Annotated in this window: 57 protein-coding genes (1 of these 57 only partly in view); 23 read left to right on the top strand and 34 right to left on the bottom strand. The window is 68.6% G+C overall.

Annotation, left to right across the window (positions count from 1 at the left end):
* On the top strand, window positions 1-1,897 hold the 3' portion of the coding sequence (locus RIN43_RS10130) for an alpha-N-acetylglucosaminidase TIM-barrel domain-containing protein (protein ID WP_309128797.1). It extends 845 nt beyond the left edge of the window; 1,897 of the gene's 2,742 nt are visible here — the last part of the coding sequence; its start codon lies off the left edge, out of view; the stop codon is at window positions 1,895-1,897.
* Between the two features lie 21 nt (window positions 1,898-1,918).
* On the opposite strand, the gene putP is transcribed toward RIN43_RS10130, so the two are convergent.
* Entirely contained in the window at window positions 1,919-3,433 is a 1,515-nt protein-coding gene (putP, locus tag RIN43_RS10125) for a sodium/proline symporter PutP (protein ID WP_309128796.1), read from the bottom strand.
* 108 nt (window positions 3,434-3,541) lie between these two features.
* Here putP and RIN43_RS10120 point away from each other — a divergent pair, with 108 nt between their 5' ends.
* Window positions 3,542-4,210: a DNA alkylation repair protein gene (locus RIN43_RS10120; RefSeq protein WP_309128795.1), complete on the top strand. Its 669-nt coding sequence runs from the start codon at window positions 3,542-3,544 to the stop codon at window positions 4,208-4,210.
* Window positions 4,211-4,254: 44 nt separating this feature from the next.
* Here RIN43_RS10120 and RIN43_RS10115 read toward each other — a convergent pair whose 3' ends face one another.
* Window positions 4,255-5,310: a DUF998 domain-containing protein gene (locus RIN43_RS10115; protein ID WP_309128794.1), complete on the bottom strand. Its 1,056-nt coding sequence runs from the start codon at window positions 5,308-5,310 to the stop codon at window positions 4,255-4,257.
* 211 nt (window positions 5,311-5,521) lie between these two features.
* Here RIN43_RS10115 and RIN43_RS10110 point away from each other — a divergent pair, with 211 nt between their 5' ends.
* Window positions 5,522-6,559: an FUSC family protein gene (locus RIN43_RS10110; RefSeq protein ID WP_309128793.1), complete on the top strand. Its 1,038-nt coding sequence runs from the start codon at window positions 5,522-5,524 to the stop codon at window positions 6,557-6,559.
* An 82-nt stretch (window positions 6,560-6,641) separates the two neighbouring features.
* On the opposite strand, the gene RIN43_RS10105 is transcribed toward RIN43_RS10110, so the two are convergent.
* On the bottom strand, window positions 6,642-7,421 hold the full coding sequence (locus RIN43_RS10105; RefSeq protein ID WP_309128792.1) for an NAD(P)H-binding protein: 780 nt from the start codon (window positions 7,419-7,421) through the stop codon (window positions 6,642-6,644).
* A gap of 92 nt (window positions 7,422-7,513) precedes the next feature.
* Between RIN43_RS10105 and RIN43_RS10100 the strand changes: the two genes are divergently transcribed.
* Window positions 7,514-8,365 (top strand): sigma-70 family RNA polymerase sigma factor, encoded by an 852-nt coding sequence (locus tag RIN43_RS10100; RefSeq protein ID WP_309128791.1) that lies wholly within the window; start codon window positions 7,514-7,516, stop codon window positions 8,363-8,365.
* A gap of 51 nt (window positions 8,366-8,416) precedes the next feature.
* A complete protein-coding gene (locus tag RIN43_RS10095; protein ID WP_309128790.1) occupies window positions 8,417-11,023 on the top strand; it encodes a DUF3516 domain-containing protein in 2,607 nt (868 codons plus the stop codon).
* On the opposite strand, the gene RIN43_RS10090 is transcribed toward RIN43_RS10095, so the two are convergent.
* From RIN43_RS10090 to RIN43_RS10080, 3 genes are all read right to left on the bottom strand, one after another.
* Entirely contained in the window at window positions 10,928-11,314 is a 387-nt protein-coding gene (locus tag RIN43_RS10090; RefSeq protein WP_309128789.1) for a VOC family protein, read from the bottom strand. The two genes, RIN43_RS10095 and RIN43_RS10090, sit on opposite strands and share 96 nt — an antisense overlap.
* 56 nt (window positions 11,315-11,370) lie before the next feature.
* Window positions 11,371-11,976, bottom strand: coding sequence for a GNAT family N-acetyltransferase (locus RIN43_RS10085; protein ID WP_309128788.1), 606 nt, complete (start codon window positions 11,974-11,976; stop codon window positions 11,371-11,373).
* Window positions 11,977-12,095: 119 nt separating this feature from the next.
* Complete coding sequence (locus RIN43_RS10080) at window positions 12,096-12,725, bottom strand: M15 family metallopeptidase (protein ID WP_309128787.1); 630 nt, start codon at window positions 12,723-12,725, stop codon at window positions 12,096-12,098.
* An 88-nt stretch (window positions 12,726-12,813) separates the two neighbouring features.
* On the opposite strand from RIN43_RS10080, the gene RIN43_RS10075 reads away from it, so the two are divergent.
* Both RIN43_RS10075 and RIN43_RS10070 read left to right on the top strand, forming a co-directional pair.
* Entirely contained in the window at window positions 12,814-13,491 is a 678-nt protein-coding gene (locus RIN43_RS10075) for a response regulator transcription factor (protein ID WP_309128786.1), read from the top strand.
* Window positions 13,492-13,513: 22 nt separating this feature from the next.
* Window positions 13,514-14,566, top strand: a complete 1,053-nt coding sequence (locus RIN43_RS10070; protein ID WP_309128785.1) for a HAMP domain-containing sensor histidine kinase — start codon at window positions 13,514-13,516, stop codon at window positions 14,564-14,566.
* A gap of 194 nt (window positions 14,567-14,760) precedes the next feature.
* Here the strand turns inward: RIN43_RS10070 and RIN43_RS10065 are convergent, their stop codons facing one another.
* The 6 genes from RIN43_RS10065 to RIN43_RS10040 all read right to left on the bottom strand — a co-directional run bounded on the left by RIN43_RS10065 (window position 14,761) and on the right by RIN43_RS10040 (window position 22,566).
* On the bottom strand, window positions 14,761-15,684 hold the full coding sequence (locus tag RIN43_RS10065) for an ROK family protein (RefSeq protein ID WP_309128784.1): 924 nt from the start codon (window positions 15,682-15,684) through the stop codon (window positions 14,761-14,763).
* A complete protein-coding gene (locus RIN43_RS10060; RefSeq protein ID WP_309128783.1) occupies window positions 15,681-17,357 on the bottom strand; it encodes an ABC transporter ATP-binding protein in 1,677 nt (558 codons plus the stop codon). The genes RIN43_RS10065 and RIN43_RS10060 overlap by 4 nt, the downstream gene beginning before the upstream one ends.
* Window positions 17,354-18,262, bottom strand: a complete 909-nt coding sequence (locus tag RIN43_RS10055) for an ABC transporter permease (RefSeq protein ID WP_309128782.1) — start codon at window positions 18,260-18,262, stop codon at window positions 17,354-17,356. The genes RIN43_RS10060 and RIN43_RS10055 overlap by 4 nt, the downstream gene beginning before the upstream one ends.
* Window positions 18,259-19,272 (bottom strand): ABC transporter permease, encoded by a 1,014-nt coding sequence (locus tag RIN43_RS10050; protein WP_309128781.1) that lies wholly within the window; start codon window positions 19,270-19,272, stop codon window positions 18,259-18,261. The genes RIN43_RS10055 and RIN43_RS10050 overlap by 4 nt, the downstream gene beginning before the upstream one ends.
* 25 nt (window positions 19,273-19,297) lie before the next feature.
* Complete coding sequence (locus RIN43_RS10045; RefSeq protein WP_309128780.1) at window positions 19,298-21,100, bottom strand: peptide ABC transporter substrate-binding protein; 1,803 nt, start codon at window positions 21,098-21,100, stop codon at window positions 19,298-19,300.
* A 296-nt stretch (window positions 21,101-21,396) separates the two neighbouring features.
* Complete coding sequence (locus RIN43_RS10040) at window positions 21,397-22,566, bottom strand: ROK family protein (RefSeq protein WP_309128779.1); 1,170 nt, start codon at window positions 22,564-22,566, stop codon at window positions 21,397-21,399.
* A 143-nt stretch (window positions 22,567-22,709) separates the two neighbouring features.
* Here RIN43_RS10040 and RIN43_RS10035 point away from each other — a divergent pair, with 143 nt between their 5' ends.
* The 5 genes from RIN43_RS10035 to RIN43_RS10015 are packed head-to-tail and all read left to right on the top strand — an operon-like array spanning window position 22,710 to window position 25,667.
* Window positions 22,710-23,777 (top strand): M4 family metallopeptidase, encoded by a 1,068-nt coding sequence (locus RIN43_RS10035; protein WP_309128778.1) that lies wholly within the window; start codon window positions 22,710-22,712, stop codon window positions 23,775-23,777.
* A complete protein-coding gene (locus RIN43_RS10030) occupies window positions 23,752-24,153 on the top strand; it encodes a protealysin inhibitor emfourin (protein ID WP_309128777.1) in 402 nt (133 codons plus the stop codon). The genes RIN43_RS10035 and RIN43_RS10030 overlap by 26 nt, the downstream gene beginning before the upstream one ends.
* Before the next feature lie 17 nt (window positions 24,154-24,170).
* Complete coding sequence (locus tag RIN43_RS10025; protein WP_309128776.1) at window positions 24,171-25,070, top strand: VOC family protein; 900 nt, start codon at window positions 24,171-24,173, stop codon at window positions 25,068-25,070.
* Window positions 25,071-25,093: 23 nt separating this feature from the next.
* The gene (locus RIN43_RS10020) at window positions 25,094-25,318 is read left to right on the top strand and encodes a hypothetical protein (RefSeq protein ID WP_309128775.1); all 225 of its coding nucleotides are present in this window, start codon (window positions 25,094-25,096) and stop codon (window positions 25,316-25,318) included.
* A 22-nt stretch (window positions 25,319-25,340) separates the two neighbouring features.
* Entirely contained in the window at window positions 25,341-25,667 is a 327-nt protein-coding gene (locus RIN43_RS10015) for a hypothetical protein (protein ID WP_309128774.1), read from the top strand.
* A 54-nt stretch (window positions 25,668-25,721) separates the two neighbouring features.
* Here RIN43_RS10015 and RIN43_RS10010 read toward each other — a convergent pair whose 3' ends face one another.
* Window positions 25,722-26,270: a hypothetical protein gene (locus tag RIN43_RS10010; RefSeq protein WP_309128773.1), complete on the bottom strand. Its 549-nt coding sequence runs from the start codon at window positions 26,268-26,270 to the stop codon at window positions 25,722-25,724.
* An 89-nt stretch (window positions 26,271-26,359) separates the two neighbouring features.
* Between RIN43_RS10010 and RIN43_RS10005 the strand changes: the two genes are divergently transcribed.
* Together RIN43_RS10005 and RIN43_RS10000 are read left to right on the top strand one after the other, a co-directional pair.
* Complete coding sequence (locus RIN43_RS10005; RefSeq protein ID WP_309128772.1) at window positions 26,360-27,094, top strand: ribonuclease H; 735 nt, start codon at window positions 26,360-26,362, stop codon at window positions 27,092-27,094.
* Between the two features lie 85 nt (window positions 27,095-27,179).
* Window positions 27,180-27,479: a DUF503 domain-containing protein gene (locus RIN43_RS10000; protein ID WP_309128771.1), complete on the top strand. Its 300-nt coding sequence runs from the start codon at window positions 27,180-27,182 to the stop codon at window positions 27,477-27,479.
* A gap of 12 nt (window positions 27,480-27,491) precedes the next feature.
* Here RIN43_RS10000 and RIN43_RS09995 read toward each other — a convergent pair whose 3' ends face one another.
* The 4 genes from RIN43_RS09995 to RIN43_RS09980 form a co-directional block, all read right to left on the bottom strand.
* On the bottom strand, window positions 27,492-28,526 hold the full coding sequence (locus tag RIN43_RS09995) for a mechanosensitive ion channel domain-containing protein (RefSeq protein ID WP_309128770.1): 1,035 nt from the start codon (window positions 28,524-28,526) through the stop codon (window positions 27,492-27,494).
* A gap of 158 nt (window positions 28,527-28,684) precedes the next feature.
* Window positions 28,685-29,665 (bottom strand): SRPBCC family protein, encoded by a 981-nt coding sequence (locus RIN43_RS09990; RefSeq protein ID WP_309128769.1) that lies wholly within the window; start codon window positions 29,663-29,665, stop codon window positions 28,685-28,687.
* Window position 29,666: 1 nt separating this feature from the next.
* Window positions 29,667-30,047 carry a metalloregulator ArsR/SmtB family transcription factor gene (locus RIN43_RS09985; RefSeq protein WP_309128768.1) on the bottom strand — a complete coding sequence of 127 codons (381 nt, stop codon included), beginning with the start codon at window positions 30,045-30,047 and terminating at the stop codon, window positions 29,667-29,669.
* A gap of 96 nt (window positions 30,048-30,143) precedes the next feature.
* Window positions 30,144-30,617 (bottom strand): MarR family transcriptional regulator, encoded by a 474-nt coding sequence (locus tag RIN43_RS09980; RefSeq protein ID WP_309128767.1) that lies wholly within the window; start codon window positions 30,615-30,617, stop codon window positions 30,144-30,146.
* An 81-nt stretch (window positions 30,618-30,698) separates the two neighbouring features.
* Here RIN43_RS09980 and RIN43_RS09975 point away from each other — a divergent pair, with 81 nt between their 5' ends.
* Window positions 30,699-31,364, top strand: coding sequence for a DUF998 domain-containing protein (locus RIN43_RS09975; RefSeq protein WP_309128766.1), 666 nt, complete (start codon window positions 30,699-30,701; stop codon window positions 31,362-31,364).
* Between the two features lie 109 nt (window positions 31,365-31,473).
* Here RIN43_RS09975 and hisD (RIN43_RS09970) read toward each other — a convergent pair whose 3' ends face one another.
* Window positions 31,474-32,793, bottom strand: a complete 1,320-nt coding sequence (gene hisD / locus RIN43_RS09970) for a histidinol dehydrogenase (RefSeq protein ID WP_309128765.1) — start codon at window positions 32,791-32,793, stop codon at window positions 31,474-31,476.
* A 154-nt stretch (window positions 32,794-32,947) separates the two neighbouring features.
* On the opposite strand from hisD (RIN43_RS09970), the gene RIN43_RS09965 reads away from it, so the two are divergent.
* From RIN43_RS09965 to RIN43_RS09955, 3 genes are all read left to right on the top strand, one after another.
* On the top strand, window positions 32,948-33,736 hold the full coding sequence (locus RIN43_RS09965) for a nitrilase-related carbon-nitrogen hydrolase (protein WP_309128764.1): 789 nt from the start codon (window positions 32,948-32,950) through the stop codon (window positions 33,734-33,736).
* A gap of 66 nt (window positions 33,737-33,802) precedes the next feature.
* The gene (locus RIN43_RS09960) at window positions 33,803-35,257 is read left to right on the top strand and encodes a cytosine permease (RefSeq protein WP_309128763.1); all 1,455 of its coding nucleotides are present in this window, start codon (window positions 33,803-33,805) and stop codon (window positions 35,255-35,257) included.
* A gap of 37 nt (window positions 35,258-35,294) precedes the next feature.
* Window positions 35,295-36,221, top strand: a complete 927-nt coding sequence (locus RIN43_RS09955) for a LysR family transcriptional regulator (RefSeq protein ID WP_309128762.1) — start codon at window positions 35,295-35,297, stop codon at window positions 36,219-36,221.
* Between the two features lie 82 nt (window positions 36,222-36,303).
* Here the strand turns inward: RIN43_RS09955 and RIN43_RS09950 are convergent, their stop codons facing one another.
* The 3 genes from RIN43_RS09950 to RIN43_RS09940 all read right to left on the bottom strand — a co-directional run bounded on the left by RIN43_RS09950 (window position 36,304) and on the right by RIN43_RS09940 (window position 39,666).
* A complete protein-coding gene (locus RIN43_RS09950) occupies window positions 36,304-37,452 on the bottom strand; it encodes a hypothetical protein (protein ID WP_309128761.1) in 1,149 nt (382 codons plus the stop codon).
* Between the two features lie 30 nt (window positions 37,453-37,482).
* Window positions 37,483-38,463 (bottom strand): ester cyclase, encoded by a 981-nt coding sequence (locus tag RIN43_RS09945; protein ID WP_309128760.1) that lies wholly within the window; start codon window positions 38,461-38,463, stop codon window positions 37,483-37,485.
* A gap of 150 nt (window positions 38,464-38,613) precedes the next feature.
* Window positions 38,614-39,666, bottom strand: a complete 1,053-nt coding sequence (locus RIN43_RS09940) for a LacI family DNA-binding transcriptional regulator (RefSeq protein ID WP_309128759.1) — start codon at window positions 39,664-39,666, stop codon at window positions 38,614-38,616.
* A 45-nt stretch (window positions 39,667-39,711) separates the two neighbouring features.
* On the opposite strand from RIN43_RS09940, the gene hisD (RIN43_RS09935) reads away from it, so the two are divergent.
* The 3 genes from hisD (RIN43_RS09935) to RIN43_RS09925 are packed head-to-tail and all read left to right on the top strand — an operon-like array spanning window position 39,712 to window position 42,598.
* A complete protein-coding gene (gene hisD / locus RIN43_RS09935) occupies window positions 39,712-41,037 on the top strand; it encodes a histidinol dehydrogenase (protein ID WP_309128758.1) in 1,326 nt (441 codons plus the stop codon).
* Complete coding sequence (locus RIN43_RS09930) at window positions 41,034-41,807, top strand: SDR family NAD(P)-dependent oxidoreductase (RefSeq protein WP_309128757.1); 774 nt, start codon at window positions 41,034-41,036, stop codon at window positions 41,805-41,807. Before hisD (RIN43_RS09935) ends, RIN43_RS09930 begins: the two co-directional genes overlap by 4 nt.
* Window positions 41,807-42,598 carry an aldolase/citrate lyase family protein gene (locus RIN43_RS09925; protein ID WP_309128756.1) on the top strand — a complete coding sequence of 264 codons (792 nt, stop codon included), beginning with the start codon at window positions 41,807-41,809 and terminating at the stop codon, window positions 42,596-42,598. The genes RIN43_RS09930 and RIN43_RS09925 overlap by 1 nt, the downstream gene beginning before the upstream one ends.
* A 37-nt stretch (window positions 42,599-42,635) precedes the next feature.
* On the opposite strand, the gene RIN43_RS09920 is transcribed toward RIN43_RS09925, so the two are convergent.
* From RIN43_RS09920 to RIN43_RS09870, 11 genes are all read right to left on the bottom strand, one after another.
* Entirely contained in the window at window positions 42,636-43,319 is a 684-nt protein-coding gene (locus tag RIN43_RS09920) for an alpha/beta hydrolase (protein WP_309128755.1), read from the bottom strand.
* A 3-nt stretch (window positions 43,320-43,322) separates the two neighbouring features.
* Window positions 43,323-44,219, bottom strand: coding sequence for a carbohydrate ABC transporter permease (locus RIN43_RS09915; protein ID WP_309128754.1), 897 nt, complete (start codon window positions 44,217-44,219; stop codon window positions 43,323-43,325).
* Entirely contained in the window at window positions 44,216-45,088 is an 873-nt protein-coding gene (locus RIN43_RS09910; protein ID WP_309128753.1) for a sugar ABC transporter permease, read from the bottom strand. The genes RIN43_RS09915 and RIN43_RS09910 overlap by 4 nt, the downstream gene beginning before the upstream one ends.
* Before the next feature lie 72 nt (window positions 45,089-45,160).
* Complete coding sequence (locus RIN43_RS09905) at window positions 45,161-46,468, bottom strand: extracellular solute-binding protein (protein WP_309128752.1); 1,308 nt, start codon at window positions 46,466-46,468, stop codon at window positions 45,161-45,163.
* Window positions 46,469-46,568: 100 nt separating this feature from the next.
* Window positions 46,569-48,314 carry an AarF/UbiB family protein gene (locus RIN43_RS09900; RefSeq protein ID WP_309128751.1) on the bottom strand — a complete coding sequence of 582 codons (1,746 nt, stop codon included), beginning with the start codon at window positions 48,312-48,314 and terminating at the stop codon, window positions 46,569-46,571.
* A gap of 26 nt (window positions 48,315-48,340) precedes the next feature.
* On the bottom strand, window positions 48,341-48,904 hold the full coding sequence (locus RIN43_RS09895; RefSeq protein ID WP_309128750.1) for a PadR family transcriptional regulator: 564 nt from the start codon (window positions 48,902-48,904) through the stop codon (window positions 48,341-48,343).
* Window positions 48,905-49,008: 104 nt separating this feature from the next.
* Entirely contained in the window at window positions 49,009-50,043 is a 1,035-nt protein-coding gene (locus RIN43_RS09890; RefSeq protein WP_309128749.1) for a PfkB family carbohydrate kinase, read from the bottom strand.
* Window positions 50,044-50,052: 9 nt separating this feature from the next.
* Window positions 50,053-50,961, bottom strand: a complete 909-nt coding sequence (gene panB / locus RIN43_RS09885) for a 3-methyl-2-oxobutanoate hydroxymethyltransferase (RefSeq protein ID WP_309128748.1) — start codon at window positions 50,959-50,961, stop codon at window positions 50,053-50,055.
* On the bottom strand, window positions 50,958-51,350 hold the full coding sequence (gene panD, locus RIN43_RS09880; protein WP_309128747.1) for an aspartate 1-decarboxylase: 393 nt from the start codon (window positions 51,348-51,350) through the stop codon (window positions 50,958-50,960). Before panD ends, panB begins: the two co-directional genes overlap by 4 nt.
* The gene (panC, locus tag RIN43_RS09875; RefSeq protein ID WP_309128746.1) at window positions 51,332-52,201 is read right to left on the bottom strand and encodes a pantoate--beta-alanine ligase; all 870 of its coding nucleotides are present in this window, start codon (window positions 52,199-52,201) and stop codon (window positions 51,332-51,334) included. Before panC ends, panD begins: the two co-directional genes overlap by 19 nt.
* Window positions 52,198-52,959, bottom strand: a complete 762-nt coding sequence (locus tag RIN43_RS09870) for a DUF2520 domain-containing protein (RefSeq protein WP_309128745.1) — start codon at window positions 52,957-52,959, stop codon at window positions 52,198-52,200. The genes panC and RIN43_RS09870 overlap by 4 nt, the downstream gene beginning before the upstream one ends.
* A gap of 266 nt (window positions 52,960-53,225) precedes the next feature.
* Between RIN43_RS09870 and RIN43_RS09865 the strand changes: the two genes are divergently transcribed.
* Together RIN43_RS09865 and RIN43_RS09860 are read left to right on the top strand one after the other, a co-directional pair.
* Window positions 53,226-53,711, top strand: a complete 486-nt coding sequence (locus tag RIN43_RS09865) for a DUF2975 domain-containing protein (protein ID WP_309128744.1) — start codon at window positions 53,226-53,228, stop codon at window positions 53,709-53,711.
* 1 nt (window position 53,712) lies between these two features.
* Window positions 53,713-53,931, top strand: coding sequence for a helix-turn-helix transcriptional regulator (locus tag RIN43_RS09860; RefSeq protein WP_309128743.1), 219 nt, complete (start codon window positions 53,713-53,715; stop codon window positions 53,929-53,931).
* A gap of 13 nt (window positions 53,932-53,944) precedes the next feature.
* On the opposite strand, the gene RIN43_RS09855 is transcribed toward RIN43_RS09860, so the two are convergent.
* Both RIN43_RS09855 and RIN43_RS09850 read right to left on the bottom strand, forming a co-directional pair.
* Window positions 53,945-54,262: a metalloregulator ArsR/SmtB family transcription factor gene (locus RIN43_RS09855; protein WP_309128742.1), complete on the bottom strand. Its 318-nt coding sequence runs from the start codon at window positions 54,260-54,262 to the stop codon at window positions 53,945-53,947.
* On the bottom strand, window positions 54,259-54,732 hold the full coding sequence (locus RIN43_RS09850; RefSeq protein ID WP_309128741.1) for an SRPBCC domain-containing protein: 474 nt from the start codon (window positions 54,730-54,732) through the stop codon (window positions 54,259-54,261). The genes RIN43_RS09855 and RIN43_RS09850 overlap by 4 nt, the downstream gene beginning before the upstream one ends.
* Between the last annotated feature and the right edge of the window lie 402 nt (window positions 54,733-55,134).

Below are 55,134 nucleotides of genomic sequence, written 5' to 3'. Positions count from 1 at the left end.
GGGCGATTGGGTCGGCTTCCGGCGCCCGGGTTGGCTCGATCCCAACTCCGACGCGTTCGCCCGGATCGCCTCTGAGTTCTATCAGACGTCCGAGCGTCTCCTCGGAGCCTCCGGCGCGTACAAGATGGATGTGCTTCACGAGGGCGGCCGACGCGGGTCGGTGGATGTCCCCGCGGCCACTCGGGCCATCGAGGCCGCTCTGCAGACAGCGCATCCCGGGGCGACGTGGGTGCTGCTCGGGTGGCAGAACAATCCGCCTGCCGACGTCGCGGCCGCGGTCGACCCGGCCACGACCTTCATCGTCGACGGCCTTTCGGACCGCTACGACGGTCGATCCGACCTGGAGCGGCAGTGGAGCGGCGTGCCGTACGCCTTCGGCACGATCTGGAACTTCGGCGGTCATACGACGATGGGCGCCGAACTCACCACCTGGAACGAGCGGTACTACGAGTGGCTCGACAAGGACGGCAGTCGCGTCGACGGCATCGCCGCCATGCCGGAGGGCGGGTTGAACAACCCGGTCGCGCTCGACTTCTTCGCAGGCCTGGCCTGGCGGGAGGGCCCGGTCGACATCGATACATGGTTCGACGCGTGGACCGAGCGTCGCTACGGTGTCGTGGACGCCGAACTCAAGGCCGCCTGGCGCATCCTCGCCGAGACCGCGTACACGCTGCCCGACAACGACTCCTACAGCGAGGCGCACGACGGGCTGTTCGGGGCGACGCCGTCGCTGAGCGCGTCACGTGCCGCGACCTGGTCACCGGGCTCCTTCTCCTATGACCCGCAGCGCTTCGCCGAAGCGCTGGAACATCTGCTCGCCGCCGCACCGACCGCCGGCGCCAATGCCGCCTATCGCTACGACCTCATGGACGTCGCCAGGCAGGTGACGTCGAACACCTCGAGGCTGCTGCTTCCGCAACTGCAGGAGGCGTACGGTATGCGCGACCGCGCTGCCTTCACCGCACTCAGCGCGAAATGGCTGGCGAACATCGATCTGCTCGACGCCATAGCGGGCACACAGCCGCAGATGCTTCTGGGCCGCTGGATCGCCGACGCTCGCGCGGCCGCCGCAGACTCTTCCGAGGCCGACCGGCTCGAGTTCGACGCTCGGTCGATCGTCACCACCTGGGGCGACCGCAACGCAGGGAGCGCGGGCTTGAACGACTACGCGAACCGCGAGTGGCAGGGGCTCGTCGGAACCTATTACAAGGATCGTTGGATGCGCTTCTTCGACAGCATCCAGACGTCGTTCGATACCGGCAGAGCGCCCGCGCGAATCGACTGGTATGCGGTGGGAGCCGAGTTCACAACGTCCACCGATCGCTCCGGGTTCCTGACGGATCCGGACGGCGACATCATCGCGCTGGCAGAACGAGCGCAGGCCGCGCACCTGGCCACGGCGCGCGAGCTGCCCGCGCCTCCGTCGGCCGGAACGCACTTCCTCTCCGACCTGCCGTTCGCCGCGATCGACATCAATCCGTCGTACGGCCCGGTCGAGCGTGACACGGAGATCGGAGAAGCCGCGGCCGGCGATGGCCAGCCCATCCGCATCGCAGGTGTGCAGTACGAGAAGGGACTCGGCGTCAATTCGCCCACAACGATCTCCTTCCACCTCGGCGGACAGTGCTCGCGGTTCACCGCGACGGTCGGCATCGACGACATCATGAACAAGGCGGGCGCGAGTCCCAACGTGATCTTCCGTGTGCTCGCAGACGGCGAGCTGCGTTATGACAGCGGCGCGATGACGAAGGGCCTCTCGGCGCACGTGTCGGTCGACGTAACGGGGGCGCAGATGCTCACACTGGTCGTCGACCCCAACGCCGCCGGCTCACCGGCCGGCCAGGCTGAGTGGTGGGATCGTGCGGACTGGGCTGATGCCGAGGCGGTATGCGGCTGACCCGCAGACGACCTCAGCGACTCACGGCGTATCGCCCACCGCGTGCGGACGCGGCACGGCGAGCATGGTGCCGGTATCGGTGAACTCCTGCTGTATCTCGGCGTTGTGCCGATAGGTGGCGAGGCTCACCACGACCGCTGTGATCATCGCGAGCACGAACGCGGGGAGCAGCTCGTACAGTCCGGTGTCCAGTGCCTTCCACACGAACACGGTCACCGCGCCGACGAACATCCCCGCCAGTGCGCCCCAGTTCGTGAGCTTCCGCCAGAACAGGCTGAGCAGGATGACAGGACCGAACGCGGCGCCGAAGCCAGCCCATGCGAACGACACCAGACCGAGGATCGTGTCGTTCGGGGTGATGGCCAGCACGATCGCGATGACAGCGACGACGAGCACCGCGATCCGTCCCATCAGCACAAGTCGCCTCTGCGAAGGCGGCGTCCGACGGAACACCCGGTAGAGGTCTTCCACCAGCGCCGACGAGCACACGATCAGCTGGCTGGAGATCGTGCTCATGATGGCCGCGAGCACGGCGGCGAGCACGATGCCGGCGACGAACGGATGCAGCAGCGTCGTCGACATGATCAGCACGACCGTCTCTGGATCACCGAGGTCGATGCCCTTGGCCGCGACGTAGGCGATGCCGACGATGCCGGAGATGATCGCCCCGAACATCGAGACGACCATCCAGGAGATGCCGATCCGGCGGGCGCTCTTCGCCTCCTGCGGAGAGCGCAACGCCATGAACCGCACGATGATGTGCGGCTGACCGAAGTAGCCGAGCCCCCACGCGAGCGACGAGACGATCGCGAGGATCGTACCGCCGGTCACGGCCGTTCCGCCGAGGAACGACAGGTGCGCAGGGCCGGCGTTCTCGGAGATCAGCCGACCGGTCTCGCCGAGGTCGCCGATCGCGATCACGGCGAAGATGGGCACCACGATCAGCGCGACGACCATCATCAGGCCCTGCACCACATCGGTGAGGGATGCTCCGAGGAACCCGCCGAACAGGGTGTACAGCAGCGTGATGCCGCCGACCAGCAGCATTCCGGTGAGGTAGTCGCCGTTGAAGGAGCTCTCGAAGAACTTGCCGCCCGCGACCATGCCCGACGAGATGTAGAGGGTGAAGAACACCAGGACGACGAGGCCCGCGAGCACCCGGAGCATCCGGCTCGAATCACGCAGCCGGTTCTCGAAGAAGCTCGGCACGGTGATCGAGTTGCGCGAGACCTCGGTGTAGGCACGCAGTCGAGGCGCGACCAGGAGCCAGTTCAGATACGCGCCGATGGTGAGACCGACGGCGATCCAGGCCTCGATGAGTCCGGAGAGGTAGATGGCTCCGGGCAGGCCCATCACGAGCCAGCCCGACATGTCGGATGCGCCGGCGCTGAGAGCCGCGACCCACGGCGGTAGGTTGCGCCCGCCCAGCATGTAGTCCTCGTGGTCGGTCGTACGCCGATAGGCCAGATAGCCGATGAGAAGCATCGCCGCGAAGTACAGCCCGAGTGCGACGTAAACGAAGATCTGGTCGGACATCGTCATCCCTCCCTGCGGTGACGGCCACCGCCTGCGACCGATGATGTCAACCCGCGGCGCATCACGCCAGGCCATCTCGCGCGCCGGCCGACCGCGTACCCTGGGGGCATGCCGTCGACCACCGTCGCTGAGGCGCTCGCTCAGCTCGCCGCGCTCGAGGACCCCAAGGCCCGCGCCGTCAACGAACGGCACGGCGACGCGCACGGAGTGAATCTCTCGCAGATGCGCGCCCTGGCGAAGAGGATCGGGCTGTCGACCGACCTGGCCAGAGAGCTCTGGGAGAGCGACGACGTGGCCGGCCAGCTGCTCGGGCTTCTCGTCGCGAAGCCCCGCGAACTGTCGGCCGAAGAGATCGACCGGATGCTGCGCAGCACGCGCAGCGCCAAGGCGCACGACTGGCTCGTGAACTACATCGCCAAGAAGTCCCCGCTCGCGGGCGGGCTCCGCGAGCGCTGGTTCGATGACGCTGACCCGGATGCTCGCGCCGCGGCATGGTCGCTGACCACCGCGCGGGTCGTCAAGGAGCCGGAGAGCCTCGACCTCGACGCCCTGCTCGACCGGATCGAGCGCGAACTCAGGGATGCGCCGGCGCGTGAGCAGTGGGCGATGAACGAGACGCTGGCGCACATCGGCATCCACGACCCGGCGCGTCGCACCCGAGCACTGGAGATCGGCGAGCGGCTGCAGGTGCTGGCCGACTACCCGACGCCGCCCAACTGCACGTCGCCGTTCGCGCCGGCCTGGATCGCCGAGATGGTGCGGCGCCGCGAAGGCTGACACCCACCTCCGGCGGCGGGGAGCGCGGTTCGGCGTAGCGCGTCTCAGCGCAGGAGCGAACGGCGCGCCGAGGGACGGGATGCGTCCGGGGCGAGGATCGCGAGCAGCTGCACCAGCGTCGAGAGCCAGAGCAGCACCAGGCCGACCACGACGCCCTCGAGAGCGGCGACCGAAAGCAGGCGCGCGCCGAACGTGAGCACGACCGCGGCCACGACGAGCACGACCAGTGCGATCGTGAGCACCCGCAGCATCCCCAGCTGCCCCATCAGCGCCGTCGTGACGACGGTGGCCGCGAGGATCAGCCCGAGGGCCGTGAACGCGGCGACGGCATGCGGCACTGGCACCCGGTCGATGGGCAGCAGGCCGACCGCGGCGAGCGCGATCCCGGCGCCGACCCAGGTGAGCACCACCACGGCGATTCCACGCAGGGCGCTGTCGCCCAGCATCCGGTGCAGGTCGCGCCCGAGGTACGAGCCGCACGTCGCGATGAGCACTCCCGCGACGACCACCGTCCCGTTGAAGGCCCAGCCGCCGGCGCCGATGCCCAGCTGCGAGAAGCTGCGTTCCCACCACGCCGGGTCGCGCGCGGTGATCATCGCGAACAGCGTGCCGATCACGAGGAAGGCGAACAGCAGGCCGGCCAGATCGCCGGTGCGCAGCCGGATGCCGGCGCGAAACGCCAGTCTGCCCCCGAACGCCGACGCCACCCCGGTGAAGACGCCGCCGCCGACGGCGGGCAGTTCGAGTCCCCGCAGGCCGGTGGCCAGTACTTCGCCGGCGAGCAGCACGCCGACGCCGGTGACGGCGGCGAGGGCCATCGTCACGGCAACGGTGCTGATGTCGGAGACCAGCGCCTGCCACCGGGGCATCGGCGCGGTCTCGCCCGCACGGTGGATACGCGTGCTGACGACGAACGCGCCGGCGGCGATGAGCCCGGCGATCAGGGCCACCGGGATGATCACCGAGCCGTCGCCGCTGAACGGACGGGCGGCACCCCAGAGCACGGTGGTTCCGGCGAGCGCGCCTGTCGCGAAGCAGATCGCGGTCGCCCAGAGCATCCGCTTCTGCTCGCGCAACCGCCCCTCGGTACCCTTCTCCACGCCCTCATCGAAGCACGACTGGCCGACGCCGGCGCGTAGCCGCACGGGTGCGTGCGAAGACGGCCGTCCAGCGCCCCGAGCGCGCGGGCCGCGCACGATCTGCCGGAGATCACCCGGTATGCAGGACGGATTGCCGGATATGGATCCTGCATCCGCGGCGATCTCCTGCACACCGAGTGAAGCCGCTGCGGCACCGGACTAGCGTTGACGCATGCGCATCCCCGCCGCGATCCGTGCCGCACGCCGCGCCCCGCTGCTGCAGGTGCTGAAGTCGGCTGCGGCCACAATCGCGGCCTGGCTGATCGCGGGGTGGCTGATCCCCGGTCCGCTGCCGGTGTTTGCGGCGATCGCCGCGCTCCTGGTGGTGCAGCCGAGTGTCAACCAGTCGCTGTCGAAGGCCCTGGAGCGCAGCATCGGCGTGATCGCCGGCGTCGTGATCGCGGTACTGCTGAGTCTGGTGCTCGGCGCGCAGAGCTGGGTGGTGCTGGCCGCCGTCGTCATCGCGATGCTGATCGCCTGGGCGCTGCGCGCCTCACCCGGCACCGGCAACCAGGTGGCGATCTCGGCCGTGCTGGTTCTGGCGCTGGGATCGTCGAGCCCCGACTACGCCGTCGATCGCATCCTCGAGACGCTGATCGGCGCGGCCATCGGCTTCGTCGTGAACGTCGCGATCGTGCCGCCGGTGCTCAGCGCGCCGGCCCGCCGCGACCTCGGGATGCTGGGGCGCGAGGTCGCCGCCTCGCTCGACCGCCTCGCCGACGCGCTGCCGTCGACCCGGGATCCCGCACAGCTGCAGGAGCTGATGCTGCAGGTGCGGCTGCTGCGGCCGATGAAGGATGCCGCCGAGGCGGCTCTCGAGGCCGGGGAGGATTCTCTTGCGCTCAACCCGCGTCGGTCACGTCACCGAGACGACCTGGTCGAACTGCGGGCCCTGTTCGATCGCCTCTCACCCGTGGTCACGCAGGTGATCGGCATGACCAGGGCGTACTTCGACCACTACGAGGGCTCCCTCGCCGACGATCCGACGGTGCGGGCGATCGCTGAGCAGCTGCGCCGGGCGGGCCACGACGTTCGTCTCGCCGTGCAGGCGGCGGGTGCCGCGCCGGAGCCCGACGCGACGACCTCGGCGATCCCTGCGCTCACCGCGCCGCTGGTCGTGCGCCCGCCCGAGTCCGATCACTGGATCCTGGTCGGGTCCCTCATGGAGGACCTGCGACGCATTCACAGCGAGCTGCGCGACGAGGTCTGACCGCATCCGCACGCCCCAGCGCGAGAGATCCTCTGCGAACGGATGCGGCAGCGCCGAGTGTCTCCTCGCCGGCGCGCCACGCTCATGCGGTGAGCGCGCTGTCACGCTCGCGCGCGGCGAGGAAATGCCGCCAGGTCTCATCGCCGCGCACGGCCTCGCGGCCGGCGAGGTTGTCGCCTGAGCGGTAGGCGCGACCGATCGCTCCGGGCAGACCGAACCGCAGGAGCCTGCGCCGCCGACCCTGCGACTCGTTGAAGGTGGCGATCAGGTCGGCGATGTCGAGCACCTCAGGGCCCGCGAGATCCGCCACGTGCCCGGCGGGCGCGTCCAGGGCGATGTCGGTGAGCCGCCTGGCGACCTCGACGACACCGACCGGCTCGAACCGCAGGCCGCGCGGGGCAGGTGCCAGCGGCATCCGCGCCATCGATCTCACGATGGGCAGCACGAAGTCGTGCAGCTGAGCGACGCGCAGGATCGTGAACGGGATGCCGCTGCCCTCGAACGCGTTCTCGGCGGCCGCCTTCATACGGAAATAGCCGATGGGCATGCGATCGGCGCCGATGACCGAGACGAGCACGAGGTGCCGCACGCCCGCTTGCTTCGCGGCGTCCACCAGGTGGCGAGCGGCGATGTCATCACCCTTCGCGCCGCCGGCGAGGTGCAGCACGGTCTCGACGCCGGCAAGCGCAGCCGCCAGCCCGATGCCCTTGACCGTGTCGCCTGCCACGTGCTGGAGTCCCTCGGCAGATTCGCGGGGGTGGCGCGTCAGCACGCGCACATCGCGGTTCGCTTCGCGCAGCATCCGCACCACGTGTCGGCCGATGGTTCCGGTGCCCCCGGTGACCAGAATGGGAGTGTTCATGAGTCGTCGTCCTTTCGTCTTGGCCCCGGTCTGTCACGTTCCGGTCCGGGCGCCCGTCGAGATCATGACGATCGACGAACAGGAGATGTGACATGAAAGTCGAAGAGATCGCGCAGCGGTTCGAGAGCGCCCGTCCGCGACTGAAGGCGATCGCCGCACGGATGCTCGGATCCAGCGCGGACGCGGACGATGCCGTACAGGAGACATGGCTGCGCGTCGCCAAAACCGACGCGACGGCTCTCGAGAACTTCGACGCGTGGTGCACCACGGTCGTATCCCGGATCTGCCTGGACATGCTGCGCGCACCACGCACGACCCGCGAGCGCGCGTGGCACGTGGAGCCGTGGCGCGATGAGCCGGTCGACGCGGCCGCCGATCCCGCGGATGCCGTGGCCAAAACCGACCAGGTCAATGTCGCGCTGCTCGTTCTGCTCGATGCCCTGACACCCGCCGAACGGATCGCATTCGTGCTGCATGACGTGTTCGGTCAGCCGTTCGACGAGGTGGCCGACGCCCTCGGCAGGTCGCCCGAGGCTGCCCGCCAGTTGGCCTCACGCGCGCGGCGTCGCCTGCGCTCGGCATCCGCACCGGACAGAGGCGATCGACGGCGTGAACGCAGACTCGTCGACGCCTGGCTTCTCGCCGCGCAACAGGGCGACCTGGACGCCCTGCTGGGGCTCCTGGATGAGGATGCGATGCTGCACGCCGATTACGGTTCGAGCACTCAAGGTCTCTCCGGGGCTTCCGAGATCGCGGCGCAGGCCGTGCTGTCGGCGAGACTCGCCGCGCATTCGACGCCGGTGTTCATCGACGGGCGTCCCGGCGTGGCAGCCACGTTCGGCGACCGGGTCGTCTCGCTCATGTCGTTCGACATCGTCGACGGCCGCATCGTCGGATTGCACGTGCTCGCCGACCAACAGCGGCTCGAGGGGCTCACGCTCTGAGGCGCGACGCGCGTCGGGAGCAGGCGCTCGAGGTGAAAGGATCGAGGGATCATGTCTCTCGATCCCTCTTCCGTCCGCGGCGCCGATGCGGACGCCGTGTACACGGCGTTCGTGGAGTGGGTCGAGTCCACCGGCATCACGCTGTATCCCGCGCAGGACGAGGCGGTCATCGAGATCTTCTCGGGGCAGAACCTCGTCCTCAGCACCCCGACAGGAACCGGCAAGTCGCTGGTCGCGATCGCGGCGCACTTCGCCGCCCTTGCGGACGGCCGCCGCACGTACTACACGGCCCCGATCAAGGCGCTGGTGAGCGAGAAGTTCTTCGCGCTGGTCGACGTCTTCGGCGCCGCGAACGTCGGCATGGTCACCGGCGACTCCGCGGTCAACGCCGACGCGCCGATCGTGTGCTGCACGGCGGAGATCCTCGCCAACCTCGCGCTGCGCCAGGGCACGGACGCCGACGTCGGGCAAGTCGTGATGGACGAGTTCCACTTCTACGGCGACCCCGATCGCGGCTGGGCCTGGCAGGTGCCGCTGCTCACCCTGCCCCAGGCGCAATTCGTGCTCATGTCGGCGACCCTCGGCGACGTCACCGAGCTGTCCGGCGACCTCACCCGCCGCACCGGCCGCGAGACCGCGGTGGTGACGGGCGTCGAGCGCCCGGTGCCCCTGCACTTCTACTACGAGACGACGCCGATCCACGAGACCATCGAGGAGCTGCTTTCGACCGGGCAGGCGCCGGTCTACATCGTGCACTTCTCTCAGTCGGCCGCCATGGAACGTGCGCAGGCCCTGGCGAGCGCGAAGGTGGCCACGCGCGAGCAGCGGGATGCGATCGCCGAGCTGATCGGCGGGTTCCGCTTCACCACAGCGTTCGGCAAGACGTTGTCGCGGCTGCTGCGGCTCGGCATCGGCGTTCACCACGCGGGGATGTTGCCGAAGTACCGGCGCCTGGTCGAACAGCTCGCCCAGCGCGGTCTGCTGCGCGTGATCTGCGGCACCGACACTCTTGGCGTCGGGATCAACGTGCCCATCCGAACCGTGCTGCTCACGGCGCTCACCAAGTTCGACGGCCAGCGGATGCGCCAGCTGAACGCTCGCGAGTTCCATCAGATCGCAGGCCGCGCCGGTCGCGCAGGATTCGATACCGCCGGCACCGTGGTGGTGCAGGCACCCGAGCACGAGAGCGAGAACCTCACGGCGATCCGCAAGGCCGGCGACGACCCGAAGAAGAAGCGCAAGATCGTCCGCAAGAAGGCCCCGGACGGATTCGTGTCCTGGGGTGAGCCGTCGTTCCGCAAGCTCATCGACTCCGAGCCCGAGACACTGGCTCCGCACATGCAGATCACGAGCGCGATGATGCTCAACGTGATCGGGCGCGGCGGCGACGTCTTCGCGAATATGCGCGCACTGGTATACGACAATCACGAGACGAGACCGCGGCAGCGGATGCTGGCGCTGCGCGCACTGGGCATCTATCGCACCCTGCTGGAGTCCGGGGTCGTGGAACGCACCGGCGACGGCTCCGCGCGGCTGACCGTCGACCTGCAGCCGAACTTCGCGCTCAACCAGCCGCTCTCCCCCTTCGCGCTGGCGGCCTTCGAGCTGCTCGACCCCGACTCCGCCGCCACTGCGGGAACAGGCTCGTACGCGCTCGACATGATCTCCATCGTCGAGGCCACGCTCGACGACCCGAGGGCGATCCTCTCGCAGCAGGAGTTCGTCGCCCGTGGCGAGGCCGTCGCGGCGATGAAGGCCGAGGGGATCGAGTACGACGAACGTATGGAGCTGCTCGAGCAGATCACCTACCCGAAGCCCCTCGAAGAGCTGCTTTCGGCCGCGTTCGAGACGTTCAGCGCCGCGCAGCCCTGGATTCGCGACTTCGAGCTGCACCCGAAATCCGTGGTGCGCGACATGTACGAACGGGCCATGTCGTTCGGGGAATATGTCGCCTTCTACAAGACCGCCCGATCCGAGGGGGTCGTGCTGCGCTACCTCTCCGATGCGTATCGCGCGGCGTCGCAGACGATTCCCGAGCACCTCAAAACCGAGGAGCTGCGCGATCTCATCGAGTGGCTCGGGGAACTCGTGCGCCAGGTGGACTCGAGCCTGCTCGATGAGTGGGAGGAGCTCGTGGCGGGGCATCCGATCGCGCACGACGACGAACCGGTCGTGCCGCCCGCGCCCAAGCGACTCACCGCCAACGCGCGCGCGTTCCGCATCCTCGTGCGCAACGAGATGTTCCGCCGGGTGCAGCTCGCCGCCCGCGAGGACGTGGAGGCGCTGGCGACCCTCGACCCCGACTTCGGCCGGGAACGGTGGGATGCGGCGCTGGACGCCTATTTCGCCGAGCACGACGAGATCCTCACCGGAGCCGACGCGCGCAGTTCGACACTGCTGCTCATCGACGAGGGCGCGACCCAGTGGACCGTGCGCCAGATCATCGACGACCCCGCCGGCGACCATGACTGGGGCATCTCGGCCCTCGTCGATCTCGCGGCATCCGACGAGGCGGGCGAGGCCGTCGTCGCCGTGAGCGATGTGAACCGGCTCCGAGCCGGTTCAGGCCTGCATCACGGCGAGCACATTGCCGGCCGGGTCGCGGAACCAGGCGATATCCGGCCCGCCGGTGCCCCGCACGATGCCCCGCTCGTCTGAGGGGAAGTCGGCGTCATCGTAGATCTTGGTGTGCACGCCGCGCGAGATCAGGTCGTCCACGGCCGCGTCGATGTCATCGACCGGGAAGTTCAGGATCGTGAAACTCGCCGGTTCATGGTTCGGTTTGGAGTAGACCAGGATCGACGCACCGCTGGGGAGCCGCAGGTCGAGGAATCCCATCTGGTTGGTCTCGACGTCGAGGCCGAGCGTGGTTCCGTAGAACTCGCGTGCCGCATCGATGTCGTCGACGCTGAAGCCGCTATAGGCTCCGTCCACCGTGAAAGCTGTCATGCGTCCAGCATCCGCCGATCGCGACCCGATGTCGAGACCTCCCCGGGCGGGGTGCGTCAGGTCGGCGAAGGGCTCAGGCTCACCGGCCGGTCGAGCCGGTAGACGACGTGCAAGGGAGGGTCGACCGGGTTGTCCGGCTCCATGTCGCCCTCACCCACACGCCGGAAGCCGGCCTTCTCCAGCGCACGCCATGACGCGATGTTGCCTGCCACGACGGCCACGATGATCGCGGGCGATTCCGGGTAGGTGCGCCACGAGTCGGCGACGACGGCGCGGATGATCGTGGTGCCGAGCCCGCGGCCGATCCTGGCCGCGTCAGCGACGAGGTAGTCGATCGTCAGCGCCCCGGGCGGCACGTCGACGATGCGGCTGAGATCCGCGAAGTCCTCGGCGTAGTCGGCGATGAGCGACCGCTGGACAAGCGCGATCGGCCGGCCGTCGATGGAGACAAGCAGATCCTCCCCCGGTTCCTCACCGCGGGTGCCTGGCCCGAAATCGCGGGTCACGCCCTCGGGTGAGAAGTCGTGGTGCCAGTAGCGATGCACATGCGGGCGGGAGAGCCAGTCGGCGAGCAGCCCGAAGTCGGACTCCGTCACCGGCCGCCACGTGATCAGGCGGCGCGACGAGGCGGACGGATCGGCCGCGTCAGCGGATGATGCCATTGCGCTCTCCTTCGAGCTTGCCGTGTCGCCTCGTCGCCCGCCCGCCGCACGGCTGGGCGGGCGGCCGGGCGCGCACGCGACTGGGCGGCAGCCGGGCGCGCACCAATGATGGCAGATGGTCAGCGGGTCCGCTCGGTCGGATCCCGGTACATGGCAGGGCATCCGATGCTCGGCGCATCGGCGCGGAACTCGTAGTGCCATGCCTCGTTGCCGTAGATCTGGCACAGGCCGTACTGCGCGCCGTGGGCGACCAGCCAGTCGAGCGCCTTCCACGGGCCGACATCGACCGCATCCCCTGTGACATGCTCCGACGCCTCGGGCGTCGCGACCCAGCGCGCCGCCTCGGCGGCGGAGCCGTACTTCGCCTCGGCGTCGCTCAGCAGTTTCTGCTGCAGCTCGGCGGAGCGCCAACCGCCGTTCACCTCGAATTCGACGCCCTGCTGCGCGGCATCCGTCGCGGCGGCTCTCAGCGCCTCGAGCAGCTGAGGGTCGAGGTTCGCCACCGCCGGTGCATCGTCGAAGACTGAGAGCGGCTGCCCGGACGTGATGTATCCGTCCGCACCGTCGATGCGGCCGTCCGCGGCGACATCGGCGGACTCGGCACCTTGCGGGCCCTCCCCCGGTGTGACGGCCGACACGGCGCTCAGCGCCTGCAGTGCGGCGAAGACGAGGGCGACCAGAGCGGTGATGACGGTGGCGACCACGGCGGCCAGGCGGCGGTCACGCGTACGGGCGGATGTCGAGTGCATGAAATCCAGCCAACGCGGGCGCGTGTTGCAGCACCGTATGCCTATTTCCATACACGGGCGATATGCGCGCCTGCGTAGGATTCTGCCCATGCGCGTGCTGATCGTGGAGGACGAACCCTACCTCGCGGAGGCGATCCGCGACGGACTGCGCCTCGAGGCGATCGCCGCCGACATCGCCGGTGACGGCGACACCGCTCTCGAGCTGCTGGCTGTCAATTCCTACGACGTCGCGGTGCTCGACCGTGACGTCCCCGGGCCCTCCGGCGACGAGGTCGCGGCATGGATCGTCTCTTCGGGCAGCGGCATCCCGATCATGATGCTCACCGCCGCCGACCGCCTCGACGACAAGGCGAGCGGCTTCGAGCTGGGCGCGGACGACTACCTGACCAAGCCGTTCGAGCTGCGCGAGCTCGTGATGAGGCTGCGCGCGCTCGATCGGCGTCGCGCTCACAATCGCCCTCCGGTGCGGGAACTGGCGGGTCTGCGCGTCGATCCGTTCCGGCGCGAGGTGTTCCGCGACGGACGGTACGTGGCACTGACTCGCAAGCAGTTCGCCGTGCTCGAGGTGCTCGTCGGTGCCGGCGGAGGCGTCGTCAGCGCCGAGGAACTGCTCGAACGGGCGTGGGATGAGAACGCCGACCCGTTCACGAACGCCGTTCGTATAACGGTCTCGGCGCTGCGCAAGCGGCTCGGCGAGCCGTGGGTGATCGCCACCGTTCCCGGCGTCGGCTACCGGATAGACGTGGCACCGGATGCCGTCGCATAGGGCGCGCGGCCTCAGCGCGCGCATGAAGCTGACGCTGAGCTACGCCGGCGTGGTGGTGCTCACCGGCGCCCTGCTGCTCACGGTCGTCTGGCTGTTCCTGCTGAGGTACGTGCCGAACGCCAACATCCGCTCGGATCTCTTCGTGCCGAACCAGTCCGACCTGCTGCGCGCGTTCACCCCGCCCGCCGCCGCGGCGATGGCGGCGTTGCTCGTGGGCGGACTGGTCGGCGGCTGGCTCCTCGCCGGACGGATGCTGGCGCCCCTGAACCGCATCGGCGAGGCCGCGCGGCTCGCCGGGCAGGGCTCGCTCTCGCACCGCGTCGCGCTCGAGGGACGGCGAGACGAGTTCCGCGATCTGGCCGACGTGTTCGACACCATGCTCGCCCGTCTCGAGGCGCATGTCGCCGAGCAGCAGCGGTTCGCCGCGAACGCCTCGCATGAGCTGCGCACGCCGCTCGCGATCTCGCAGACCCTGCTGGAGGTGGCCAGGGCCGATCCCGACCGCGACGTCGACTCGCTGATCGAGCGGCTGCAGCACGTGAACGGCCGGGCGATCGAACTCACCGAGGCACTGCTGCTGCTCGCACGCGCCGATGGCCGCGCGTTCGAAAGAGAACCGGTGGACCTGTCCCTCGCCACCGAGGAAGCGGCCGAGAACCTGCTGCCACTGGCTGAGAAGCACGGCGTCGCCCTGCAGGTCACCGGAGAACCGGCTCGGGTGACCGGGTCGCCCGCACTTCTGCAGCAGATGATCGCGAACCTCATGCACAACGCGATCGTGCATAACCTGCCGCAGGGCGGCACGATGTCGGTGCACACCTGGCGGAAGACGGATGCCCTCGCGGTCACCGTCTCCAGCACCGGGGAGATCATCGCACCCGAGGCGCTGACCACGCTCGCGGAGCCGTTCCAGCGCGGGTCCGGTCGTACGCGCAGCGGGGATCACGTCGGCGTGGGCCTCGGCCTGGCGATCGTGCAGAGCATCGCCCGCGCCCACGACGCGACCGTGCACTTCGCCGCACGCACCGGCGGCGGGCTCGTGGTCGAGGTGCGGTTCCCGCTGGGTGAGGGCTGACCTGCGGTCGCAGCTCATGCCGCTCTCCCGCGCGTATCGCGGCGAGAAGTGCGACCCGAATCTCGCCGAGAACAGGAGATCCACCCGGAACAGGACGTTCTCGGGTGGATCCTCCTGTTCTCGCGGGATCGCCTGTTCCGGCGACGTGGATGCCGTCAGCGGATGCCCGGGACGCGCGGCGAGAAGTCGCGGTGTCAGCGCACGGATGCGGCCAGACGCTCGCGACGCAGGCCGAACAGCACCGCGCCGTTCGCCCCCGCCCATTCGCGCAGCGTCGCCGGCATGATGGGCGGCACGCGGTGGAAGGTGGCGCGCTCGCGCACATACCGGTCAGCCAGACGCACCAGGTCGTGCGGTTCGCGTGCGAGCCCGCCGCCGATCACGATCCTGCCCGGATCGACCAGCGCGCACAGCGTGAGCAGGCCTTCCGCCAGCGCGGATGCTCCTCGCTGCACGACGGCGACGGCACGGGCGTCACCAGACGCGTATGCGTGCAGCAACGTCTCGGGCCCGCCCGAGCCTCCCGCGGCGTTCCAGGCGGCACTGAGTGCCTGGGCGCCGATGATCGTCTCCAGGCAGCCCCGCCGGCCGCATGAGCACGCTGCCCCTGCAGGATCGATGGTGATGTGCCCGAGTTCTCCTGCGAACCCATGCGCGCCCGGCACCACGGCGCCGTTCACGACGTGCGCCCCGGCGATGCCGGTGCCGAGTGCCAGCACGAAGCAGTCCGCGCTGCCGGCCCCCGCTCCCCAGGCGGCTTCGGCAACGGCCGCAGCGTGACCGTCATTGATCACGCTGACGGGCACGTCGAGCCGCGAGCTCAGTCGCTCTGCGAGGGGGCATCCGTCGAGCGCAGGAATGTTCGCAGACCGCACGACCACCCCGCGCGCCTCGTCCACGATGCCGGGAACCGACACCACCAGTCGCACAAGCGGATGCTCCTGCAGAACCGACTCGGCGATCTCGACCAGGCCGTCGACGGGACCGGACAGAGGAGTGGGAATGCGACGGCGCGAGAGGATCTCAGGGGCAGACGACAACGACGCGTCGGCCGCGGCGAGCAGGAGCTTGACACTCGAGCCGCCGACATCCAGCCCGAGTACAGCGGGGATGCTCATACGTTCAGCGCCGCCGCCCTGGCCTCACGCCGCACCGCTTGCTTGTCGGGGTCGGGGACGGGAACCGACGCCAGCAGCCGCCGACTGTACGAATGCTGCGGAGCCAGCAGCACTTCGTCGGCGGAGCCCGTCTCGACGATCTCGCCCTTCAGCATGACTGCGACCCGGTCCGAGATCTCGTGCACCACAGCGAGGTCATGGCTGATGAACAGGCAGGCGAAGTGCATGCGCTGCTGCAGGTTGCGCAGCACGTCGAGCACCGCTGCCTGCACGGAGACGTCGAGAGCCGAAGTCGGCTCGTCGGCGATGATCAGCTCGGGCTCGAGCGCGATCGCCCTCGCGAGGCCGATGCGCTGACGTTGCCCACCGGAGAGTTCGTGCGGATACCGCGCGGCGTAGTTCGCCGGCAGCTCGACGGCCTCGAGCAGTTCCGCGACGCGAGCCTGGCGTTGCCGTGCGCTGGTCGGAAAACGGCGGCGCTGCACGAGCATCGGCTCCATGATGGCTTCGCCGACCGTCATGCGCGGATCCAGGCTGGAGCCCGGATCCTGGAAGATCGCCCCCACCCTTCCGCGCAGTTCGCGCTCGCGACGACGCGACACTCCGCGAGCGCCGACGCCGTGCCGGCCGATCTGCTCGCCGAACAGCGTCATGGTGCCCTCCGAGAGCGGCAGCAGACCGAGCGCTGCGCGTCCGAGAGTCGACTTGCCGGAGCCTGATTCGCCGACCAGGCCCACGATCTCGCCTGGCGCGATGCTCAGGCTCACGCCGTCCAGAGCCTTGAAGGATCGTCCACCGCGCCGATAGGTCACGCTCGCATCCCGAAGCTCGAGGACTGCGGCGGGAATCTCGGCCTGCGGCGCGGCGACTGCCTGTGAGGCGACGTCGGGCAAGGTCGGAACGGCGCTGAGAAGCTTCTTCGTGTAGTCCTCACGCGGCGCGGTGAGCACCTCTCGCGACGAGCCGATCTCGACCATCACACCACGGAACATCACGGCCACCCGGTCGGCGATGTCGGCGACGACGCCCATGTTGTGCGTGACGAGCAGGAACGCCGTGCCCGATTCCGCGGCGAGCCGGCGGATGAGGTCGAGGATCTCTGCCTGCACGGTCACGTCGAGCGCCGTGGTCGGCTCGTCGGCGATGATCAGCTGCGGTTCGCAGGCGAGCGCGATCGCGATGACCACGCGCTGACGCTGGCCGCCGGACAGCTCGTGCGGGTAGCTTTTCGCGCGGCGCTCGGGTTCGGGGATGCCGACTCGGTCGAGCAGTTCGACGGCGCGCTGCCACGCGGCGTCCTTGCTCACGGTGCGGTGGTTGTGGATGGCCTCGGTGATCTGGTCGCCGATGCGCATGCTCGGGTTGAGTGCCGTCATCGGCTCCTGGAAGACCATCGAGATCTCCGCGCCGCGCACGGAGTTCATCTGGTCCTCACCGAGACCGAGCAGCTCGCGGCCCGCGAGGCGGATCGAACCGTCCACCTGCGCGGTGCGCGGCAGCAGCCCCAGTACGGCCATCGCTGTGACGGACTTGCCCGAGCCAGACTCGCCGACGAGCGCGAGGACTTCGCCCGCTCGCACATCGAGGTCGATGCCCTTCACGGCCTCGACGGGGCCGTCCTCGGTGCGGAAGGCGACTGTCAGGCCGGAGATCGACAGTAGTGCTTCGCTCATGCGGCACGCCCCTTCACGTCGAAGAAGTCACGGAGTCCGTCGCCGATGCTGTTGAACGCGCACACGGTGAGCACGATGCAGAAGCCAGCGGGGAAGATCAGCCACCACGCTCCCGCGTAGGTGTAGGTCATGCCGCTGGTGAGCATGGCACCCCAGTCGGTTGCGGGCTTCTGCAGCCCCATGCCGAGGAACGAGATGTAGGCGACGAGCAGGATGGCGTCGGCCACCTGGAAGGTGGCGTTCACGACGATGGTGCCGACGGTGTTGGGCACCACGTGCTTGAGCACCGCCCGCGAGTGTGATCCGCCCATGGCCCGCAGCGCGAGCACGTACTCGCGCGATTTCAGTGAGATCGACTCGGCGCGCACCAGACGGGCCGGCACCAGCCAGGACACCAGACCGATCACGCAGATCATCAGCGGCACGCTGGGGCGCAGCACGGCCGAGAGGATGAGCAGCAGGAAGGTGGCGGGGATGGCGATGCCGGCATCCACGATGCGCATCATGACGGTGTCGACGATCCCGCCGACGTAGCCGGCGATCGCACCCCACAGGGTGCCGATCACGGTGGCGAGCACACCGGCGGCGAGGCCGATGAGGATCGACACCTGACCGCCGACCATCAGCCGGCCCAGGATGTCGTATCCGACATCGTCGGTGCCCAGCGGGTGACCGGGGGTCCCGGGCGGCAGCATGGTGCTGCGCAGGTCGGTGTGCACCTGGTCGGTGGGGTACAGCAGCGGGCCGACGAAGCAGAACAGCAGGAACAGCGCGATCGTGACGATCCCGAACAGGGCCAGCTTGTTCTTCATGAATCGGCGCATGCCCCGCTGGCGCGGCGTCAGAGTGCGCTGGACGATCGCCATGGTGGACGTGGGGGCGACGTCGGGGGACGAGGTGTTCACGAGAGCTCCTCCCGGGTGCGCGGATCGAGCAGCGCCTGGATGATGTCGGCGAGCAGCGAGCCCACCACGGTGGCGACGGCGATGACCAGGATGCAGCCCAGCAGCACCGGATAGTCGGAGGTCTGCGCCGAGGTCCAGAACAGCAAGCCCATTCCGGGGTAGTTGAAGAGGGATTCGACCACGATCATGCCGCCGAACATCACGGGCAGGTAGTAGCCGAGCATCGCGATCACCGGGGTGAGCGAGTTGCGGACGACATGGCGGGCGACGACCACGGGAACCGATGTGCCCTTGGCGCGAGCGGTGCGCACATAGTCCTCGGAGAGGTTGTCGATCGTCGACGAGCGCATGTACCGCGAGAACGTGGCGATGATTCCGAGGGCGGCCGTGAGAACCGGGAGCACGAGGCCGGCCGGATTCGCCAGCACGGCCGCGACCGTCTCGCCCTGCGGTGCCTGTGCCGGCACGACGCGCAGGACCTGCGAGAAGACGATGACCAGGATGAGCCCGAGGAAGAACGACGGGGTGGAGTAGACGATGAAGTTCCAGGTGGTCAGGATGTAGTCCGAGGTCCTGCCGCGGCGCACGGCCTGGAAGATGCCCATCGGAATGGCGACGACCAGCGCGACCAGCATCGAGATCAGCGCGAGGATCAGCGTCTTGGGGAGCCGCTGCGAGATGGCGTCGGACACCGGTCGGTTCAGCTTGAACGAGTCGCCAAGGTCGCCGGTGGCCACCTGCCCGAGGAAGTTCAGGTACTGCTGCCACACCGGAAGATCGAACCCGTTCTCACGATTGAACGCATCGATCTGCGCCTGTGTGGCCTGCATCCCGAGCACGCCGGTGGCCGGCCCGTCGGGCATGGCGAGGTGGAGCAGCGCGAACACGATCAGCGTCACGATGAGGATGACGATCATCCCCTGGCCTACCCGCCTGAGCAGGTACCACCAGAAACGGCTGTCGGTCTTCTTCTTCGCAGCTGCCGGCTGCGCTGCATCCACCACGCTCATGTCCTATCCCTGTCTCACCGAGGGCTTACTTCCAGGACCAGCGCTGCGGCATGAAGTTGCCGCCAGGGTCCTGCGTACCGATCTCGAGGCCGCTACGCACCACGGAGACCTGGTACACCGGGTTGGGCATCCACATCACGGGCAGATCGTTGGCGAGCAACTCGGAGTACTTCTTGCTGATCTCGGGGTCGGACGAGAACATCATCTGCTGGATGAGATCCTCGGCCTCGGCGTTGAAGTACTGACCGGCGTTCCACTTGGTCTCCTTCGCGAACAGGCGCTCTCCGGTCGCGTAGGGGCTGAAGTACCAGCTGCCGGCAGTGCCGAAGAACACGAGGTCCCAGGTGCAGGTCGAGCCGGTCTTGCACTCCTGTGCCTGCGTGAGAACGCTGTCGAGCGGCTTCGAGTCGACCGTCACCTTGACGCCGACCTTCGCCAGCGACGACTGGATCTCGGCCATCGTGTTGTCGGTCTCCTGCGAGCCGTTCTGCGTGGTGATCACGAACTCCGCGAGGTCGCCGGCCTCGATGCCCTCACCGCACTGGCCATCGCCCGTACCTGCGACCGCGCATTCGAGCAGGCCTTCGGAGTTCTTCTCCCACCCGTGGTCGGTGAACAGCTTCTCGGCCTTCTTCAGGTCGAACGGGTAGGGGTTGTCGGCCTGCGCGTCCGAAAGCTGATCCGACGGGATGCTCTGGGGGATCGGCCCGTAGTCGGGCATGGCGGCACCGTGCCAGATCGCCTCGGAGATCGTCTCCTGGTCGACTGCGTGCTGCAGCGCCTGGCGGACGTAGAGCTGGCTGAAGAAGTCGCCGTTGGGGCCGGCGAAGTTGTACGGCATGTACGTGATCGACCAACCCGCCCACGGCTCGATGTCGTAGCCGAGGTCGGTGAACTGCTTCTCATTGGTCAGTTGCGAGGCCGTGATGTAGCCGTAATCGACCTCGCCGGAACGGACGACGTTCATCTCGGCGTCTGATGAGGTGAACGGCAGGAAGCGCACGTTCTCGATCTGCGCCTTGTCGTCGCCCGTGTACTTCTCGTTCGCTGTGAGCTCGACCAGCCCGGAGTCCGACCAGCTCTTGACCGTGTACGGGCCCGACACCGTCTTCCACAGCGGGTTGGTGGCGTAGGACTTCATGTCCTCGGCCTGCGAGAACAGGTAGTCGAAGACCTGCACGGCGCCGGCCGGGTCGCGGTCGAAGTCACCGATTTCGCCGTCATCGCTGGTCTTGTCCCACACGTGCTGAGGCATCGGGTAGACCAGTGTCAGCTGGTTGCCCACCAGGTAGTCCTGGTTGTAGACCTTGTCCATCGTGAGCGAGAACTTCTTCTCGTCGATGGTGGTGAACTCCGTCACGTTGTCGGGGATGTTGCCCTCGGAGTATCCGCCCGTCTTCTCGGCGTTCGCCTTGACGAGGTTGAACCAGAACTCGACGTCGCGCGTGCTCACCGGCTTGCCGTCAGACCAGTTCAGGTCGCCCAGCGTGATGGTGATGGTCTTGCCATCCTCGGAGAACTCGTAGGACTCGGCGGCCGAACCCTTCTTGTCCCAGCCCATGTCTCCGGACTGGCCGTTGTACTCGAACAGGCGAGGCCACAGGGTCGCCTTGATGGCGCTGTTGTGCGTGGCCATCTTGTCGGGGGCCGAGATCGGCAGGATCCAGTTCGGACCGGTGCCGACGGGAAGGGCGTAGCTGACCGTGTCCGTCTTCTCGGCAGAGCCCCCGTCGCCCTGAGCGGCCTGGCAGCCGGTCAGAGCGATCGTGGCCACCGCGAGCGCGCCGAGGGGCGCGAGCATCCGGCGACGCAGCGTCTGAGTGCGCATCAAAACCTCCTTGTAAGGACGTCGCGCCGAAAGATCGTTCTTTCGGATTGTGACGTACTTTGAATTATTCCCGAATGAAGTGATGACGATGGGCCGCGTCAATCACATTTAGATAACACACTTGGTTCGATTGCGAACTATGTGATGAGAACGCATGCGCGTTCAGTCCGGCTCCGCACCTGGCCGTCGCCGACCACGGGGGCAGTCGACGATGCACCCCGGCGGCCGCGGCTCAGACTCCCGTCCTCGTCGGGACTTCCTTCGTCCGGCAGCGCCGCGAGACGTGCTCGAGGCGCTTATACCGCCCGCAGGGCGGCGTCGATCCGGGCCGGTTCGAGCACGCTCTCCAGCAGCTCCCAGCCGACACCCCGAGCACCAGCGAGCGCACCCGCCCTGCTCACCTCGATCTCAAGCGCGTCCGTCGACATGGGAAGGCAGAGCGTGTACAGCGCTTGGCGGATGCCGGCCACGAAGGCATCCGCCGTCGCCAGCCGGCCACCGACGATCAGCGCCTGGGGGTTGAAGAAGTTGATGATCGTCGCCAGCACCTCCCCGGTGCGGGCTCCGGCCTCGCGCAGCAGGCCGGTCGCCTTCGGGTGCGCGTTCTGCGCGAGTCCGAGCACCTCTTCGAGACTGTCGATCGGCTCCCCCGCGTCCTTCAATGCGTCCACGATCGCAGTGCCGCTGGCGACCACGTCCAGGCATCCGACCCTGCCGCAGGAGCAGCTCACCGCGGGCGCATCGTGCAGCGGCACATGGCTGATGTCGCCCGCGACACCCCGGAACCCGCGGTACACCGCACCTTCGACCACGATGCCGCATCCGATGCCGCTGCCGGCTTTGACGAACACCAGCTGCTCGTGCGTTCCTCCGCGCTCCACATACTCCCCCACCGCCATGGCGTTCGCATCGTTGTCGATGAGGAAGGGAAGCTGGGTGACCGACCCCAGCACTTCACCGACGTCGACGCCGTTCCACCCCGGCATCCGCATCGGCGCGAGCAGTCGAGAGGTTCGCGCGTCGATAGGGCCCGGCAGGCTCATCGCGATGCCCTCGACGCGTACGCCGTCGTGCTGTTCGGCGAGGCGCCTGGTGCTCTCCCACACCTGCTCCACGACGCTGCGTACGCCGTCGAGCAGCGTCACGTCCTCGATCGCGGACGCGACGATCTCACCCCGTCGATCGAGGAGCGCGATGGTGGCATGGCTCTCGCCGAGGTCCACGCCGGCGATGACGCTCTCGTTGGCGCGCACTCCCAGCGCACGCGGTCTGCGCCCGCCGCGCGATTCGCCGTGGCCGGTCTCCTCGAGGTAGCCGTGGGTCACCAGCTCATCGACCCGCAGAGCGACCGTCGACGGTGACAGTCCCGTGAGCCGAGCGAGATCCGCCCGGGATCGCGCTTGTCCGGTGCGAACCAGGCGGAAGAGCTCGCCAGCTGAGTGAGGGGCCTGGTTCGTCGTGCGCACGGTGTCCTCTTGTTTCGACTGTCACGTAAAGATAGTCCTACCACCGCGCGGCCAACAGCGTTCTGTCGGGGCCCGCGGCCACCCCTGTGACATTGTCCGCACCCCGGCGTAGGGTCGCAGACAGGGGAGACCGGAGGGCTGGCATGACGAGAATCACACACGAGGTGCAAGGCTTCGTGCCCGGCTACCTGCTGGCACGGCTGGCGGAGTCGGGCCGCTTCCCGAAGGCTGCAGAGGCCGCCAGGCAGACGCTGATCGCGGGCCGGCCGGTGTTCCATTCGACGCTCGAGCTGTCGATCGATGAGAACGGCGCCCTGGTCGCCGCCGTGCAGGCAGCGCCGACGCGCACGATTCACGACGCGCAGAACACCGAGCAGCTTCCCGGTGTGATCGTGCGCGGCGAAGACGATCCACCCGTCGCCGACACCACCGTCAACGAGGCGTTCGACGGCCTCGGCGCGACCTTCCGGATGCTGCTCGACGCGTTCCAGCGGGACTCGCTCGACGGCGCCGGCGCTCCGCTCAACGCGACCGTGCACTACGGCGAGGGTTACGACAACGCCTTCTGGGACGGATCGCGCATGGTTTTCGGAGACGGCGACGGCGAGGTGTTCCGCGGATTCACCGGCTCGGTCTCCGTCATCGGGCACGAGCTGGGGCACGGCGTCATCCAGAGCACCGCCGGTCTCGAGTACCGCGGGCAGTCCGGTGCGCTGAACGAGTCGATCGCGGATGTGATCGGCGCGCTCACCGAACAGCACCTGAAGGGGCAGACCGCGGAAGAGGCCAGCTGGCTGGTGGGCGAGGGCATCTTCACCGACGCCGTCCAGGGCCGCGCGCTGCGATCGATGATCGAACCGGGCACGGCGTACGACGACGATGAGCTCGGCAAGGACCCGCAGCCCGCACACATGCGCGACTACGTCGAGACCCAGGAGGACAACGGCGGGGTGCACATCAACTCCGGCATCCCGAACCGCGCCTTCGCGCTCACGGCTACCGCTCTCGGCGGCAACGCCTGGGGCGACGCGGGGCAGGTCTGGTACCGGGCGCTCACAGGAGGGCTGTCGGCCACCGCCACCTTCACCGAATTCGCGCAGGCGACCCTTGCGGCAGCGGGTGGTCTCGGGGCTACCGTGGAAGCGGCGGTCAGAGAGGCGTGGATCGCGGTCGGAGTGATCGAGGATGCCGGAGCACGAGAACAGCGCTGACAGCGCAGCGGATGCATCGGGTGGCGAGTCCACCCGCGTGCTGATCATCGTGGTGCGATCGGGGGGCTTCGCGGGGATCAGCCGGCGTTGGCGGGTCGAGCCCGACCCCGCCGAGGAGCCACGCTGGACCACGCTCGTCGAGCGCTGCCCGTGGGACGCCCCACCCGAGCATCCGGATGCCGGAGCCGACCGCTTCATCTGGACCGTCCACGCGCGCGTGCCCGACGCCGACCTGCAACGGGAGCTGCCGGATTCCGAGCTGACCGGCGCCTGGCGCGAACTGGTCGAGGCCGTGCGCGAGGCCGGCAGTCGCGATGACGACCCGCGCGCCTCGCGCGGCGGACCCTTCGCCGAGCCGGCCGACCCCGGGAACTGAACAGAAAGGGCGAGCCCATGTCGCAGAAGATCGTGCCCAACCTCTGGTTCGACAGGAACGCGGAGGAGGCCGGGGAGTTCTACGCCTCCGCGCTGCCCCGGACGACGTCAGAGGTGACCGCCAGGTATCCCGCCGAGGTTCCCGACTGGCAGGCGGACTTCGCCGGCGCGCCGCTTGTCGTCGACATCGTCGTCGACGGCACCAGGATGAGCCTCATCAACGCGGGGCCGGAGTTCCGGCCGAATCCGTCGATCTCGTTCCTGCTGAACTTCGATCCACTCGTCTTCGACGGGGAAGAGGGTGCACGCGCCGCGCTCGACGACACCTGGGCGGCGCTGTCCTCCGACGGCTCGGCCCTCATGCCGCTCGGCGAATACCCGTTCAGCCCGAAGTACGGCTGGGTACAGGACCGGTACGGGGTGAGCTGGCAGCTCATGCTCACCGACCCCGCCGGTGAGCCGCGGCCGTTCGTGATCCCGCAGATCATGTTCGCCGGGGCCGTGCAGGGCAAGGCGCGCGAGGCCGCCGAGTTCTACACGTCGACCTTCGAGGACGCAGCGCTCGGCACCGTGGTCGACTACCCGCAGGCGACCGGCATCGCCGAAGCCGGGAACGTCATGTTCGGCGAGTTCCGCGTCGGCGATCAGTGGTTCGCGATGATGGACTCCAACGTCGAACACGACTTCGCCTTCTCCTGCGGGGTGTCCCTCGAGGTCCGCTGCCGCGACCAGGCCGAGATCGATCGCCTCTGGGACGCACTCTCGGCCGTCCCCGAGGCCGAGCAGTGCGGCTGGCTGGCCGACCGCTACGGCGTCAGTTGGCAGATCGTGCCGCAGCAGATGGGCGAGCTGATGGCCAGGCCGGGCGCCTACGAGAACATGCTGCGGATGAAGAAGCTCGTGATCGCCGATTTCTGACGGATCCGCGTGACAATGGACCCATGGGACTGTTCCAGCAGCGACCGGAGGAAGAGCAGAACGCCTGGGCGGGCCTGCCCTCAGAGCCGCGCGATGTGCAGAACCCGGCCGACCGGCTCGACGACGCGCCGAGCCTCGACCTGATGGACATCGGCCTTGGCGCCAAGTACTCCACCATGTTGTTCCCCGTCGCCCCGCCGGCTCCCGAGGCCGCCGACGTCACCGACGGGGATGCCGGCGAGGACTGACCTTCGCGTCTACACTCACTCCATGCCCAACCAGCAAGAAGGCGCCCGCCTGCTGCAGATCGCGAGCGAAGCACGTAATCGCGGCGATGCGCTGTTGCACCTGCAGTTCGACGTCTCCCAGCTCACCGGCGAGAGCTCTTCGTGGGGATCCGCCGACAACCGGATGCTGCGCGACGACCACGTCGGCTGGTTCCTCAGCGAGGTCGAGAAGCTGGGCTGGCGGCTCGAGCACACCGGCTACGTGTTCGTCGAGAGCGGTGCGACCACATCGGCACGCATCTTCGGCACCGGCGAGGGCGTCGTCAACCACGGCGGCGTGGAGGCGTTCTTCACCTTCCGGTCAGCCTGAGCGCAGAGCAGACAGACGGCTGTCACCGGCGGACGGAAACGGATGCCGCCACCGTCAGCGTGCCTCGCCGCGCAGCGGCCAGCGCCCGGTGCGCTCCTTGAAGGCGATCGCCGCGAGCAGCGGCGACATGTCGAACAGCGCCGGGTTCAGTGACAGCTTCGTGCCGTCGCTCGACCGGATGCGCAGGTTCGGCTGACCCCGCGTGGTGAGCATCCGATAGTCGGTGATGTCGGAGTAGACGATGGTCTTCTCGCGGCCGAAGATCGTGCGGAAATGCACGGCATCGGCGCCCGGCGCGACGTACCAGTTGCGGTAGAGCAGGGTGAACAGCGCCCCGGCGATGAGGACCGCGACGGCTCCGATGCGCATCGGCAGCAGGGACGCCGGGCTCTCGGGGTTGTCGTCGGCGGTGAACGCCGCCAGGCCGATGAAGACGGCCACGGCGAGAAGCAGCACCCCGACGAAGAGGATGAGCTTCGGCATCCTCACCCGCTCGGGGTAGTCCTTCGCGCGGTTGGGATGCTTGCGCGCCCTCATCACCATCACTCCGACGAGCGCGAGCGCGAGCAGCACGAGCGCCATCTTGAGCAGGAAGGGGGTCACCCTTCGACGGTACAGGCACGGGCCCGACATCGGCCGCGCTCCATGCCAGCGCGTGCGGGCGCGTCGGCGCGAAGCCGTACGGTGGAGGGATGACGATCACCGCCGCTGCAGACGGCTCCGCCCTCGGCAACCCGGGACCGAATGGCTGGGCCTGGTACATCGACGACGAGCGCTGGGCGGCCGGAGGGTCGCCGCACGGCACGAACAATCAGGGCGAGTTGCAGGCGGTGCTCGAACTGCTGCGCGCCACGGCGGGCACCGACGAGACGCTCGTGATCGAGTGCGACAGCCGGTACGTGATCGATTCGGTGACGAAGTGGATGCCGGGTTGGAAGCGCCGCGGCTGGCGCAAGTCCGACGGCGGCCCGGTGCTCAATCGAGAGCTGCTCGAGGGCATCGACGAGGCGATGCGCGGGCGCGATGTGACCTTCTCTTGGGTGAAAGGGCACGCGGGGCATCCGCTGAACGAGGCGGCGGACGAACGTGCCAACGCCGCGGCACGGGCCTACCAGCGGGGCGAGGAGCCGCGGCGAGGTCCGGGATTCCTCAGCGCGTCGGATGCCGGCGCCGCCCTGGCGGGCGCTGCCGCGTTCGCCGCACCTGCCATCGCGTCGACGCCGCAACCGGCTGCACAGCCGGCCGCCCCGGCCGCGGCACCGCTGTGGGCCGAGGCATCCGACCTGCTCGACGGCCTCGACGGCCCCGCGGCATCGGTGCCGATCGAGCTGCACCTCACGCTGACCGCTGCCGAGCACGCCCGCTTGCAGGACCGAGCCGACGCACAGGGCATCTCGCTCGAGGAGGCTCTGCGCCGGCTGATCTGAGGCGGCACCGGCCCATCCGGGCGGGCGTCTCCCTGTGCACTCATCAAGCCGCCGCCCCCGGGGCATCCGGTGGCAGACTTGCCCCGTGTGGATCGGATGGGTGGAGTTCGACATGCTGCTCGGCGACGTGCGCTCGCTCAAGCAGAAGCGCAGCGTGATCAGGCCGATCATCGCCGACCTGAGCCGTCGCACCGAGGCAGCCGTCGCCGAGGTGGGCGCGCAGGATCTGCACCGGCGCACCATGATCGGTGTGTCGGTGGTCGCCGCGCACGCGTCGCACGTGCGCGACGTGCTCGATCAGGCCGAGCGGATGCTGGTGGAGCAGCATCCCGAGATCACGGTGCTGTCGGCGAGACGCGGCCTGCACTCCAGCGGCGACGGCTGAGCCCCGGCCGCCTCAGCCGTCGGTCGTCACGCGCATGCGCGGCAGCGCCTCGGGATGCTCGCGCTGCAACCAGGTCATCAGCTGCTCGCGCACCGTGACGCGCAGCGTCCACTGGTCGTCGGAGTCCTTCGACGACATCACGAAGCGCACCGTGACATGCCCGCCCTCCGAGCCGGTGACGGCGACGCTGGCGGAGCGCCGGTCCCAGGCATCCGACGCCTCGATGATCTCCTGGAACTTCGCGCGCAGCGCGTCCATCGGCACACGCCAGTCGAGGTCCATGTAGACCGTTCCGAGGATCTTGTCGGAGCGGCGGGTCCAGGTCTCGATGGGGTTGGTCGTGAAGTAGCTGCAGGGCAGCACGAGCCGGCGTTCGTCCCAGATGTAGACGACCACGTACGAGAGGTTGATCTCGCCGATGCGGCCCCATTCGCCCTCGATGACGACGACGTCTCCCACGCGGATCGCATCGGTGAACGCGACCTGGATGCCGGCGATCAGGTTGCCGAGGATCGACTGCGCTGCAAGGCCGGCGATGATGCTGACGATTCCCGCAGATGCGAGCAGGCTGGTGCCGACCGCACGCATCTCGGGGAAGCTGAACAGGGCAGTGCCGACGGCGATGACGCCGATGATCACCAGCACCAGGCGGTGGATCACCAGCAGCTGCGTGCGCCGACGTCTCCCCTCCGCACCGGCCAGGCTGCCGTCCTCGCGCGCGATGATCGCCTCGAATCCGAACGAGACGAGCGCGGCGAGCAGCCAGGCGCCCGTTGCGATGGTGGCGATCAGGAACAGTCGTGAGACGCCAGGCCACCAGCCCTCACCGCCGGGGCCCGAGACGGCGCATCCGATCCAGACCGCGACGACGAGCGCGACGGCCCACAGTGCGGCCTGCGCCCTGCGACCGATGTCGCCCAGCCAGCCGACCCTGCGCCCGACCAGGGTGGTGATCAGTCGCACCAGGACGACCACCGCGATGGCGACGACGACGGCGATCGCGATCGCCAGCACGGTTTCGATCCAGGAACTCCATTCGAAAGCCATCACCCCACCCTACGGTCGTCCCCACGTCCGGCTTGGGGTCACGCCGGGTCCGCCGAGGCGCCTCGCGCGAGCCCGGATGCCGCCCGCACGCAGAAGCGCACGACTTCGCCGGGCGGGCCCCCGCGAAGTCGTGCGGATCTGCGAAGCCGAGCCCCGCCTCAGACCGTGAGCACGGCCGACTCGAGCCGCTGGTACGACTGCTCCATGCCCTCGGCCATGCCGGTGGCGAGGATCTCGTCGCGCGTCTGGGCGTCGGGGAACTCCATGAGCACGGTGACGAGTGTCGCGCCGTCCTCCTCGTAGAAGTTGATGTCGTTCAGCACGTCGGGGCCGTCGGTGCCCTGCATCCGCTCGAGCTGCACGGCACGACGCGGGGCGTCGACGAGCAGCATCTCGCCCTCGAAGCCGAACGGCTCACCTTCGGTGTCTCCGACGGGTGCCCAGGAGTTGCGGTAACGATCGCCGGCCGCGAGGCCCACCTCGCACTCGGTCATCTCCCACCCCTCGGGTCCCAGCATCCATCGCTTGATGAGCTCGGGCTCGGTGTGCGCGCGCCACACCAGCTCGCGCGGCCCTTCGACCAGGCGCGTGATGCGCACATGGGTGTCGTCGAGCAGCTCGACACGGGTGCCCTTGCCCTGCGCGTATTCGCGGAGGTCCTGCAGCACCGCATCCAGCTGCGCCATGGCCATCTTGGTGCCCTCGACCATGCCCATCGCGACGACCTGCTCGAGCGACTCGAGCGAGACGAAATGGCTGGTCGTCACCATGCGGGTGCCTTCGGCGGTGGGCTGGAACGTGAAGTCCATCCGCAGCGGCGGGAACTGCTCGTTCGGATCGCCCTGCTCATCGGTGAACCCGTCGAGCACCTCGAAACGGTGCGGCGCCTCGATGGCCAGGAACTCCCAGTAGCCCGATGACTTCTCGCCCCGGGGCCCGTTCATCGTGTAGTTCGCGCGTCCGCCGATGGTGTGGTCCCAGGCGGTGAAGGTCGCCGGCCAGCCGGGAGGGCCCCAGAACCGCTCGAGCTGGCGCGGGTCACTGTAGGCGGCCCATACGCGCTCGATCGGCGCGGCGAAGTCGGCAGTGACGGTCATCGTCAGGTTGTCGGCGTCGGTGGTGACATCGGTGACAGGCATGTCAGTCTCCTCGTTTCGGTGCTTCGTTGCGTTCGTTGTCGGATGCCGGCGGTTCGGCCAGCAGGTCGTCGAGCCGGGCGATGCGTGCTCGCCAGAGCTCTTCGTATCGGGCGAGCAGCGCCCGCGCACGGGCGATCATCTCGGGGTTCGCGCGGACGAGCCGCTCGCGTCCCTCGGCGCGCTTGACGATGAGCCGTGCCTCTTCGAGCACGGCGACGTGCTTCTGGACCGCGGCGAACGACATCTCGTAATCGCGGGCCAGCTCGGAGACGGACTGTTCGCGATCGATCGTCCGGCGCAGGATGTCACGCCGGGTCGCCGTCGCCAGTGCATGGAACACACGGTCGATCTCCGCTTCGCTGAGTTCTGTTTGTACAACCATTTGGTTGTACATTAGGACGTGCGGATGCCGGTGTCAAGAGTTTTCTTGGGTCTGCAGGAACAGCAAAGAGTCGATTGTGACCCGCCGAGTCGAGGGTCAGCTCGATCTGGCGTTCGCGCGTTGCGTGGCCTCAGCGGCGTGACCGAGGAAGTCGGCGATGATCCGCAGTGCGTCGTCATCGAGGTCGGCGAGGGCCGTGCTCAGATCCTCGCCCAGGGGCGCGAGCAGGCCGAACAGCCTGGGCAGATGGTCAGGGAGCGCGCGCACGAGCACCGTCCGGCGGTCGACTTCGGAGCGATCGCGCGCGACCCACCCCTGCTCGGCGAGGCGGTCGACGATGCCGGTCGTCGTCGCGGGGCGAAGGGCGAGCATCCGCGCCAGTTCGCCGATGGTCACCGGGCCGTGGCGGTGCACCAGATTGAAGCACTGCAAGTCGACCGGGCGGAGTCCGACCTGCGCGCTGAGATGGTGCCCCAGAATCGCCAGCTGCAGTTCCAGCTCGCGGTAGCGGTCGAGCACAGTCCAGGCTGCGGAGTCGCCGCTGTTGATGTCGGGCACAGATTCGGACACAGTCTCATCTTCCCAGTGCTTCCCGAGAATATCTCCGTGAGAGATCTTTCGCATTTCATAATATTTGGTTATCGTTCCACCATGACTGATGGATTCGACAAGCGCGCGGCGATCACACGCTCGATGCTCGGCTGGGGTGTCGTCGCCGGACCGTTTTACCTGGCGTTCGGCCTGATCCTTGCGCTCACGCGTGAGGGCTTCGACCTCTCACGGCACGCACTGAGCCTGCTCACCCTCGGCGACGGCGGATGGCTGCAGACTCTCAACTTCGCACTGACCGGCGTCATGGTGTTCGTCGCCGGATGGGGAATCCTGCGAGCCATCGATGGCCGCGGCCGCGGCGCAGGCATCGCGGTGATCGTCGCGGGTGTCGCGATCGCGCTCGCCGGCGTCTTCCGACCCGACCCGGTGGCCGGGTTCCCCGCCGGTGAAGAGGCGAGCATGAGCGTCAGCGGGATGCTGCATCTCGCTCTCGGCGTGGCTGAGTTCGTCGCCTTCGCCGTGGCCGCGCTTCTGCTCGCCCGCTACCTGAGCGCGCGCGGTGAGAAGAGTCGCGCCATGCTCTCCCGGATCGAAGGCGTGGTCATCGTCGTGGCGTTCGCCGCGGGTGCGGCGCTCTCAGCGGGGCCTGCAGGGGTCGCGCTCCTGTGGCTCGCAGTCGTGGTCAGCTTCGCGTGGCTGCTCCTCGCTTCCGTCTGGGTGTACCGGACCGTGCCCCATCCCGATGCGGACAAGCGAGTCGCGTAAAGGAGCACACGGCGGCACCTCCGACGCACCACCACGTGCATGTCATCACCCCGCAGAACGACAGCAGCGCCCCGGGAGCTCTCCCGGGGCGCTGCCGTATTTCGATAGCTCAGTCGTTGTAGACAGCGAGGCGCCGCGTGGCCGTCGCGCTGTGTGCGGCCATGCCCTCGGAGTCGGAGATGACCTGCACTGCGGTGGCGAGCTCGGGGGTCGCCGACTGCGCGATGCGCTGGTAGGTCAACGGCTTCAGGAAGCGGGAAACGGAGAGTCCGGCCGAGTGCTTCGCGCCGCCGGCTGTCGGCAGCACGTGGTTCGTTCCCGCCATGCCCTTGTCGGAGTACGCGACCGTGCTCCAGGGACCGATGAACAGTGAGCCGTAGTTGCGCAGCCTGTCGTGGTACCAGGTGTCGTCGGCGGTGATCAGCTCGAGGTGCTCGGGAGCCAGATCATCCATGAGGGCGGCTGCCGTCTCGCGGTCGTTCGCCACCGTCACGACGCCGTAGTCACGCCATGCGGCACCGGCGATCTCGGCCGTGGCGAGCGTCTCGAGCTGAGCATCGATCGCGGCGATCACCGCGCGACCGTGCTCCTCAGACGTCGTGACCAGCGCGGCCGGTGAGTTGGGGCCGTGCTCCGCCTGCCCGAGCAGGTCGGCCGCGACGATCTCGGGGTCGGCCGTCTCGTCGGAGATGACTGCGACCTCCGAAGGGCCGGCCAGCAGGTCGATCGCGACAGTGCCGAACAGCTGGCGCTTCGCCTCGGCGACGTAGGCGTTGCCCGCCCCGACGAGCATGTCGACCGGAAGGTCTCCGAGCAGCCCGTAAGCCATCGCGGCGAGCGCCTGCACACCACCGAGGACGAACGCCCGGTCGACGCCGGACAGGTGCGCGGCATAGACGACGGCGTCGTTGGCGCCACCGTCGGGCTGCGGCGGCGTGCAGGCCACGACGGTCGGCACGCCCGCGGCCTTCGCCACGCCCACGGTCATGAACGCACTCGCGGTGAGGGGGAAGCGCCCGGCGGGCAGGTATGCCCCGACGCGGGAGACCGGGATGTACCGGGAACCGGTCACGAGTCCCGGTACGAGCTCGGTCTCGAAGTCGGAGAGGTGCTCGCGCTGGGCGCGGGCGAACGCCTGCGTGCGCTCGGAGCCGAGCTCGATCGCAGCGCGCAGATCGGCGGGCAGACGATCGCCGCTGGTCGCGATCTGCTGGGAGGTGAGCTCGATGTCCCCACCGTCGTAGCGGTCGAGCTTGCGCGCGTAGTCGAGCACGGCGTCCATCCCGCGCGACTGAATGTCGCTGAGCATCGCGGAGACGGTCTCGATGACGGCGGGATCCCGCTGCGCAGCCGGGGCGTCGACGAGCGGGGTCTTCAGGTGACGGAAGGAGCCTTCGAGGCTGTTCAGAACGGGAGAGCTGTAGCGCATGCCACCACGGTACGAGCCGGATCAACATCGTACAACCCGCAATATAGCGGTAGTTCCCATCGGTTTAGCCGATATCACTGTCAACGGGAAATCCGTTGACTGCCATCGCGGCGCACGCGTTGCCGGCGGTTGTGCGGCGTCGTAGCGTGGCTTCATGCCCACTGTCGCCGCGGTCAGCCCGACCATCGTCTTCGGTGACGTCGAACGCAACCTCGACTCGATCGTCGCCGCGGCGACCACGGCCGCACAACAGGGCGCCGAGCTCATCGTCGCCCCCGAGCTGGCCACCTCGGGCTACGTGTTCGAGAGCGCCGAGGAAGCCGCGGCCCTCGCACTGCGCTCGGATGACGCTGTGCTGCGCACTCTCGAACAGCGACTGCCGCGCAACGCCGTCACCGTGTTCGGCTATGCCGAGCGCGACGGCGACACGATCTACAACACTGCTGCGGTGATCGGCCACGGTCGCCGGCTCGCCGACTACCGGAAGTCGCATCTGTGGGACCGGGAGACCCTCTTCTTCACCCCGGGCACCAGCGCCGGGTTGCTCGTCGACACCGACGACTTCCGACTGGGCGTGGCCATCTGCTACGACAACGAGTTCCCTGAGGTGCCGCGACGACTCGCTCTCGCCGGGGCCGCGGTGCTCGCGCTGCCGGTGAACTGGCCCCTGGTGGAGCGTCCGCCGAACGAGCATGCGCCCGAGACGATCCAGGCCATGAGCGCCGCCCGATCGTCCCGACTGCCCACGGTGATCGCAGACCGCCACGGGAGCGAACGTGGAGTGGCATGGACGGGCGGTACCGCCGTGATCGATGCGGAAGGGTGGATCGCGACGCAGCAGGCCGACGGCATCGCCGTGGCCGAGGTCGACATCCTCCCTGACGACAAGGCGATCGGACCGCACAACGACGTGTTCGCCGATCGCCGCCCCGAGCTCTACTGATCCCCCTCCCGTCACCCGCTGCCGCACCGGTACCCGAACCGGCCCGGCAGCCGAAAGGATGCCGCCATGGCCGCTGCAGCCCCTGATGCGCCCCGCACCGCCGCCATCGAAGTCAAGTCGATCGACTACGTCCCGCTCGACGAGCGCGGTGGCAAGCCGTCGTCGTTGTTCTCGCTGTGGTTCATGTCGAACGCGAACCTGACCACGCTCGCGACGGGCATGGTCGGCGTGGCCATGGGCGCCGACTTCGTCACCTCCGTCCTCGCCGTGCTGCTGGGTGCGGCGGTCGGAACCGTGTTCACCGCATTCCACTCCGCTCAGGGCCCCCAACTCGGACTGCCTCAGATGATCCAGTCGAGGGCGCAGTTCGGGTACCGCGGCGTGGTGGTGATGTGCCTCGTCGTGATCGCCAGCATCGTCGGCTTCAACATCTTCAATCAGATCCTCGCGGCCGACGTCGTGCGCATGATCACGACGGTGGACGCCCCGGTGCTGTGGTACTCCGTCATCACGGCGCTCGCCCTCGCGCTGGCGATCTTCGGCTATCACTGGATCCACCGCGCGCAGCAGTGGCTGACATGGGTGTTCCTCGCCACCTTCGGCCTGTTCTCGGTGCTCTCGATCTTCTTCCTGCCGATGATGCCCGAGCGCTTCTGGTCGGGCAGCATCAACTGGCCCGCGTTCCTCGTGCAGTTCGGCGCCGCGTCGGCATACGCGCTGGGCTGGGCCCCTTACGTGTCCGACTACTCGCGTTACCTGCCCCCTCAGACCAGTCCGGCGAAGGCGCTGTTCCACACGTATTCGGGTGTGTTCGTCGGCGCAAGCTGGCTGATGATCCTCGGCGCCTTCGTCGCATCGCTGTTCGCGGACGTCGATCCGATCATCGCGGTGCAGCAGGCCGCCGACGACATCTTCCCTGGCTTCGGCCTGATCCTCCTGGTCGCGGCGCTGCCCGCCCTGATCACCGTCATCACGGTGAACATCTATGCCGCCGCGCTCGAGGTGATCACCTCCCTCGACTCGCTGCGCGGGGTGCGCGCGACCCGCCGGCTGCGCATCGTGTCGTGCACGGTCGTGGCGCTCGCCGGCTTCCTGGGCGCCGCACTGTCGTCGGGAGCCTTCCTGGACAGCTTCGGCAGCTTCCTCGTCGTGCTGCTCTACGTGCTCGTCCCCTGGACGTCGGTCAACCTCGTCGACTATTACCTCGTGCGACGCGGCACCTACGCGGTGGCGCAGATCTTCGAGCCGAGGGGAATCTACGGCTCCTGGGGCTGGCGCGGCCTCACCGCCTACGCGGCCGGGATCGTCGCCATGGTGCCGTTCGCCTCGACCGTCTGGTACACCGGCCCCGTGGCCGAGCTCATGGGCGGCATCGACATCGCGCTCTTCGCCGGCCTGCTCGTATCCGGCGGGGTGTACCTGCTGCTGGGCCGGTCGCTGGACCTCAGAGCCGAGCGTGCGCTGGCGGCTGAGGAGTCCGCCCGCACCGGCATCCGTGCAGTGAGCTTCAGCGGAAGGTGACGCGTCGCCCCGTGCCGGTGCGCTGTATCGTTCTCGCGTGACTCTCGCGCAGCTCAGGGCCTTTCTCGCGGCGATGGATTCCGGGTCGTTCACCGCCGCCGCGGCGGAGATCGACTCCACCCAGGCATCCGTGTCAGAGCTCGTGGCGCGCCTTGAACGCGAACTGGGCCTTCCGCTGTTCACCCGCGGTGGACGACGACTGGTGCCGACCGCCGCCGCACGGGAACTGCGCCCGCATGCGCTGCGAGCCGTCGCTGCCATCGGCGACGGGCTCGGAGCGGTCAGCGCCCTGCGCTCGCTCGACGGCGGCACCTGCACGTTCGGTGTGCTGCGCAATGCCGCGTACTACGACCTGTCGGACCTCGTCGAGACCTTCCACCTCCGCCACCCGAACGTGCGCGTGCGCCTGGTCGGCCTGAACTCGGCGCTGGTCGGCGAGTCGGTCGCCAAGGGCGAGATCGAGGCCGGCTTGGTCGTGCTGCCGATCGACGCCACCGGCCTCAGCGTGACCCCGCTGTTCCGAGATGAGGTCGTCTATGCCTCGGCTTCGCGTTCAGCTGACGGCCCTCCGGTGGAGATCGAGGAGGTCGCGGCTGCGAAGCTCGTGCTGTACGACGCTTTCGCCGGCTGGGAGGACCCGACCCGCCGGCAGCTGCTGGAGCGGGCCAGGGCGCGCGGCCTGACACTCGACCCTGCGATCGAAGTCGAGCACGTCGAGACCGCTCTCGGTCTTGTCGCCGCCGGAGCGGCGGACTCGATCGTCTCGCGGACGATCGCCGAATCGGAGACCTTCCCGGATGGCATCCGCACATTCCCGTTCGCCGAGCCGCTTTACGACACGATCGCTCTCGTGCAGAGAGAGGGAGTCATGATCTCGCCGGCGACGCAGCGGCTGGCCGAGCTCGCCCAGCGAATGCTGCTCGAGCGGGTCACGGAGCACGGCGGCCGCACGAGCCTGACATGAGCACCCGCGCGACGCACGCGAGGCGGGGCCGGCGTCGTGCCGGCCCCGCCTGGTTCGCCGCCGTGCTCTACGGCGTCGGCGATCAGTCGTCCTCGGTGGCCGTCACCATGACACCGAGCGGTGCGAGGTAGCCGTTCGGGTCGATGGTGACGTCGGCGGCCTTGGCCGCTTCGACCACATCCGGCGCCCACTCCGGGTACACCCGGTCGTCGCCGCCGTTGATCACGAGGATCTCGCCGGCGCCGGCCTCGCCGTTCTCGACGCAGCTGAACGAGCGCCAGGCGCCGACCGGCACCGAGAACGAGTCGCCGGGACCGAAGCGCAGTGCGGTGGCGGGGTCGCCGTTGAGTACGACCTCCCACTGGCCCGACTTCACGAGCAGAGCCTGGGTCTGCTGCTGGCGGAAGCGCAGCACACCCTGCCCGGCCTCGGCCCGCACCCAGGCGAGGTTGAACGAGTGCGGTTCGTGGATCGAGGGCACCTGACGGCGGTTCTGCGTCATGCCGTAGCCGATCACCAGTGCCAGGTCGACCTTCCCGCCCTCGACGGCCGTGCACAGCAGCGCGCGGGAGTCGTACTTGCGGTCGCCGGGCTGCACGACCCGCGAGCGCATCTCCTCGACCGAGTACGCCGTGAGCTCGTCGATGTAGTGCTGCTTCATCGGCTTGATGAGGTCGGCGTCGTCGGGCAGGACGTCTCCGGCGACGGTGTCGATGAGCCGGTTGTCGGCCGTCAGGTGCAGGCCGTACGACTCCGCCTCGCGCAGCACCGAGGGACCCCAGATGATGCCGCCGGTGTCGTCGCGGCCGAGCACGGTGTAGAGGATGCCCTCATCGGGACCCTCGTTCGTGAAGCCGCGGAAGATCCAGGTGGGGATCGAGATCACGTCGCCGTCGTGGCTGACGTACTCTCCCTGCTTGCCGTCGACACCCCAGCGCAGACGGAACTCACCGCCCAGGTTGACGAAGACCTCGGCCGTGAAGTGCAGGTGCAGGTTGTTCGAGATGCCGTTCGGCATGCCTGCCGCGCCTGTGTTGAACCCGTGCTGCTCGGTCAGGTTGATGTACTGGTTCGCGCTCTGCGAGACCCCCACGCCGATGAAGGAATAGTTCTCCTTCTGATCGGATCCCGGGGTGCGGCAGTCGATGAATGCCGCGTTGCAGGCGACCCAGTCGGACTTGCGGATCGTCCGTCGATCGATCTCGGCCGCATCGACGATGACGTCGTTCATTTCACTCTCTCCTTGCTGATCTTCGTTGCTTCAGTAGATGTTCGAAGGCCCCACGGGCTCATCGCCCCGCATGCCGGCGATCTGCGCGCGCAGCGCGATGTCATCCCACAGGCGGACCTCCTTCACCAGGGCGCCCTGGTGGAACGTGAACTGTGAGATGCCGAGCACGTCGACCGGCTTTCCGGTCAGAGGGCCGTAGTTCGGCCGCCCGTTGTAGTCGCCGACGAACTTCCACGTGACGGCGACGCGCAGACCGGCGTACCGGACGTCGTAGTTCGTCTGGATGTCGCGGATCTCGAACTGCCCGCCCGGGAACGACTCGAGGAAGCGCAGCAGTGCTCGTCGGTATCCCTCGGGCCGGAGCACGGTGCGGTCGCCGACGGTGAGCAGGACCAGATCGCGCAGGAAGTACCGCTCCACCTTCTGAAGGTCGCGCTCGTTCCACACGGTCTGGATCATGTCGATGACGAGCTCGACCTCTGTGCGGTGATCGTCGGGGCGCGGTCCGGAGTCGCCGACGGCGATGGGGTCGGCCGGCGCCGCCTCGGTCCACGAGCCCTGGTATCCGCGGAACGCCTGCTTGCGGGCGAGTTCGTCGAGGTCGTCGCCACGGCGGAGTGCACCCGCCAGGCTGTCGCGCACGACCCATTCCTCGACCATGCGGCCGCGGCGGTACAGGCAGTTCGCGATCGTCCGGCTCACACCGAGCTGGTGAAGGTCGCCCGAGAGGACGAGGTGCGAGCTGAGGAACGCGTCGTCGCCGCGCGCCTCCCAGATGACGTCCTCGGCCTGGCCGGTGCGGTCGGGGGTGTCGGAGATGCGCATGAGCGTGCCCTCGATCACCTCGTCCCGCGTCGTGGAGGTGCCGTAGGCGCCGTGCACGATCGAGTCGGGCTCGTAGTTCTCACGGATGTAGCCGATCGAGCGATCCACCCAGATGAGATCGGTCACTTCGCGGATGAAGTCGTCGGGGTCCTTATAGGGCTGGTAGGCGACCGGGTCGAGAGGCACGCTGTTGCTCCTTTGCTGCTTTACATGTCGACGACGCCCGGACGGCGACTGTCGATGTTTGGCAGTGTATGCGTATGCACAACTAGATGCAATAGCGGATCTCAGAACAAGCGGTTGTCGTCGGTCGCGCCGAGATCCGACGCGCTGCGTTCAGGCCCTCGGCGGCGCGACCGTGCTGCGCTCGACGAACGACGAGTCGAACCGGGACTCGTCGTTGGGTGCGTCCGGCTGCTCGATGCGCCGGACGATCAGATCGGCGGCGGCACGCGCCATGCCCGTGATGTCGTATCCGATCGTGGTCAGGTCGACGATGGGCCAGGCGGCCTCCGGCAGGTCGTCGAAGCCGATGACGGAGATGTCGTCCGGCACGCTCAGCCCCGCGCGCCGCGCGGCGTTGAGCGCTCCGTATGCGACCACGTCGTTGCCGCAGAACAGTGCGGTCGGCCGTTCGGCGAGGTCGAAGAGCTCGGCCGCCGCCGCTTCGCCGTCGGCGGCGCTGTACGGCGCTCGGCGCACGTTCGCCTCGGGAAGGATCAGACCATTGGCCGCGAGCGCCGCCCGCAGGGCCGCCTCGCGCCCCTGCGCGGTGCTGGTGTTGGCAGGACCGAGCACGGCGCCGATGCGGGTGTGCCCGAGTCCGACGATGTGGTCGACAGCCTCGCGATAGCCCTTCTGGGGGTCGACGACAGCCGCATCCGCGCCGACGAGCGTGCCGACGCGATTGAAGTACACGAAGGGCATGCCGCGGTCGCGCAGACGGAGCGGGGCAACCGAGTCGACCGTGGACGTTGCGAGCAGGACGCCGTCCAGTCCGTTGGCGATCAGCCGCTCGGCCACGGTCTCGTTGTCGGCGGTCTCGGTGTGGAGCATGAGCTGGTAGCCGAGCCGCTCGAGCTCGCGGTGCACCGGCGCGATGATGTGGGAGTAGAACTGGTTGTCCAGGTCGGTGACGAGAAGCCCGATGCGTCTCGTCCGCCCGGAGGAGAGGGCCCGTCCCGCCTCGCTGGGCACGTAGCCGAGCAGCTGCGCCGCCTCGCGCACGCGTCTCTTCGTCTCGCCCGACACCCTCGAGTCGTCCCGCAGGGCACGCGAGACAGTCGGCTGGGACACGCCTGCCAGGCGTGCGACATCGCGGCTCGTGACCACTGCGGACTCCCCCTCCACTGGTTCATCGGATTCTAGACCCCTTGACCCGCAATGCATACGGCGTCATAATCTCAGCATACGTATGCATTGAGAGGAAGCCCCATGGCCCTGCACTTGAAGTCGGCCCCGTCTAAGTCCTTCGCCGACACCGCACAGCGCGATGTCGCCGAGCGGGTGACGGCGATCATCGACGAGATCCGCGTCGAAGGAGACGCGGCCGTCCGCCGCTATGCCGAGCAGTTCGACGGATGGAGCCGCGACTCGTATCGGCTCGACGACGAGGAGATCGACCGCATCATCGGCACCCTCGATCAGCAGGTGATCGACGACATCGAGTTCGTGCAGGCGCAGGTGCGCCGGTTCGCCCAGGCGCAGCGCGACACACTCGTCGATATGGAGGTCGAGACGCTGCCCGGCGTGCTGCTCGGGCAGAAGCACGTGCCGGTTCAGGCGGCCGGCGCATACATCCCGGGCGGAAAGTACCCCCTGACGGCATCCGCCCACATGACCATCATCACGGCGAAGGTCGCCGGCGTGCCCAGGGTCGTCGCCTGCACGCCGCCGATCCGCGGTGAGATCCCCGCCGCAACGGTCGCCGCCATGAAGATGGCCGGTGCGGATGAGATCTACATCCTCGGCGGCATCCAGGCCGTCGCCGCCATGGCGGTCGGCACCGAGTCGATCGCTCCGGTCAACATGATCGCCGGCCCCGGCAACCCCTACGTCGCCGAGGCGAAGCGCCAGCTGTTCGGCGAGGTGGGCATCGACCTGTTCGCCGGCCCCACCGAGATCCTCATCGTGGCGGACGAGATGGCCGACCCCTTCTTCACCGCCGTCGACCTGCTGTCGCAGGCCGAGCACGGACCGGAATCCCCTGCGGTTCTGGTCACGACCTCCCAGCAGCTCGCCGAGGAGGTCATGCGCCTGATCGATCGCATCCTGCCCGAGATGCCGACGAAGGACTACGCCGAAGCGGCGTGGCGCGACTGGGGGCAGGTCATCGTCGCGGGCGATCTCGACGAGGCGTACCGCATCGCCGACGGCTTCGCGTCGGAGCATGTGCAGATCTTCACCGCCGAGCCCCGTGAGGCACTCACCCGCATGCACGATTACGGCGCCCTGTTCCTGGGCGAGAACACCTGCGTCTCGTACGGCGACAAGGTGATCGGCACCAACCACGTGCTGCCCACGCTCGGTGCTGCGCGCTATACCGGGGGCCTCTGGGTCGGCAAGTATCTGCGCACCGTGACGTACCAGGAGGTCGTCGACACGGCATCCTCGGCACTGCTCGGCGATGTGTGCGGCCGCGCCGCGCGTGTCGAGCTCTTCGAAGGTCACGCGCGCTCCGGCGACGCGCGCGTGTGGCGTCACGAGGGCAAGCGGTTCGACTGGATCGAATCCGCCCTCGATGCTCAGGCGGCCTCGTGACTTCGCTCGCTGGTCGCACCGCCCTCGTGACGGGCGGGGGCAGCGGGCTCGGCTCCGCCATCGCCGCCGCGCTGCACGCGCAGGGCGCCGAGGTCGTCGTGGTGGGGCGCGACGAGTCCAAGCTGCGGCAGGTCGTGGACCGGCTCGGCGAGCGTGCGCGGATGCTGACCTGCGATGTGGCAGACGCGGCGTCGGTCGACGCCCTCCGCGACACACTGGCAGACACGGATCTTCCGGGCGGCGGGATCTCGATCCTCGTCAACAACGCCGGCATCCCCGGTCCCGTCGCGGCCCTCACGGACATCGAACCCGAGGCCTGGGACGAGGTGTTCGCCGTGAACGTCCGTGGCACCTACCTGCTCTGCCGAGCGTTCCTGCCCGGGATGGTCGCCCGCGGCGACGGCGACGTGATCAACATCGCATCCGTCTCCGGCAAGCGCCCCCTCGCCCATCGCACGCCGTACTGCGCGTCGAAGATGGCCGTCATCGGTCTGACCTCGACTCTGGCGTTCGAGGTCGGGCCGGCGGGAGTACGGGTGAACACCCTGTCGCCGGGACCGGTGGCCGGGCCCAGGATGGAGCGCAACTTCCGTCTGGAGGCGGAGCGCTCCGGCTCGACGATCCAGGATGCCGAGCAGGCCTTCGTCTCGCGCTCCGCGCTCGGGCGCATGGTCACCGAAGCCGAGGTCGGTGCGGCCGTCGTGTCGATGCTCGGGATGCCGGGCATGTGCGGTGCCGACGTCGACCTCTCGGCCGGGATGGTGGCGTGATGGCCTCACTGCGGGCGCGCGCGCTGCGCGGGGAGCGTCTGATCGGCGGGCTGCTGCGGATGCCGTCCGAAGAGCTCGTCGAGATGTCGGCCATCGCAGGCATGGACTTCGTGCTGATCGACTGCGAGCACGGCCCCGCCGACGTGATCGCGCTGCGTCAGCACATCGCACTGGCGTCCGTGCACGACGTGCCGGTCATCGTGCGGGTGGGTGAAGACGATCCCGGCCAGATCCTGCGCGTGCTCGACCAGGGGGCGCAGGGCGTCCTGGCGCCCCACATCGACACCCGCGAGGATGCCGAGCGGCTCGTCGCAGCATGTCTGTATCCGCCGGACGGGAAGCGCGGCTTCGCCACGTACAGTCGCGCAGGGCGATTCGGTCGGACGCCCGCCGAGGAGCATCGCCGCTGGTTCCTGGAGAACACGCTCGTGCTCGGCATGATCGAGTCGCCGGTCGGTGTCGCGGCGGCCGGTGAGATCGCGACCACGCCCCGGCTGGACGGCCTCATGGTCGGGCCCGCCGACCTGGCGGCGGCATCCGGCCCCGCTGATCTGCCGGTGACCGATCAGATCGCGCTGGTGAACGCGTCGCTGCGCGACACCGGGTCGTTGCGCATGGACATCGTCGGCGACGCGGCCGCGGCTCGTCGTGCATTCGACGGCGGCGCGCAGCTGGTCGTCTACAACCTCGCCCATTCGCTGATGTCGCATCTCGAGGGCCTCGTCGACGGGCGTCCCTGGCCCCGCCGCACTCCGACCGGGCCGACTCCCACACAGCGCTCGGCGAAGTGAGCGGAGGGGGACCGGCCCCTCCGCTCAGATGCGATGCTCAGATGCGATGCTGCGCCCGCCAGTCGCTGATCAGCGAGCCGACGGTCTCCGGCCGCTCGAGCGGGAGCAGGTGTCCCCCGTCGGTCGAGACGTATCGCGCGTTCGGCACGGCCGAGGCGATCTCGGCGTGGAACGAAGGCGGGCAGATGGCGTCCTGCTGGCCGCCGATCACCAGCACGGGCATCGTGAGCTCATCCAGGCCGGGGCGCAGGTCGCGACGGGTCTGCTGCATCCGCAGCTGCGCCTGCAACCGCTGCTCGCCGGTGCGCTCGCCCATCTCGAGCGTGCGATCCACGGCGTCGACGCGTTCCCTGCCCTCCTTCGAGAGCAGCCCGTTCAGGATGCTCCTCTGCAGCTCGCGCGCGCTCTCGCCACGATCAATGCGGTCGAGCCAGTCCTGCCACCCGTCGCGCTGGGCCGGGGTGGGCTGCTTCGCATTCGTCGACATCACGCACAGACCCGCCACGCGCCGGGGCGCCGCCTGCGCGAGCGCCATGGCGACGATGGCTCCCAGTGAGAGTCCGACGAGCACGAATCGATCGGGAAGATCGGCCAGCAGCGCCTCCACCTGCTCAGACATGTCGGGCCGATCGAGTGCGGGCGCGATGGCCGGCTCGAGCCCGGTTCCCGTCCACAGGTCCGCTGTGCAGTTCATGCCGGGCAGCAGCACCAGGGGGTGCACCGCTCAGCCCTTCACAGCGCCGTCGCTGAGCCCCGCGACCAGGTACTTCTGAGCGATGAACGCGATTACGAACACCGGGATCGTGAGCAGCATCGACGCCGCTCCCGCCTGCTGCAGCATGGGCAGGGTCTGACCGAGCTGCGTGGCGATGAACACCGGCACGGTCTTGGACGACGTGTCGGTGAGAACGAGGGCGGTCAGGTACTCCTGGAAGGCGAACAGGAAGACGAAGATGCCCGCCGTGAGGATGCCAGGGCCCATGAGCGGAATCATCACGCGGCGCAGCATCCCGATGCGCGTGCATCCGTCGATCATGGCCGCCTCGTCGAGCTCGCGAGGGATCTCGGCGAAGAAGTTGCGCAGCAGCCAGATCGTGAACGGCTGGTTGATCGCGACCAGCGCGATGGCCAGAGCGAAGGTCGTGTCGTAGATGCCCAGGGCGCGGCTGATGTCGTACATCGGCAGCACGACCGCGAATCGCGGCAGTGCACGGAAGATCAGCGCGAGCACCAGCAGCAGCGCTGAGACATAACTCGGGAACCGCGAGAGCGCGTAGGCCGCGGGGATGCCGATGACCAGGGCGATCACCGTGGAGACCACCGCCACCACGATCGTGTTGACGAGGTAGTCGGCGAAGTAGGTGGTCTCCCAGAGATCGATGAAGGCCTTGAGCGTGGGCTCGTAGTCCCACAGCACCGGAGGGTTCGCGAAGGCGACATCGGTGGGCTTGGTCACCGAGAGCGTCATCCAGATGAAGGGACTGAGCGTCACCACGCAGAGGATCGCGAGCAGGATGCCGGTGGTGACCGGTCGCTTCGTCCTCTGCGGCGAGCGGCCCCGTGAGGCCGGGCGCCCGGTGGTGACCGCGCGCGTGGACAGGTCGAGGTCGGGGAGCGTCATCGTTCGGCCTTCGCTTCCTTGAAGATCCCGCGGATGAAGGGGATCAGCATCACCAGGATCAGGATGATCGTGAGCACGTTGATCGCGCTGCCGAGCCCGAGCTTCTGGGCTCCGTCGGCGAAGGCCACCGAGTACACGTAAAGCATGATCGACTCGTTGCCGATGGACTGGGCCTGCGGCGACAGCGGGATGAGGTTATCGAACATGCGGAGCACATCCATGATCGAGATCAGCGTGACGAAGCCGAGCACTCCGCGGATCGTCGGGATGATCACGTTCAGATGGGTCTGCAACGGAGTCGCGCCGTCGATCGTCGCGGCCTCTCGCAGCTCCACGGGCACGCCCTGCAGGCCGGCGAGGATGATGAGCATCGCGAACGGCAGCATGTGCCAGACGGTGTTGGCGATCACGAGGATGGCGTTGGGCACCTGGTCGGTGAACCACAGCACCTGCGTGCCCGAGAAGAGCCCGATGATGCGGTTGACCACCCCGCCGAAGTTGTCGTCGAAGAGCCACGAGAAGGCGACGGCGCCGACGAGGTTGGGAAGCACGTACGACACGAGCATGATCCCCAGCACCAGGGGGCGCGAGGTGGTGAGCCGGTTGAGGCCGACCGCGATGATGTAGCCGAAGACCAGCAGGATCGCCGTGGTGATCAGGGTGACCACCACCGTGAACATCGCCGCTCGCCCGAACCGCTCGTCGGTCAGCGCCTCGAGGAAGTTCTCCACGCCGACGAAGGTGCCGGGGGTGCCGTAGTGCACCTCCTCGAAGCTCCACTGGATGGTGCGCAGCAGCGGCAGCACCAGCAGTCCCCCCATCACCAGCAGGCTGGGGAAGAACAGGAGCCAGAACTCACGTGCCTTCATGGAACGTCCTCCTCTTGATGCCGCGGTCCGGACGCGGGGCCCGGACCGCGGCATCCATCGTCTCGCAAGCGGTCAGCCGGCGGCCTTCTCGCCGGCGGCCTGCATGCTGGCGAGGCCCTCATCGACCGAGATCTTGCCGTTGAGGATGTTCACCAGGATCGGCCGGATCTCATTCGTGACATCCGCGAGGACGGGCGACACGACCGGCGGCATCGCGGTGGCCATCGAGTCGTTCGCGGCCGCACCGTACGGCGAGTTCTCCTCGGTGACCATGCCCTCGCGTGCGGGGTACGCCGCCGGAACCGCCGCCTTCGACGCATCTTCACTGACGGCGGACGCCATCATCTCGAAGAGCATGTCGTGATCGAGTGCGGTGTTGAACGGGATGGACCAGCCGTCGATCGAGAGACGGTTGTAGGAGTGCGGTGCGTCGGCAGTGAGCTTCGGCGCACCCGCGAACCCGAAGCTGTCGGCGAGCTGGGTGTTGCTCTCCATGGTCAGGTCGATCATGCGACCCGAGAACATGATGGCCATGGCCGCGCTGCCGTTGAACAGCTGCTGCTGCACCTTCGGCTGGTCGAACGTCGTCACCTGCGGGTCCATGTAGGGCTTGAGGGCCAGCAGTGCCTCGAGAGCCTGCTTGGCCTCGGGGGTGTCGAGGGTCACTTCGCCCTCGGCGGTGGCGAAGTCGGCGCCGAGCGAGTTCATCGCAGCTTCGTAGCTGGTGGTGACATCGGCGGTGGCGAGCCAGGGCAGGGCGATGGGGTACTCCATCTCCCCCGCCGCCTTGATCTCCTCGGCCGCGGCGATCATGTCGTCGAAGGTCTCAGGCACCTCGAGCCCGAGCTCTTCGAAGATGTCGGTGCGGTACGCCATGACGTACATCTGCGCCTGCATCGGGATCGCGTACAGCTTGCCGTCGTACGACATGCCGGCACGCATCGACTCACTGATCTGATCGAGGCCGTAGTCGGCGGCGTACTTGTCCCAGAGATCGTCGAGCGGCACGAGCTTGCCGTCGTCGGCGAAGCCGGGGATCACGAACCCATAGGTCTCGAGGATGTCGTAGGTGCCTGTCTCACCCGCGAGCGTCGCGGTGGTCTTCGTCACCTGCCCACCGAAGTCGATCGGGTCGTGCTTGAGGGTCACCATGTCGGTCGTGCAGCTGGAGACCATGGTGTCGGTGAAGGGGTCGATAGCCGACGAGTTGTATGCGAGGACGTTGACGGTCGTCTTCTCTGCAGGAGCCTCGTAGGAGCACGACACCTTCGTCGCGTTCTCGTTGTCGGTGCGGGAACCAGCACCGCATGCGGTGAGGGCGACAGTCGCGCTGAGTGCCAGCGCGAATGCCGAGAGAGCCCGGGTAGTCATCTTTGCCATGCCCCGATGGTATACGTATGCATCCGACTTAGGGAAGCCTATTTTTCGAAACAGCTCCGCACTTGAATACGTATACGGCCAGCAGTGCTCTGACGCGGCCTCAGCGCCCACCCAGCCCACTGAACAACGCGTGCAGCAGCGGTACGACGGATGCGGCCATCAGGGTCACACCCAACCAGGGAACGACACCCAGCAGCAGCACGCCGCCGATGAGCATTCCGCCGAACAGCAGCGCGGAAACCGCACGCTTGCCGATACGGACGAGCTTGTCGAGGCGGCGTTCAAGGCGTGAGGTGTCGAAGGTGAGCGCGCCCTGATCGAGGCGGGTGAGCACCGAATCGATCTCGGCCGGCAGCCGCCAGAGGACGCCGGCATTCGAGAGCATCTGCCCCGCGAGATCCTGCGCGAGGCTGCCGCTCTCGGCGCGCAGCAGGCGGGTCGCGTACGGCTCGACGGGCTCCCAGATGTTGAACGTCGGGTCCAGCGAGCTGCACATGCCCGATGTGAGCGAGACGGCGCGCATGAGCAGCAGCAGCTTCTCGGGCAGCTGGACGGGCAGGGCGCGAACGGTGTCGCCGAACTCGACGGCGAACGCCTGGAACTCGCGGGGGTCGACGTCGCGGAGTTCGTTGAACCCCATGCCGCCGAACCGCGCGAAGAGCACGGTCAGCGCTCGCTCGAGCTCGGCCGTGCTCGCCGACGGCAGCAGCACACCGATCTCCTGCGCGGCGGAGACGAGACCGCGGCTGTTGCGTGAGGCGACGGCGATGATGAGGCTGCGCAGGCCGTCGCGCAGCCGGTCGGGCACCTCGGCCATCATGCCGAAGTCGACGAAGGTCAGGTGCCACCCGCCGGTTCCCGAGGCGTGCGGCGTGACGAAGATGTTGCCTGGATGCGGGTCGGCATGCACGAAGGAGTGCGTGAACACCTGGTCGAGCATGACCTCGGCGAACACCTGCGCGACTTCGGCGGGGTCGATTCCCGCCTCGCGCAGCCCGCGGGTGTCGTTGATCTTGATGGCGGTGACGTCTTCGAGAGTCAGCACGCGCCGCGTCGTGCGCTCCCACACCACGGCCGGCGCGCTCACCCGCGGCTCGTCGGCGAAGCACTCCGCGAACCGCTCGGCGCTGGCCGCCTCGTGCAGGTAGTCGATCTCCTCGTGGCAGGTCTGCGCGAACTCCTCCACGAGCGCGGGGGCGTCGACGCGGTCGGAGACGACGCGCACCCGGCGCAGCCAGCCCGCAACCCGGCGGAGGGCCGCCAGGTCGACCGCGACGATCTGATCGATCGCGGGACGCTGCACTTTGACGACGACGCGGTCGAGACCGGTGTCTGCGGCATCCGTCTCCGAAAGGACGGCGCGATGCGCCTGACCGAGGGATGCGGCAGCGACGGGCACCGGGTCGAACGACGCGAAAGCCCGCTCGAGCGGCACGCCCAGCTGTGCTTCGGCGAGCGCCCGGATCTCCTCGAACGGCACGGCCGGCACTTCGTCCTGCAGACCGGCGAGCTCTGCGGTGATCTCGGGCGGCAGCACGTCGAGCCGCGAGGACATGAACTGCCCGACCTTGATCATCAGACCGCCGAGGTCGACCGCGAGGTCGCGGAAGCGCCGGGCGAGGCGCAGCGTCCGTGCGTCCCTCGTGCTCTCGGCGACCCGCGACATCCCGAGCCGCGGCAGCACGAGCTCGTACCACCACGTCTGCACGAATGCGCGCGCGGCGAAGTTGAGGATGCGGCGATACCGGGCGCGGCCTCCGCGCCACGCGGCCGCGGCACGGCCGGCGCCCGCATCGCGAGCGGGGCGCTCGGCCTGCCATGAGGCCTCGGAATCGTGCTCCGCCATCGAGGCCCCTTCTTTCGGCGTCGGCGTCAACCGTCGGCGAGGATCGAGTACAGCCTACGGCGCGCCTCGTCGAGCACCTCGACGGCCTGCTGAACCTGCTCCGGCGTGCCTGTGCGCGCGACCTGGGCGGCGGCGCTGGCCAGCTCCATGCCGGCCTTGGGGATCGCGGTCATATTGCCGCCGGAGCGGGCGCCGAGGTTCTCCCACGGAGCGGGCTTGTCGGCGCCGGCCTCGGACTCGCGGATGCCCGTCTCGGTGAGCGAGTACGTCTTGCGACCGCCCTGCTCCTCCGAGGTGATGAGCCCTTCGTCCGCGAGCAGCTGCAGGGTCGGGTAGACCGATCCGGCGCTCGGCTTCCACGCCCCGCCGGAGCGCTCACCGATCTCGCTGATGATCTGGTAGCCGTGCATCGGCTTCTCGGCGAGCAGAGCGATGACCGCCGCGCGCACGTCGCCGCGCGCCATGCGCGAGCCGCCGGTGCGCTGTTCGAACTCCGCGCGCAGCTTGTCCATGGCGTCCCAGATGCCGGCGCCCGGCTTGCCGCCGTCGCCGAAGATGTGGCCGAAGCCGCCGGGGAACGAACCGTTCATGATGACCTCCTGGCATCGGACGGCGATCTGCCGAGCGATACTCAACGATATGTCGTTATATGTCGCTATGGAAGGGCGACATCTCGCCGGCGAGCGCGTCGCGTCTATCGAGCGGCGGGAGCCGCGAAGCGGCTCAGAAAGTCGTCGACCTCCGCCGCCGTCGGGGCGGAGTCGGGGCCGCGACGGGTGACCTTGATCGCGGCTGCGGCGTTGGCGCGGCGGCACGCGTCTGCCCAGGCCTGAGCATCCGCGTGCGGATGCCGAGCGATCTCGGCGAGCAGCGCCCCTGTATGGGTGTCGCCCGCACCGTTCGTGTCGATCGGGGTCTGCGGGAAGCCTTCGACATACGCGGTCTCGCCGGCGACGTGCACCGCGCACCCCGCAGCGCCGTCTCGCACGATCGTGACCGCGCCGTCGCGCAGCAAGGGTGCGAGCGTGCGGGCCTGCGCGCTGATCTCTCTTTCGGCATCCGACGCGCTCGCCGTCAATGAGCGCGCCGCGAGCAGGTCGGTCGCCTCTTCTGCGTTGCTGGTCCACACGTCGGTGCGCGCGAGCATCACATCGCGAACGACGTCGGGCAGCGTCGCGAACGCGGCACCGGGATCGAGCACGACGACTGCGGCCTCGGGCAGGGTCGCCATCCACGCCAGCAGCGGCTCGCGGGTCTGTTCGACCGCGAGCGAGTATCCGGTGACGCAGATCAGGTCGCCGGGTTGCGCGGCGGCGGTCGCCAGGCCATCGACGCTGATGTCTCGCTCGGCGCCGAGGGTCGTGAGGAAGGTGCGCTCTGCCGTCGGCTCGACCGCGACGATGCACAGTCCCGTGTCGCGCCCGACCACCGGCGGGGCGGGTGCCGTGATCCCGTCGGCGGCGAGAACCGCACGGATCAGGTCGCCGTTCGGGCCTGTTCCGTGCGCCCCGGCGTGCACGCACTCAGCACCGAGGCGCGCCGCAGCCAGCAGCACCGTCACCGCGCCGCCCGCGTAGTGAGCGACGGACGTGGCCATAACGTTCTGGCCCCGCGCGGGCAGATCGGGCACCTCCACGACGAGGTCGACCAGCGCCTGCCCGGTGTGGATGACCCGTGGCGCGCGGCTCCCGCCGGCGGAGAGACTGTCGGCGGCGGCATCCGTGCGCATGCGATCAGCCTATCCAGCGCCCGGCGAAGCGCCGGGGTGCCGCACACCCGCTCGGGCCGCGAGCAGCTGCCGCATCCGCTCAGCCTGTTCCGCCGGCATCGCGTAGCCGTGCTCGGGCGCCGGATACTCCCCCGAGCGCACCTCGCGGGCGTACTCCGTGACCCCGGCGAGCGCCGCGGCTCGCAGGTCGGCGTAGCGCTTCACGAACTTCGCCGCGGGCCCGTCGTACAGGCCGAGCAGGTCGTGGAAGACGAGCACCTGCCCGTCGGCATCCGCTCCCGCACCGATGCCGATCACGGGGATGCTCAGCAGCGGCATGAGCGCCGCCGTCACCTCGGCGGGCACGGCCTCGATGACGAGCAGGGAGCACCCGGCGTCCTGCAGGGCGAGGGCGTCGTCGATGACGGCGAGCGCCGCTTCGGCCGTGCGTCCCTGCGCCCGGTACCCGCCGAGCGCGGTGGCCGACTGCGGCGTGAGGCCGACGTGGCCGACGACGGGGATGCCGGCCGACACGATCGCCCTGGCTCGCTCGACAGTGCTGCCGCCGCGCTCGATCTTGACCAGGTCGCACCCCGCCTCCTTCACGAAGCGCTGGGCGGTGGCGATCGCGATGTCGTCGGATGCCTCGTACGAGCCGAACGGCAGGTCGCCGACGAGCAGGGCCGTGGTGAGGCCTCGGCGCACGGCCTTGGTCAGCATGAGCATCTCGTCGACAGTGACCGGCACGGTGCTGTCGTACCCGAGCACGGTCATCGCCGCGGAGTCGCCGACCAGCACCATGTCCACGCCGGCCTCATCGACGATCCGCGCACCGGGGTGGTCGTAGGCCGTGACCATGACGATGGGCTCGCCGTCCTTCTTCTTGGCGGCGAGATCGCCCAGGGCGAGCCGGCGTCGCGGCGCGTCATGCACGCTCATGCCGCCGCCTCGGTGAGCAGCAGGTCGACCGCGTCGTCGACCTGGATGATGCGATTGCCGCGATCGACGTGCACGACCACCGGCTCGTAGGTCTCGAGGTCCTCGCGCGAGTAGTCGGCGTAGGAGATGACGATGATGGTGTCGCCCGCGTGCACCAGCCGCGCGGCGGCGCCGTTGACCTGCATCGCGCCACTGCCGCGCTCACCTGCGATCGTGTACGTCTCGAAGCGGGAGCCGTTGTCGACGTCGACGACGTGCACCTGCTCGTGCGGCAGGATGTCGGCGGCCTCGAGCAGCTCGGGGTCGACGGTGATCGAGCCGACGTAGTTCAGGTCGCTGCCGGTGACGGTCGCGCGGTGGATCTTCGACTTCAGCATGGTGCGTCGCATCCGGTGCCGCCTTTCAGGAGGTGGTTGTCGATGAGCCGGGCGGCGCCGACGCGGGCGGCCACGGCCAGGAGCGCGTCGCCCTCGACCCGGTCGAGCGTGCGCAGGTCGTCGTTGCTGCGCAGCTCGAGGTACTCGGGCTCGATGCCGGCGTCGGCGAGCACGGTGCGCGCGGCATCCACGATGCGCGCGGCATCGCGCTCTCCGTTCGCGTGGACGGCCGCCGCGGCGTCGAGGGCGCGGTTGAGGGCGGTGGCCTGCTGTCGTGCCGCCGGGTCGAGATAGATGTTGCGCGAGCTCATCGCGAGGCCGTCGGGCTCGCGCATGATGGGGCACGCCTCGATGCGCACGTCGAGGTTCAGGTCGCGCACGATGCGGCGCACGACCATGACCTGCTGCGCGTCCTTCTGCCCGAAGTAGGCGACGTCGGGTGCGACGATCCCGAACAGCTTCGTGACCACGGTCGCGACGCCGTCGAAGTGGAAGGCGCCGCGGGCGGCGCCGTCGAGCACCTCGGTGAGCCCGGTGACATGGATGCTGGTGGCAAAGCCCTCGGGATAGATCTCTGCGGCGTCGGGTGCGAAGAGGATGTCGACACCCTGCTGCCCGGCGAGCTCGGCATCGCGGGCCTCGTCGCGAGGGTAGGAGGCGAGATCTTCGTTCGGGCCGAACTGTGTGGGGTTGACGAAGAGCGAGACGACGACGAGGTCGGTGTGGGCGCGGGCCTCGCGCATGAGTGAGAGATGCCCGTCGTGGAAGGCGCCCATGGTGGGCACCAGCCCGACGCGCTGTCGGGCTGCGCGGGCCGCCCCGACGACGGCCCGGATCTCGGGGATGGTGCGGATGATCCTCATGTGCGGGCCTCCGGTCGTTCGGTGCGCGATCGGGAGATGTCCCTGGCGCGGGCGACGAGCTCGTCGAAGAGCGGTGCGAGCTCAGCGTTCGCGGCGGTGACCGCATCCCTTTGGCGATCGACGGTGGCCTGGTCGCCGCGCACGAGCGGACCGGTGAGCGCCGCGCCCGCACCGGTGTGCGTCCAGTTGGCGACGGTGCGTTCCACCAGCGGGGCGAGAAGGCCGCGTGGATGCCGGATGCCGGCGGCGAGGGCGACCTGCTCCGCGGCATCGAGCACGGCGAGGGCGAGGTTCGACGCGAGTGAGGCGGCCGCGTGGTAGCCGGCGCGGTGCGCGTCGTCGACCTCGAACGGCCTGGCGCCCAGCGCGAGGGCGATCTGCTCCGCCGTGGCACGACCCTCGGCCGCGCGGCCGGCGATCGCGGCGCCGATTCCGCGGAAGATCTCCGGACCCTCGGTGCCGGTGAACGTCTGCAGCGGGTGGACGCTGAAGTCGACATCGTCGAGGCCGGTGGCGCCCGAGACGTGGCCGATCAGTCTGGCGCGGCGGGCCGTCTGCGCAGCGCGGGGGATCTCGGCATCCGGAACGCACAGGAGCGCGATGTCGGTGCGGGGAATCCCATCGTCACGTCCCAGCGGGCCCGTGACGGTGAACTCCGCGGCACGGAGAGCAGCCGCGAGCACGCCGCCGAGCCGGCCGGCGCCGATGACGGCGACGGTGGCAGACGGCGGGGCGGTGGGCGCTGAGGTGAGTGTCATGACGCGTGCACGTGGTCAGGGGACGGCGGCTGGATGTGATGAGTATCCGCCCGCGGGCGGCACGGCACCAAACCACAGAGCATTCCGCATGGGCACCACGGCGCGCAAGGGGCAGTATGCATTCCAACGGTGGTGCACGCCTGCCATATTGCTCTCGCCCGATTCGTCTAGCACTGTCCACCCGCTCGCACTACCTCCGCAACAGCACTTTCCGAATCGAACGATAAACGATAGATTGTCATCGTCATACGACGAGAGGCGACAATATGGGCAAGACGATGATTCTGCTGCTGCGCGTGGTGATCGCACTGGCGCTCGCGGGCTCGCTGGTGGTTCAGACGGTGATCGTGCCATTGCTGTGGATCGACCTCGAACGGGCCCCCACCTGGTTCCGCGTGAGCTTCGTCGTCATCGCGGTGCTCGGCGTCGCGACGATGCAGGTGTTCGCCGTGTGCGTCTGGATGCTGCTCACCAAGGTGCGTCGCGGATCGATCTTCCAGCCGGCGTCGTTCCGCTACGTCGATGTGATCATCGGCGCGATCGCGGCTGCGGCGGTACTGGCCTTCGCATTCGCGGCGATCCTGGCCCCGACGCGGGTCGCCCCTGGCATCGTGGGCCTGGTCTGCGGTGCGTCGCTGGTGCTCGCCGGCTTCGCGCTGCTCGTGGTCGTGATGAAGGCGCTGCTGCGTCAGGCGATCGACCGCGAGGCCGAGGCGAAGACCCTGCGCGACGAGCTCGGCGAGGTGATCTGACATGCCTGTGATCGTCGACATCGACGTGATGCTCGCTCGTCGCAAGATGGCGGTCGGCGAACTCGCCGACCGTATCGGCATCACTCCGACCAACCTCGCCGTGCTGAAGAACGGACGCGCCAAAGCCGTGCGGTTCACGACGCTCGATGCGCTGTGCGAGGTGCTGGAATGCCAGCCGGGAGATCTGCTCCGGTGGGTGCCGGAGGCCGGCGACAGCTGAGCCGGCACCCGGCCTACAGCCCCTCCGCGATCTCCTTGATCTCGGCGAGACGGCGATCCCACTTCCTGCCGATGGCGTCGAGCGCCCGGGCGGTGGCAGCGAGCTCGGCGCCGATCACCCGGAACCGCACCTCTCGGCCGACCCGCACGGGCTCGACAAGACCGACTTCCTGCAGCACGGCGAGGTGCTTGGCGATCGCCTGGCGGGAGACCGGCAGCCGCTCGGCGAGGGCCGAGGCCGAGGCCTCCCCCTCGCCGAGCGCCGTCAGGATGCTCCACCGCGTCTCATCGGCGAGCGCAGCGAACATGGGGATCAGAGCACCTGCGGTCACGCCTCTCCTTCCACGAGGGCGACGAGCTTGTCGAGTTCGGCGTCCCAGCCGATCCGGTGATCTTTGAGGTTGGCGACCGGGTCGGAGGTGCGCTCGAAGCCCGTCTCGACGACGGTGAGCCGGGTGCCGCCTTCGACCTCTTCGAGCGTGAACGTGAACACCGTCGACGTCGCCTCGTCGAGTTCTGCGGGTGCATCTCCGAGTGCGTCGTCGTTGCTCCAGGCGTAGGCGACGAGCCGGTTCTCCTCTTTCGACTCGACGCGCAGCGGAATCGACGTCCCGTCGGAGAAGGTCATCGTGCCCAAGGCGCCGACACCGGCCCCGTCGAGGACGGTGCGACCGAACCAGCGCGAGATGTGCTCCGGTTCGGTGACGGCGCGCCACACCTTGTCGACGGAAGCCGCGATGTGGATGCTCCGCCGCACGGAGAAGGTCTCCTCGTCGACGATCGAGGAGGAACTGTCTGTCATGTTCACCATGATGGTGCCTTTCTGAATGATTGTCAGAGGCCGATCGGCCATGTGCAACTTCATAGTTGCACTAGTTGGATTGATGCGCAACCCTCAGGTTGCAGTCAGGGATTCCACTCCGCAGGCCCCGCGATCCGCCCGCCGATGCTCGCCCGAGCGCAGCATCCACATCCCCGACGTTCATCCGGCCGTGTCTCCGCGTTCACCTCCGCCGCCTATGTTGAGTGCGGTCGCGTGACCGCGGCCACAACTCGTAAATATTTTTGTGTATATGCCACAACGCTCGGGTAATGTCGAAGCGGCATCACTCGACGACGAGAAGGGACGACCATGGTCGACATCCGAAAGAAGCGCTGGCCCCTCATCGGGATCACGGCGGTTGCAGCAGTGGCACTGACGGGC

Origin of the sequence: Microbacterium sp., from assembly GCF_031178445.1 — a bacterium.
In the GTDB taxonomy this organism is placed as follows: domain Bacteria; phylum Actinomycetota; class Actinomycetes; order Actinomycetales; family Microbacteriaceae; genus Microbacterium.
Note: the sequence above shows the minus strand (reverse complement) of the source record. Positions and strands in the feature narration are given on the sequence as shown.

What these genes read in the sequence shown, in the direction of transcription:
- hisD (WP_309128758.1), top strand. Translation starts at nt 39,712, where the DNA reads ATGGCCCTGCACTTGAAGTCGGCCCCGTCTAAGTCCTTCGCCGACACC.
- RIN43_RS09975 (WP_309128766.1), top strand. Translation starts at nt 30,699, where the DNA reads ATGACTGATGGATTCGACAAGCGCGCGGCGATCACACGCTCGATGCTC.
- RIN43_RS10045 (WP_309128780.1), bottom strand. Translation starts at nt 21,100, where the DNA reads ATGCGCACTCAGACGCTGCGTCGCCGGATGCTCGCGCCCCTCGGCGCG.
- RIN43_RS10035 (WP_309128778.1), top strand. Translation starts at nt 22,710, where the DNA reads ATGACGAGAATCACACACGAGGTGCAAGGCTTCGTGCCCGGCTACCTG.
- RIN43_RS09950 (WP_309128761.1), bottom strand. Translation starts at nt 37,452, where the DNA reads ATGAACGACGTCATCGTCGATGCGGCCGAGATCGATCGACGGACGATC.
- RIN43_RS10025 (WP_309128776.1), top strand. Translation starts at nt 24,171, where the DNA reads ATGTCGCAGAAGATCGTGCCCAACCTCTGGTTCGACAGGAACGCGGAG.
- RIN43_RS09865 (WP_309128744.1), top strand. Translation starts at nt 53,226, where the DNA reads ATGGGCAAGACGATGATTCTGCTGCTGCGCGTGGTGATCGCACTGGCG.
- RIN43_RS10005 (WP_309128772.1), top strand. Translation starts at nt 26,360, where the DNA reads ATGACGATCACCGCCGCTGCAGACGGCTCCGCCCTCGGCAACCCGGGA.
- RIN43_RS10070 (WP_309128785.1), top strand. Translation starts at nt 13,514, where the DNA reads ATGAAGCTGACGCTGAGCTACGCCGGCGTGGTGGTGCTCACCGGCGCC.
- RIN43_RS09870 (WP_309128745.1), bottom strand. Translation starts at nt 52,959, where the DNA reads ATGACACTCACCTCAGCGCCCACCGCCCCGCCGTCTGCCACCGTCGCC.
- RIN43_RS10090 (WP_309128789.1), bottom strand. Translation starts at nt 11,314, where the DNA reads ATGACAGCTTTCACGGTGGACGGAGCCTATAGCGGCTTCAGCGTCGAC.
- RIN43_RS10105 (WP_309128792.1), bottom strand. Translation starts at nt 7,421, where the DNA reads ATGAACACTCCCATTCTGGTCACCGGGGGCACCGGAACCATCGGCCGA.
- RIN43_RS10100 (WP_309128791.1), top strand. Translation starts at nt 7,514, where the DNA reads ATGAAAGTCGAAGAGATCGCGCAGCGGTTCGAGAGCGCCCGTCCGCGA.
- RIN43_RS10020 (WP_309128775.1), top strand. Translation starts at nt 25,094, where the DNA reads ATGGGACTGTTCCAGCAGCGACCGGAGGAAGAGCAGAACGCCTGGGCG.
- panB (WP_309128748.1), bottom strand. Translation starts at nt 50,961, where the DNA reads ATGAGCGTGCATGACGCGCCGCGACGCCGGCTCGCCCTGGGCGATCTC.
- RIN43_RS10120 (WP_309128795.1), top strand. Translation starts at nt 3,542, where the DNA reads ATGCCGTCGACCACCGTCGCTGAGGCGCTCGCTCAGCTCGCCGCGCTC.
- RIN43_RS10060 (WP_309128783.1), bottom strand. Translation starts at nt 17,357, where the DNA reads ATGAGCGAAGCACTACTGTCGATCTCCGGCCTGACAGTCGCCTTCCGC.
- RIN43_RS09850 (WP_309128741.1), bottom strand. Translation starts at nt 54,732, where the DNA reads ATGACAGACAGTTCCTCCTCGATCGTCGACGAGGAGACCTTCTCCGTG.
- RIN43_RS09940 (WP_309128759.1), bottom strand. Translation starts at nt 39,666, where the DNA reads ATGCATTGCGGGTCAAGGGGTCTAGAATCCGATGAACCAGTGGAGGGG.
- RIN43_RS10075 (WP_309128786.1), top strand. Translation starts at nt 12,814, where the DNA reads ATGCGCGTGCTGATCGTGGAGGACGAACCCTACCTCGCGGAGGCGATC.
- RIN43_RS09915 (WP_309128754.1), bottom strand. Translation starts at nt 44,219, where the DNA reads ATGACGCTCCCCGACCTCGACCTGTCCACGCGCGCGGTCACCACCGGG.
- RIN43_RS09900 (WP_309128751.1), bottom strand. Translation starts at nt 48,314, where the DNA reads ATGGCGGAGCACGATTCCGAGGCCTCATGGCAGGCCGAGCGCCCCGCT.
- RIN43_RS10080 (WP_309128787.1), bottom strand. Translation starts at nt 12,725, where the DNA reads ATGCACTCGACATCCGCCCGTACGCGTGACCGCCGCCTGGCCGCCGTG.
- putP (WP_309128796.1), bottom strand. Translation starts at nt 3,433, where the DNA reads ATGTCCGACCAGATCTTCGTTTACGTCGCACTCGGGCTGTACTTCGCG.
- panD (WP_309128747.1), bottom strand. Translation starts at nt 51,350, where the DNA reads ATGCGACGCACCATGCTGAAGTCGAAGATCCACCGCGCGACCGTCACC.
- RIN43_RS09925 (WP_309128756.1), top strand. Translation starts at nt 41,807, where the DNA reads ATGGCCTCACTGCGGGCGCGCGCGCTGCGCGGGGAGCGTCTGATCGGC.
- RIN43_RS09965 (WP_309128764.1), top strand. Translation starts at nt 32,948, where the DNA reads ATGCCCACTGTCGCCGCGGTCAGCCCGACCATCGTCTTCGGTGACGTC.
- hisD (WP_309128765.1), bottom strand. Translation starts at nt 32,793, where the DNA reads ATGCGCTACAGCTCTCCCGTTCTGAACAGCCTCGAAGGCTCCTTCCGT.
- RIN43_RS09890 (WP_309128749.1), bottom strand. Translation starts at nt 50,043, where the DNA reads ATGCGCACGGATGCCGCCGCCGACAGTCTCTCCGCCGGCGGGAGCCGC.
- RIN43_RS10015 (WP_309128774.1), top strand. Translation starts at nt 25,341, where the DNA reads ATGCCCAACCAGCAAGAAGGCGCCCGCCTGCTGCAGATCGCGAGCGAA.
- RIN43_RS09905 (WP_309128752.1), bottom strand. Translation starts at nt 46,468, where the DNA reads ATGGCAAAGATGACTACCCGGGCTCTCTCGGCATTCGCGCTGGCACTC.
- RIN43_RS09860 (WP_309128743.1), top strand. Translation starts at nt 53,713, where the DNA reads ATGCCTGTGATCGTCGACATCGACGTGATGCTCGCTCGTCGCAAGATG.
- RIN43_RS10030 (WP_309128777.1), top strand. Translation starts at nt 23,752, where the DNA reads ATGCCGGAGCACGAGAACAGCGCTGACAGCGCAGCGGATGCATCGGGT.
- RIN43_RS10050 (WP_309128781.1), bottom strand. Translation starts at nt 19,272, where the DNA reads ATGAGCGTGGTGGATGCAGCGCAGCCGGCAGCTGCGAAGAAGAAGACC.
- RIN43_RS09895 (WP_309128750.1), bottom strand. Translation starts at nt 48,904, where the DNA reads ATGAACGGTTCGTTCCCCGGCGGCTTCGGCCACATCTTCGGCGACGGC.
- RIN43_RS09995 (WP_309128770.1), bottom strand. Translation starts at nt 28,526, where the DNA reads ATGGCTTTCGAATGGAGTTCCTGGATCGAAACCGTGCTGGCGATCGCG.
- RIN43_RS09985 (WP_309128768.1), bottom strand. Translation starts at nt 30,047, where the DNA reads ATGGTTGTACAAACAGAACTCAGCGAAGCGGAGATCGACCGTGTGTTC.
- RIN43_RS10065 (WP_309128784.1), bottom strand. Translation starts at nt 15,684, where the DNA reads ATGAGCATCCCCGCTGTACTCGGGCTGGATGTCGGCGGCTCGAGTGTC.
- RIN43_RS10110 (WP_309128793.1), top strand. Translation starts at nt 5,522, where the DNA reads ATGCGCATCCCCGCCGCGATCCGTGCCGCACGCCGCGCCCCGCTGCTG.
- RIN43_RS09990 (WP_309128769.1), bottom strand. Translation starts at nt 29,665, where the DNA reads ATGCCTGTCACCGATGTCACCACCGACGCCGACAACCTGACGATGACC.
- RIN43_RS10085 (WP_309128788.1), bottom strand. Translation starts at nt 11,976, where the DNA reads ATGGCATCATCCGCTGACGCGGCCGATCCGTCCGCCTCGTCGCGCCGC.
- RIN43_RS09960 (WP_309128763.1), top strand. Translation starts at nt 33,803, where the DNA reads ATGGCCGCTGCAGCCCCTGATGCGCCCCGCACCGCCGCCATCGAAGTC.
- RIN43_RS10095 (WP_309128790.1), top strand. Translation starts at nt 8,417, where the DNA reads ATGTCTCTCGATCCCTCTTCCGTCCGCGGCGCCGATGCGGACGCCGTG.
- RIN43_RS09910 (WP_309128753.1), bottom strand. Translation starts at nt 45,088, where the DNA reads ATGAAGGCACGTGAGTTCTGGCTCCTGTTCTTCCCCAGCCTGCTGGTG.
- panC (WP_309128746.1), bottom strand. Translation starts at nt 52,201, where the DNA reads ATGAGGATCATCCGCACCATCCCCGAGATCCGGGCCGTCGTCGGGGCG.